This is a genomic window from Pseudomonas sp. NPDC086112 (genome assembly GCF_044746425.1).
Classification (GTDB): Bacteria; Pseudomonadota; Gammaproteobacteria; order Pseudomonadales; family Pseudomonadaceae; genus Aquipseudomonas.
Map to the genome: position 1 here is coordinate 165,483 of NZ_JBIVCD010000005.1, position 53,770 is coordinate 219,252.

55 protein-coding genes and 2 pseudogenes are annotated in these 53,770 nt (G+C 59.5%); 24 read left to right on the forward strand and 33 right to left on the reverse strand.

All coding sequences use genetic code 11. The features are described 5' to 3' along the window. Window positions 1-121: 121 nt before the first annotated feature. A complete protein-coding gene (locus tag ACIPLA_RS06020; RefSeq protein ID WP_007907061.1) occupies window positions 122-484 on the reverse strand; it encodes a DUF427 domain-containing protein in 363 nt (120 codons plus the stop codon). 147 nt (window positions 485-631) lie between these two features. Here ACIPLA_RS06020 and ACIPLA_RS06025 point away from each other — a divergent pair, with 147 nt between their 5' ends. The 5 genes from ACIPLA_RS06025 to ACIPLA_RS06045 all read left to right on the forward strand — a co-directional run bounded on the left by ACIPLA_RS06025 (window position 632) and on the right by ACIPLA_RS06045 (window position 5,132). Continuing rightward, window positions 632-961: a DHCW motif cupin fold protein gene (locus ACIPLA_RS06025; RefSeq protein WP_401172305.1), complete on the forward strand. Its 330-nt coding sequence runs from the start codon at window positions 632-634 to the stop codon at window positions 959-961. 115 nt (window positions 962-1,076) lie between these two features. After that, on the forward strand, window positions 1,077-3,026 hold the full coding sequence (locus tag ACIPLA_RS06030) for a DNA topoisomerase III (RefSeq protein WP_218396462.1): 1,950 nt from the start codon (window positions 1,077-1,079) through the stop codon (window positions 3,024-3,026). 163 nt (window positions 3,027-3,189) lie between these two features. Then, the gene (locus ACIPLA_RS06035) at window positions 3,190-3,729 is read left to right on the forward strand and encodes a GNAT family N-acetyltransferase (protein WP_401172309.1); all 540 of its coding nucleotides are present in this window, start codon (window positions 3,190-3,192) and stop codon (window positions 3,727-3,729) included. A gap of 649 nt (window positions 3,730-4,378) precedes the next feature. Next, a complete protein-coding gene (locus ACIPLA_RS06040) occupies window positions 4,379-4,708 on the forward strand; it encodes a hypothetical protein (protein WP_008072022.1) in 330 nt (109 codons plus the stop codon). A 124-nt stretch (window positions 4,709-4,832) separates the two neighbouring features. Then, the gene (locus ACIPLA_RS06045) at window positions 4,833-5,132 is read left to right on the forward strand and encodes a hypothetical protein (protein WP_123495307.1); all 300 of its coding nucleotides are present in this window, start codon (window positions 4,833-4,835) and stop codon (window positions 5,130-5,132) included. On the opposite strand, the gene cynR is transcribed toward ACIPLA_RS06045, so the two are convergent. Continuing rightward, complete coding sequence (cynR, locus tag ACIPLA_RS06050) at window positions 5,118-6,023, reverse strand: transcriptional regulator CynR (RefSeq protein WP_192343580.1); 906 nt, start codon at window positions 6,021-6,023, stop codon at window positions 5,118-5,120. The genes ACIPLA_RS06045 and cynR overlap by 15 nt on opposite strands. A 117-nt stretch (window positions 6,024-6,140) precedes the next feature. On the opposite strand from cynR, the gene cynS reads away from it, so the two are divergent. Together cynS and ACIPLA_RS06060 are read left to right on the forward strand one after the other, a co-directional pair. Continuing rightward, a complete protein-coding gene (cynS, locus tag ACIPLA_RS06055) occupies window positions 6,141-6,608 on the forward strand; it encodes a cyanase (protein ID WP_123495311.1) in 468 nt (155 codons plus the stop codon). Between the two features lie 139 nt (window positions 6,609-6,747). Beyond that, entirely contained in the window at window positions 6,748-7,407 is a 660-nt protein-coding gene (locus ACIPLA_RS06060) for a carbonic anhydrase (RefSeq protein WP_008006778.1), read from the forward strand. Between the two features lie 118 nt (window positions 7,408-7,525). Here the strand turns inward: ACIPLA_RS06060 and ACIPLA_RS06065 are convergent, their stop codons facing one another. The 4 genes from ACIPLA_RS06065 to glsB form a co-directional block, all read right to left on the reverse strand. Further along, window positions 7,526-7,876, reverse strand: coding sequence for a BON domain-containing protein (locus tag ACIPLA_RS06065; protein WP_123495315.1), 351 nt, complete (start codon window positions 7,874-7,876; stop codon window positions 7,526-7,528). Between the two features lie 275 nt (window positions 7,877-8,151). Further along, window positions 8,152-9,654 (reverse strand): aldehyde dehydrogenase family protein, encoded by a 1,503-nt coding sequence (locus ACIPLA_RS06070; protein WP_401172316.1) that lies wholly within the window; start codon window positions 9,652-9,654, stop codon window positions 8,152-8,154. 83 nt (window positions 9,655-9,737) lie between these two features. Further along, the gene (locus tag ACIPLA_RS06075; RefSeq protein WP_401172319.1) at window positions 9,738-10,856 is read right to left on the reverse strand and encodes a DUF3616 domain-containing protein; all 1,119 of its coding nucleotides are present in this window, start codon (window positions 10,854-10,856) and stop codon (window positions 9,738-9,740) included. A 75-nt stretch (window positions 10,857-10,931) separates the two neighbouring features. Beyond that, complete coding sequence (gene glsB, locus ACIPLA_RS06080) at window positions 10,932-11,840, reverse strand: glutaminase B (protein ID WP_008072010.1); 909 nt, start codon at window positions 11,838-11,840, stop codon at window positions 10,932-10,934. A gap of 229 nt (window positions 11,841-12,069) precedes the next feature. On the opposite strand from glsB, the gene ACIPLA_RS06085 reads away from it, so the two are divergent. The 4 genes from ACIPLA_RS06085 (at window position 12,070) to ACIPLA_RS06100 (ending at window position 15,364) form a co-directional block, all read left to right on the forward strand. After that, a complete protein-coding gene (locus ACIPLA_RS06085) occupies window positions 12,070-12,699 on the forward strand; it encodes a ferric reductase-like transmembrane domain-containing protein (RefSeq protein WP_401172323.1) in 630 nt (209 codons plus the stop codon). 154 nt (window positions 12,700-12,853) lie between these two features. After that, window positions 12,854-13,369, forward strand: a complete 516-nt coding sequence (locus tag ACIPLA_RS06090; RefSeq protein ID WP_218396478.1) for a DoxX family protein — start codon at window positions 12,854-12,856, stop codon at window positions 13,367-13,369. A 47-nt stretch (window positions 13,370-13,416) separates the two neighbouring features. After that, a complete protein-coding gene (locus ACIPLA_RS06095; RefSeq protein WP_401172326.1) occupies window positions 13,417-14,115 on the forward strand; it encodes a dienelactone hydrolase family protein in 699 nt (232 codons plus the stop codon). A 61-nt stretch (window positions 14,116-14,176) separates the two neighbouring features. Next, a complete protein-coding gene (locus ACIPLA_RS06100; protein WP_401172329.1) occupies window positions 14,177-15,364 on the forward strand; it encodes an MFS transporter in 1,188 nt (395 codons plus the stop codon). On the opposite strand, the gene metC is transcribed toward ACIPLA_RS06100, so the two are convergent. From metC to ACIPLA_RS06145, 9 genes are all read right to left on the reverse strand, one after another. Continuing rightward, complete coding sequence (metC, locus tag ACIPLA_RS06105; RefSeq protein WP_401172332.1) at window positions 15,361-18,120, reverse strand: cystathionine beta-lyase; 2,760 nt, start codon at window positions 18,118-18,120, stop codon at window positions 15,361-15,363. The two genes, ACIPLA_RS06100 and metC, sit on opposite strands and share 4 nt — an antisense overlap. Next, window positions 18,117-18,713 (reverse strand): cysteine dioxygenase, encoded by a 597-nt coding sequence (locus ACIPLA_RS06110; RefSeq protein ID WP_401172335.1) that lies wholly within the window; start codon window positions 18,711-18,713, stop codon window positions 18,117-18,119. The genes metC and ACIPLA_RS06110 overlap by 4 nt, the downstream gene beginning before the upstream one ends. Window positions 18,714-18,730: 17 nt before the next feature. Beyond that, window positions 18,731-19,567, reverse strand: coding sequence for an amino acid ABC transporter ATP-binding protein (locus ACIPLA_RS06115; RefSeq protein WP_401172338.1), 837 nt, complete (start codon window positions 19,565-19,567; stop codon window positions 18,731-18,733). Next, a complete protein-coding gene (locus tag ACIPLA_RS06120) occupies window positions 19,554-20,342 on the reverse strand; it encodes an amino acid ABC transporter permease (protein ID WP_401172341.1) in 789 nt (262 codons plus the stop codon). The genes ACIPLA_RS06115 and ACIPLA_RS06120 overlap by 14 nt, the downstream gene beginning before the upstream one ends. Beyond that, window positions 20,332-21,066: an amino acid ABC transporter permease gene (locus tag ACIPLA_RS06125; RefSeq protein WP_401172344.1), complete on the reverse strand. Its 735-nt coding sequence runs from the start codon at window positions 21,064-21,066 to the stop codon at window positions 20,332-20,334. The genes ACIPLA_RS06120 and ACIPLA_RS06125 overlap by 11 nt, the downstream gene beginning before the upstream one ends. Then, the gene (locus ACIPLA_RS06130; RefSeq protein WP_401172347.1) at window positions 21,063-22,274 is read right to left on the reverse strand and encodes an aminotransferase class I/II-fold pyridoxal phosphate-dependent enzyme; all 1,212 of its coding nucleotides are present in this window, start codon (window positions 22,272-22,274) and stop codon (window positions 21,063-21,065) included. The genes ACIPLA_RS06125 and ACIPLA_RS06130 overlap by 4 nt, the downstream gene beginning before the upstream one ends. Beyond that, entirely contained in the window at window positions 22,271-23,695 is a 1,425-nt protein-coding gene (locus ACIPLA_RS06135) for an FAD-binding oxidoreductase (protein WP_401172350.1), read from the reverse strand. Before ACIPLA_RS06135 ends, ACIPLA_RS06130 begins: the two co-directional genes overlap by 4 nt. Continuing rightward, a complete protein-coding gene (locus tag ACIPLA_RS06140; protein ID WP_401172353.1) occupies window positions 23,692-24,543 on the reverse strand; it encodes a transporter substrate-binding domain-containing protein in 852 nt (283 codons plus the stop codon). Before ACIPLA_RS06140 ends, ACIPLA_RS06135 begins: the two co-directional genes overlap by 4 nt. Before the next feature lie 64 nt (window positions 24,544-24,607). After that, a complete protein-coding gene (locus ACIPLA_RS06145) occupies window positions 24,608-25,450 on the reverse strand; it encodes a transporter substrate-binding domain-containing protein (RefSeq protein WP_401172356.1) in 843 nt (280 codons plus the stop codon). A 252-nt stretch (window positions 25,451-25,702) separates the two neighbouring features. On the opposite strand from ACIPLA_RS06145, the gene ACIPLA_RS06150 reads away from it, so the two are divergent. Next, on the forward strand, window positions 25,703-26,563 hold the full coding sequence (locus ACIPLA_RS06150) for a LysR substrate-binding domain-containing protein (protein ID WP_007904461.1): 861 nt from the start codon (window positions 25,703-25,705) through the stop codon (window positions 26,561-26,563). A gap of 5 nt (window positions 26,564-26,568) precedes the next feature. Here the strand turns inward: ACIPLA_RS06150 and ACIPLA_RS06155 are convergent, their stop codons facing one another. Together ACIPLA_RS06155 and ACIPLA_RS06160 are read right to left on the reverse strand one after the other, a co-directional pair. Continuing rightward, window positions 26,569-27,588, reverse strand: a complete 1,020-nt coding sequence (locus ACIPLA_RS06155; RefSeq protein ID WP_401172359.1) for an ABC transporter substrate-binding protein — start codon at window positions 27,586-27,588, stop codon at window positions 26,569-26,571. 153 nt (window positions 27,589-27,741) lie between these two features. After that, complete coding sequence (locus tag ACIPLA_RS06160; RefSeq protein WP_007904463.1) at window positions 27,742-27,957, reverse strand: molybdopterin-binding protein; 216 nt, start codon at window positions 27,955-27,957, stop codon at window positions 27,742-27,744. Window positions 27,958-28,189: 232 nt separating this feature from the next. Between ACIPLA_RS06160 and ACIPLA_RS06165 the strand changes: the two genes are divergently transcribed. After that, window positions 28,190-28,351 (forward strand): hypothetical protein, encoded by a 162-nt coding sequence (locus tag ACIPLA_RS06165; protein ID WP_401172363.1) that lies wholly within the window; start codon window positions 28,190-28,192, stop codon window positions 28,349-28,351. After that, complete coding sequence (locus ACIPLA_RS06170) at window positions 28,348-28,995, forward strand: helix-turn-helix domain-containing protein (RefSeq protein ID WP_401172366.1); 648 nt, start codon at window positions 28,348-28,350, stop codon at window positions 28,993-28,995. Before ACIPLA_RS06165 ends, ACIPLA_RS06170 begins: the two co-directional genes overlap by 4 nt. A gap of 329 nt (window positions 28,996-29,324) precedes the next feature. Here ACIPLA_RS06170 and ACIPLA_RS06175 read toward each other — a convergent pair whose 3' ends face one another. After that, a complete protein-coding gene (locus tag ACIPLA_RS06175; RefSeq protein ID WP_256348754.1) occupies window positions 29,325-29,837 on the reverse strand; it encodes a hypothetical protein in 513 nt (170 codons plus the stop codon). Window positions 29,838-30,160: 323 nt separating this feature from the next. Beyond that, entirely contained in the window at window positions 30,161-30,559 is a 399-nt protein-coding gene (locus tag ACIPLA_RS06180) for a DUF1801 domain-containing protein (RefSeq protein ID WP_401172369.1), read from the reverse strand. Between the two features lie 188 nt (window positions 30,560-30,747). On the opposite strand from ACIPLA_RS06180, the gene ACIPLA_RS06185 reads away from it, so the two are divergent. Then, window positions 30,748-31,233, forward strand: coding sequence for a cupin domain-containing protein (locus ACIPLA_RS06185; RefSeq protein ID WP_401172422.1), 486 nt, complete (start codon window positions 30,748-30,750; stop codon window positions 31,231-31,233). A 407-nt stretch (window positions 31,234-31,640) separates the two neighbouring features. Here ACIPLA_RS06185 and ACIPLA_RS06190 read toward each other — a convergent pair whose 3' ends face one another. Beyond that, on the reverse strand, window positions 31,641-33,653 hold the full coding sequence (locus ACIPLA_RS06190) for a sigma-54 interaction domain-containing protein (RefSeq protein WP_401172425.1): 2,013 nt from the start codon (window positions 33,651-33,653) through the stop codon (window positions 31,641-31,643). A gap of 200 nt (window positions 33,654-33,853) precedes the next feature. On the opposite strand from ACIPLA_RS06190, the gene ACIPLA_RS06195 reads away from it, so the two are divergent. From ACIPLA_RS06195 to ACIPLA_RS06205, 3 genes are all read left to right on the forward strand, one after another. Next, window positions 33,854-34,876: a Gfo/Idh/MocA family oxidoreductase gene (locus tag ACIPLA_RS06195; protein WP_401172372.1), complete on the forward strand. Its 1,023-nt coding sequence runs from the start codon at window positions 33,854-33,856 to the stop codon at window positions 34,874-34,876. Further along, window positions 34,873-35,661, forward strand: coding sequence for a TIM barrel protein (locus ACIPLA_RS06200; protein ID WP_218396531.1), 789 nt, complete (start codon window positions 34,873-34,875; stop codon window positions 35,659-35,661). The genes ACIPLA_RS06195 and ACIPLA_RS06200 overlap by 4 nt, the downstream gene beginning before the upstream one ends. 243 nt (window positions 35,662-35,904) lie before the next feature. Then, complete coding sequence (locus ACIPLA_RS06205) at window positions 35,905-36,831, forward strand: sugar ABC transporter substrate-binding protein (protein ID WP_401172375.1); 927 nt, start codon at window positions 35,905-35,907, stop codon at window positions 36,829-36,831. Window positions 36,832-36,890: 59 nt separating this feature from the next. Here ACIPLA_RS06205 and ACIPLA_RS06210 read toward each other — a convergent pair. Continuing rightward, window positions 36,891-36,968 (reverse strand): annotated as a pseudogene (locus ACIPLA_RS06210) (GFA family protein); the annotation flags it as partial. A 177-nt stretch (window positions 36,969-37,145) separates the two neighbouring features. Here ACIPLA_RS06210 and ACIPLA_RS06215 point away from each other — a divergent pair. Both ACIPLA_RS06215 and ACIPLA_RS06220 read left to right on the forward strand, forming a co-directional pair. Continuing rightward, window positions 37,146-37,457 carry a hypothetical protein gene (locus tag ACIPLA_RS06215; RefSeq protein ID WP_401172377.1) on the forward strand — a complete coding sequence of 104 codons (312 nt, stop codon included), beginning with the start codon at window positions 37,146-37,148 and terminating at the stop codon, window positions 37,455-37,457. Between the two features lie 73 nt (window positions 37,458-37,530). Then, the gene (locus ACIPLA_RS06220) at window positions 37,531-38,271 is read left to right on the forward strand and encodes a Mut7-C RNAse domain-containing protein (RefSeq protein ID WP_401172380.1); all 741 of its coding nucleotides are present in this window, start codon (window positions 37,531-37,533) and stop codon (window positions 38,269-38,271) included. 316 nt (window positions 38,272-38,587) lie between these two features. Here the strand turns inward: ACIPLA_RS06220 and ACIPLA_RS06225 are convergent, their stop codons facing one another. From ACIPLA_RS06225 to ACIPLA_RS06235, 3 genes are all read right to left on the reverse strand, one after another. Next, entirely contained in the window at window positions 38,588-40,303 is a 1,716-nt protein-coding gene (locus ACIPLA_RS06225) for an amidase (protein WP_401172383.1), read from the reverse strand. A 388-nt stretch (window positions 40,304-40,691) separates the two neighbouring features. Further along, complete coding sequence (locus ACIPLA_RS06230; RefSeq protein ID WP_401172386.1) at window positions 40,692-42,593, reverse strand: potassium transporter Kup; 1,902 nt, start codon at window positions 42,591-42,593, stop codon at window positions 40,692-40,694. A gap of 337 nt (window positions 42,594-42,930) precedes the next feature. Next, entirely contained in the window at window positions 42,931-43,551 is a 621-nt protein-coding gene (locus tag ACIPLA_RS06235) for a cell wall hydrolase (RefSeq protein WP_401172389.1), read from the reverse strand. A gap of 190 nt (window positions 43,552-43,741) precedes the next feature. On the opposite strand from ACIPLA_RS06235, the gene ACIPLA_RS06240 reads away from it, so the two are divergent. Both ACIPLA_RS06240 and chrA read left to right on the forward strand, forming a co-directional pair. Next, the gene (locus ACIPLA_RS06240; RefSeq protein WP_218396545.1) at window positions 43,742-44,593 is read left to right on the forward strand and encodes a CAP domain-containing protein; all 852 of its coding nucleotides are present in this window, start codon (window positions 43,742-43,744) and stop codon (window positions 44,591-44,593) included. Window positions 44,594-44,628: 35 nt separating this feature from the next. Further along, window positions 44,629-45,987, forward strand: a complete 1,359-nt coding sequence (gene chrA, locus ACIPLA_RS06245; RefSeq protein ID WP_218396547.1) for a chromate efflux transporter — start codon at window positions 44,629-44,631, stop codon at window positions 45,985-45,987. Window positions 45,988-46,001: 14 nt separating this feature from the next. On the opposite strand, the gene ACIPLA_RS06250 is transcribed toward chrA, so the two are convergent. From ACIPLA_RS06250 to ACIPLA_RS06270, 5 genes are all read right to left on the reverse strand, one after another. Further along, complete coding sequence (locus tag ACIPLA_RS06250) at window positions 46,002-46,400, reverse strand: DUF5329 domain-containing protein (protein ID WP_218396549.1); 399 nt, start codon at window positions 46,398-46,400, stop codon at window positions 46,002-46,004. Window positions 46,401-46,469: 69 nt separating this feature from the next. Then, on the reverse strand, window positions 46,470-46,706 hold the full coding sequence (locus ACIPLA_RS06255; RefSeq protein WP_371317129.1) for a hypothetical protein: 237 nt from the start codon (window positions 46,704-46,706) through the stop codon (window positions 46,470-46,472). Window positions 46,707-46,834: 128 nt separating this feature from the next. Next, window positions 46,835-47,071 (reverse strand): hypothetical protein, encoded by a 237-nt coding sequence (locus ACIPLA_RS06260; RefSeq protein WP_063343332.1) that lies wholly within the window; start codon window positions 47,069-47,071, stop codon window positions 46,835-46,837. Between the two features lie 61 nt (window positions 47,072-47,132). Beyond that, window positions 47,133-47,921 carry a DeoR/GlpR family DNA-binding transcription regulator gene (locus ACIPLA_RS06265; protein ID WP_401172396.1) on the reverse strand — a complete coding sequence of 263 codons (789 nt, stop codon included), beginning with the start codon at window positions 47,919-47,921 and terminating at the stop codon, window positions 47,133-47,135. 193 nt (window positions 47,922-48,114) lie between these two features. After that, window positions 48,115-49,008 carry a LysR family transcriptional regulator gene (locus tag ACIPLA_RS06270; protein WP_401172399.1) on the reverse strand — a complete coding sequence of 298 codons (894 nt, stop codon included), beginning with the start codon at window positions 49,006-49,008 and terminating at the stop codon, window positions 48,115-48,117. A gap of 85 nt (window positions 49,009-49,093) precedes the next feature. On the opposite strand from ACIPLA_RS06270, the gene ACIPLA_RS06275 reads away from it, so the two are divergent. Continuing rightward, a complete protein-coding gene (locus ACIPLA_RS06275) occupies window positions 49,094-49,930 on the forward strand; it encodes an NAD(P)H-dependent oxidoreductase (protein ID WP_401172402.1) in 837 nt (278 codons plus the stop codon). Window positions 49,931-50,586: 656 nt separating this feature from the next. On the opposite strand, the gene ACIPLA_RS06280 is transcribed toward ACIPLA_RS06275, so the two are convergent. From ACIPLA_RS06280 to ACIPLA_RS06290, 3 genes are all read right to left on the reverse strand, one after another. Next, window positions 50,587-51,915, reverse strand: a complete 1,329-nt coding sequence (locus tag ACIPLA_RS06280; protein ID WP_218396561.1) for an alkaline phosphatase — start codon at window positions 51,913-51,915, stop codon at window positions 50,587-50,589. A 146-nt stretch (window positions 51,916-52,061) separates the two neighbouring features. Further along, window positions 52,062-52,265: a hypothetical protein gene (locus tag ACIPLA_RS06285; protein ID WP_218396563.1), complete on the reverse strand. Its 204-nt coding sequence runs from the start codon at window positions 52,263-52,265 to the stop codon at window positions 52,062-52,064. 145 nt (window positions 52,266-52,410) lie between these two features. Continuing rightward, window positions 52,411-53,085, reverse strand: coding sequence for an isoprenylcysteine carboxylmethyltransferase family protein (locus ACIPLA_RS06290; protein WP_218396566.1), 675 nt, complete (start codon window positions 53,083-53,085; stop codon window positions 52,411-52,413). A 117-nt stretch (window positions 53,086-53,202) separates the two neighbouring features. On the opposite strand from ACIPLA_RS06290, the gene ACIPLA_RS06295 reads away from it, so the two are divergent. Further along, window positions 53,203-53,643, forward strand: coding sequence for a hypothetical protein (locus ACIPLA_RS06295; RefSeq protein ID WP_401172406.1), 441 nt, complete (start codon window positions 53,203-53,205; stop codon window positions 53,641-53,643). Between the two features lie 32 nt (window positions 53,644-53,675). Here ACIPLA_RS06295 and ACIPLA_RS06300 read toward each other — a convergent pair. Then, a pseudogene (locus ACIPLA_RS06300) lies at window positions 53,676-53,770 on the reverse strand (GTP pyrophosphokinase); the annotation flags it as partial.

Here is a 53,770-nt window from a genome sequence, read left to right on the forward strand (position 1 = left end):
GTGGGAGCGGGCTTGCTCGCGAAGAGGGAGTGTCAGTCGACATCAATGTTGCCTGGCACACCGCCTTCGCGAGCAAGCCCGCTCCCACATGGATTGCGTTCAGGCAACAAGTCCCTACGCCTCAGGTATCAAGCACCTCAAACGTCACTTCTTCAGGATAAAACGCCACATACCCGCCAATCTGCGCAACCGACACCTTCGGATGCTCATAACTCCATACCGCATTGGCACCTTCATGCCCGGGGATTTGCAGGCTGAAATAGCTGGCATCGCCCTTGTACGGGCAATAGCTGGTGTGGTCGGTGCGGGCGAAATATTGTTCGGCAATGTCCTCCCGCGGGATGTAGTACACCGGAGGATAATTGGCCTCATGCATGACCAGCGCCCGAGTGGATGACGCCACTTGAATGCCATGGAACTTCACCACCACGCAGCCGGGTTGTGGGCTGATGGCGATGGGATTACCGGGTCCGGGGGCTTTCATAAAGGGTCCTCTGTCGCTGCTGCGCTGTAATCCGCGCTCCGACAGGTATACCTCATGTTTCGGTATCGCGACTGCTTCACAGCCGAACGGAGCATGCTTGGGCTACAGTGAGGTCCCCAAAACAGCATGCCCCGCCAGGAGAGCAGCATGGACATTGCCAACATCCCCTTCGGCACCACCGACTGGTCGCAAATCGAACCCACTGAACACCGGGGCGAGACTGGCAGCGCCCTGTGGCGCACCCGGCAGTTCGGCGCGATTCGAGTGCGCATCGTCGAATACACGCCGGGGTATCTGGCCGATCACTGGTGCTCAAAGGGGCATGTGCTGTTTTGCCTGGAGGGGGAACTGCACACTGAACTGGAAGACGGTCGAGTCTTCGTTCTCACGCCGGGCATGAGCTATCAAGTGGCGGACAATGCCGAAGCGCATCGTTCATCCACCGCCATGGGCGCCAGGTTGTTTGTGGTGGACTGACTGCTGTCATCAACCGCAACAGCCTAAGCTGTACATCCATACAGATAAAGATTGCTCCATCGCTCATCAGCCGCCATTCTGTGCACCTCTCGAACACTGATTGATGATGGTGGTTATGCAGCTGTACCTCTGTGAAAAACCCTCCCAGGCCAAAGACATCGCGGCCGTGCTCGGCGCCAAGCGCCGGGGCGACGGCTGCTGGCTGGGAACGGGTGTCACGGTGACCTGGTGCATCGGCCATCTGCTGGAAACCGCACCGCCGGATGCCTATGACGCGCGTTACAAGCGTTGGGTGCTGGCGGATCTGCCGATCATTCCCGAAAAATGGAAGATGACCGTCAAACCGCGCACGGCCAGCCAGTACAAGGCGGTCAAACGCTTGCTCGGCGAGGCCAGTGAACTGGTGATTGCCACCGACGCCGACCGTGAGGGCGAGATGATCGCCCGGGAGCTGGTGGAACATTGCCGTTATCGCGGGCCGATCCGGCGATTGTGGCTGTCGGCGCTGGACGATGCTTCGATCCGCAAGGCACTGGCGGCGCTCAAGCCAGGGGCCGAGACGTTCAGCCTTTATCATTCGGCGCTGGGGCGCTCCCGGGCCGACTGGTTGATCGGGATGAACATGAGCCGCCTGTTCACCCTGCTGGGGCGTCAGTCCGGCTATCAGGGTGTGTTGCCGGTCGGTCGGGTGCAGACGCCGACCTTGCGTCTGGTGGTGGATCGCGATCGCAGCATTGCCGATTTCGTCCCGGTCGCTTATTGGGCGATCGATGTGCAACTGCTGCACGACGGCACCGCGTTCACCGCCCAATGGCGCGCGGCCTCCGACGCTTGCGATGATCAGGATCGCTGCCTGAATCAGGCCTTGGCGCAACAGGCAGCCTACGCAATGGGCAACGCAGCAAGCGCTCGGGTGATCAAACTGCGCACCGAACGCATGCGCGAAGTCGCGCCTTTGCCGTTCGACCTGGGCACGTTGCAGGAAGTCTGCTCGAAGAAACTCGGGCTCGGCGCCCAGGAAACACTCGATATCGCCCAGGCGCTGTACGAAACCCACAAAGTCATTACCTACCCGCGCAGCGACTGCGGCTACCTGCCGCTGAGTCAGCACAGCGAAGCACCGGCTATCCTGGCCGCGCTGAGGCAGGCCGATCCGGCCCTGAATGCCTTGCACGATTATCTGGAACCCCAGCGTCGCTCACGGGCCTGGAACGATGCCAAGGTCAGCGCTCACCACGGCATCATTCCCACTGCAGCGGCGAAAAATCTCGAGCGACTGGCAGGCAAACAACGGGCGGTCTACACCCTGATTCGTGCACGTTACCTGGCACAGTTCCTGCCCAACCATGAATACGACCGGACCCAGGCCGACTTCGATTGCGCCGGTGAAGCCTTGCGCGCGGTGGGCAAGCAGATTGTCGAGCCCGGCTGGAAACGCGCCCTGCCCGAGGCCCTTGCACCCGCCAAGGGCCGCGAAGCACCGGCACCACAAACACTGCCGGCACTGGCCGAAGGGCGTGACTGTGCAGTGGCGGATGTGAAGCTCAAGGACCTCTGGACCCAACCGCCCAAGCCATTCACCGAAGGCGATCTGATCAAGGCGATGAAGAACGTCGCCAAACTGGTGGAGGATCCACTGCTCAAGCAAAAGCTGAAGGACACCACCGGCATCGGCACCGAAGCCACACGCGCCTCGATCATCCAGGGCCTGCTGGACCGCGGCTACCTGATCAAGAACGGCAAGGCCCTGGCCGCGACACCGGCAGCGTTCAGCCTGATCGATGCCGTGCCGCGTGCGATTGCCGATCCCGGCACCACGGCGATCTGGGAGCAGGCCCTGGACATGGTGCAGAGCGGCGAAATGAGCCTGGAAGAATTCGTCACCAAACAGGCGGCGTGGATGAGCAAGCAGGTGGCCCGTTGCGCCGGCCTGAACCTGACCATCAGCGGACCGGCAAGCCCGGCCGGGCGTGGCGCCACACCGTGGAAAAACAAACGCAAACCGGCCAAACGCAAGCCCTCGACCGGCACCAAACGCGCAGCGAAACCGGCAAGCAAGACTTGAGAGCACTTGCAACGAATCGAAACCTGTAGGAGCGTGACTTGCCCGCGAAGAACTCACCGCGGTTTTTCAGGTATTACGCGTTATCGTTTTTCGCGGGCAAGCCTCGCTCCTACAGGTACTGCGGCGCATCGGGCAACAGCCCTGCTTTCTGAAAGGTACAACCATGACGACAGTCAGAAGCCAGCCCTCAATAGAACTGCACGCCGCTCAGCGCGACGAACTGGAAACCATCGAGAACCTGATGCAGTTCTACGTGTATGACTTCAGCGAATGGTTGCCGCTGAAACTCGGTGAACATGGCTTCTTCAACATCCAGCCCAAACAGGACTACTGGCGAAATCCGGCAACCAGGCCGTTTCTGATCAAGGTTGATGGCGAGCTTGCCGGTTTCGTGACCGTGGATAACGAAACCCATATCGTCGGTGCGGAGCACAACATCGGCTACTTTTTTGTCAGCCGACGCTTTCGCGGCCAAGGCGTCGCGAAGTTTGTCGTCTCCGCCCTCTTGAACCGGTTCCCCGGTCAATGGCAGATTTTCCACATCGATGCCAACCAGCCTGCGCGTCGGTTCTGGGCCAAGGTGATACCCGATCTCACCGGCTCAGCATTCACCGTGCATCAACTGGCAGTGGACGGCTACCCCTGCACCGTTTACCGCTTTAAAAGATCGCAGCCTTCGGCAGCTCCTACCCCGGCCCCGTAGGAGCGAGGCTTGCCCGCGAAGGCCATCACACGGACAAACTGCTGGACCGCGTCATCGTTCTTCGCGGGCAAGCCTCGCTCCTACGGAAGGCTGCGATCTTGACGATTCCAGCACCGCAAAAGCTCTGCTGGTGCTAGCCACGCCGACTTTCTAATTCCAAAACCACTTTGCCCGACAATATGTAGTGAACAAAAATAATCACTACAAAACCGTTGACGCCTCCGATTTGCCCTTGCATGATGCAGACATCTCCCCGATCGGGAGTACAGGCAACACGTTTGAGCAAGCTCGTCTGACCGCCGAGCTGTTTTTCCCGGATACACGCTGCCCACAAGGCAGATTGAAGAAGCTGACCTGGCCTGAACGTCCAGTACAAAGGACGAGAAGCGCTGGCGATCAATCCTCATGAAGCTTGTGGCCGACCCTGAAAATGTCGGCAGTGGCCTCCAGGTTTTCGCTGCTTCTCTTCGTTGTGACGCTATTGCGTAGCAGTTATTCAACACGACTACATGCAACAGACGCGAGACCCCGTCGTATTGACGGCCGACCGCTGACGTCCTGGTTTCGGTGCCAGGGATCAACTAACCGATGGGCTACTTGTATTAGCGAATCAACTTTGAAAGATCACCAAATGGTCAAGGGGCTTACAATGAATCTGAACAATCAACCTACTATCGATGAACTGGCTCGCTTGTTCGCTGCGCAAAAAGACAGCCAGGACAGCCATATTCTGTGGATCAGCAAATCGGGCCAGGTCCATATCGACTGCCTGTCGCCCCATGCCCACGAAGAAGAGTTCGACCGGAACAACCAGAACCTGCTCGCCCGACTGAAGATGTACCGTCGCGGCCAGGGTTATGTCGGCAAGAAAGCCGCGGCCGACAAAGACTTCATCGGTAATGTGCTGCAAACGCTGAAACAGGCGTGGGCATCGATGCAGAACCAGAACGAAGTTCGGGTGATTGATCGCTTGTATTGATATCCCCTCAGTAAAGAAAGAAGGCCCCGCTCGGAGTATCGAGCGGGGCCTTTTCGTTTGTCTCGTGCGCACCAAACAAAGCTATGGTTAACCGTATGCCCTGCTGGATCTCTGGAGGCTTGCGATGAACAAAATCCTGATATTCATAGTGTTCGCGATGGCGAATGCTGTCCATGCGAACACCCTCCCTGGCATTCCCTCATTCGATGTGGACTGCCCCGGTAAAGTCGTCGTCCATGCGGATCAGGACGGTCCGGTATTGATCAACAGCAAAGAGGCGGTAACCAAAGCCATCAACGATCGCCACTTCGAAGCCAGGGGTTCGGGCATCACGATCTCGATCATCCTCGCCGATGATGATTCGGTGACCGTGTCCTCCACCGGCAAGGCTCCCAATGGGCTGTGCCAATCAGTGGATGACTGACTTCGCCGACTCGACCGCAGCCGCGCCCAATACCAGATCCATGAAGGCCACCGACGCCGCACTGTGATAGTTGTTTTTGCGCCGAAGCAGCGCGGCCCCTCGGTTGGGCGCCGCCCCCTGCAGTGGAATTTTGCGCAATGCCCGTTCCGCGGTGGCGATGGGTTCCGGCAGGATGGTGGCCATCGGCGCGTGACGAATGACCTCCAACAGCGTACTCACCGAGTTCACCTCGATCGCCACCTTGGGCGTAATGTTCTGTTGCCGAAAATACCCGTCGATGGAAGATCGGGTGATGAAGCCCGGCGTCAGCAACGCGAACTCCAATTGCGCCACCTCCTTCGGCGATAGCGGGTTCTGGCGCTCGTACAACGGATGACTGCGCCCGACCATCAAGCCCAACGTCTCGACAAACGCCGGCACGCACTCGATGTCGGGGCTTCTCACCGGGGTAAAGGCAATGGCAATGTCCAGCGAGTCATCGAGCAACCCGGCCTCGATGTCATCCATCGATAACTCGAAAATCTGCAGATGGATGTTCGGAAAATTCGCCACGTAGTCGCGCACCAACGGCCCCACCAGATATGCCATGAACGTTGGCGTCATGGCCAGTCGCAAACTGCCGCGGGACAAATCCTTCACGTCATGCAGCGCGCGTTTCCCTGCTTCAAGTTCCACCAGTACCCGACGAGCACTTTCGATATAGGCCAGCCCCGCATCGGTCGGTTTGACCGTGCGCGAAGTGCGGTCGAACAGGTTGACGCCGAGGGATTCCTCCAGTTGCCGGATCTGCTGGGACAGCGTCGGTTGGGAGACATGCAGCGCCTCGGCGGCGCGGGTGAAGCCGCCGTGGTCGGCGACTGCCAGCAAATAGCGCAAATGTCGGAGCAGCATGGGCACACCATCTATAGGCAGAACTTATGCGAAGCATTGTATATCGGTCTTGGACGCTATGGATAAATCGATCGAAGATGGCTGCACTTTCCAGCGACAACCGATAGGAGTCACACCATGCAACAGTCCCACGCTTATCAGGATCCGAGTCTGGCCCTGACCACTTCGATCCTCGATGCCAAGGCGCGCAAGAGTCTGTCCTGGCAGGATCTGACTGACGGCACCGGCCTGGGTTTGGCCTACGTCACTGCCGCCCTGCTCGGCCAGCATCCGCTGCCGGAAGCTGCCGCCAAGGTGATTGGCGAGAAACTCGAACTGGACGCCGACGCCGTGGCCCGCCTGCAGATCATTCCGCTGCGCGGTAGCCTCTCGGGTGTCCCGACCGACCCGACCATCTACCGTTTCTACGAAATGATCCAGATCTACGGCACCACGCTCAAAGCCCTGGTTCACGAGCAATTCGGCGACGGCATCATCAGCGCGATCAACTTCAAGCTGGACATGAAGAAAGTTGAAGACCCGGAAGGTGGTTCTCGCGCCGTGATTACTCTGGACGGCAAGTTCCTGCCGTTGCGTCCGTTCTAAGACAGCCTGTAGGAGCGAGGCTTGCCCGCGAAGAACGATGACGCGTAATACCTGAAAAACCGCAGTGCATTCTTCGCGGGCAAGCCTCGCTCCTACAGGTTCTGCGTCTTCCCCCCTCACTCATGCAAGGAAGTCAGCCATGAAAGCGCTCATCGAAGGTTTATTGAAGTTCCAGAACGAAGCCTTCCCACAACGTACCGACCTGTTCAAACACCTGGCCACCACCCAGCATCCCGGCACATTGTTCATCACCTGTTCCGACAGCCGCGTAGTGCCGGAATTGCTGACCCAGCAAGAGCCCGGCGAACTGTTCGTGGTGCGCAATGCCGGCAACATCGTGCCCTCGTACAGTCCGCATCCCGGCGGCGTGTCGGCCACGGTCGAATATGCGGTCGCGGTATTGGGCGTGACGGACATCGTGATCTGCGGGCATTCGGACTGCGGCGCCATGACCGCCATCGCTCAGTGCACATGCATGGATCACCTGCCCGCCGTCAGCGGCTGGTTGCAACACGCCGAGTCGGCCAAGGTAATCAATGACTCCCGCCCTCACGCCAGCGACGCAGCCAAGGTAAGTTCGATGGTCCGGGAAAATGTCATCGCCCAACTGGCGAATATCCAGACTCACCCGAGCGTGCGCCTGGCCCAGGAAAAAGGCCTGCTGAATCTGCATGGTTGGGTTTATGACATCGAGACCGGCTCTGTCGATGCGCTGGATGCCAGCCGGCGCAACTTCGTGTCGCTGGCCGAGCACCCGGACACCTGTGCGGTGTATGGTCAAGCGGTCGAAGCCGCCTGAAGGGTTCGTCTGCCCGAGCTGCACCAAGCTTGGCGCAGCGTTACAAAGTGGGCACGCGCGCGACTACGCCCGTCCTCGATTCCCGACCGGGAATGTGACACTCACAAGATCGCCCCTGTCATTTATCGTCGATTTTTGTAGACGATTGTGACCGACGCTCAGTGGTCTCTTCGGCATTGGGCGCTTCTGGAAAACTGCCCGGCGTGAACACATGAGTGAGCAATTCGCTGGCATCGATGTCGACGACACCAGGAACCGAACGGGCCAGAGCAACAGCCTGCTCACACTGTCTATGAGTGTTGACGCGGCCGCTCAATGCCACCCTGCCCGCATGGGTTTTGACATGGACATGCAGGCCAAGGGATGAGTCGGCCAATGCCAGGGCCGACTTCACTCTGGTGGTAATCCACGCGTCGTGAACGACCGATTCCAGATCATGAGAGTAATGTTGAAAGGAATGAAGTTTCATGGCGCAACTCTCCCTCACGTAATCAGATGCGCCGCCCGCCCCACCGCAGACGCGGACACACATTAAGTATAGTGCGTGCCGTTGCCTGCGGTCGGGGGGGGGGGGCTGTCCCTGATGCCGGTAAGATATGAAGAGCGACGAATATCCTGTGGGAGCGGGCTTGCTCGCGAAGACGGCGGCACAGTCAACAATGATGTCGCCTGACACACCGCTTTCGCGAGCAAGCCCGCTCCCACAGGTTTGCGCGGCTTAACTTACCGAGCTGGAGTGGCGTCTCAGCGCTTGACCGACAGACTCGTCTGCGTCATGCGACTACGGATGGTAAACACACCATCCCCCGAGAGAATCGCGCTGCGCGCAAACAGGCGGCCACTTTCCCAGTTCGAAAGCCCCAGTTCCGGCTTGTTCAGCGCGTACTGACCGTCAACCCAGCGGGTAATCCCGTTGCCAACAAAAGGCGCGTTGACCGCGTTGTAGAAACGCTCCTGTGACGGGGCATCTTCACTGATCAGCGACACGGTGAATTGCGGGCTGTAACGATTGAACAAGGCAATGGCCTGGTCCAGGTCGTCGACGATCTTCAGGCTGACTTCCGGGGTTTCTTCCCACTCCCACTCGCGGCCCAATTGATCCTCGGGCAGCGGTTCGGCCAACGCTTCGGTCTGATAGCCTTCGGCGCGATACACCTCGACGCTCGCGGTTTGCCAATCAATTGGCAAATGCTGTTCGCTCCCCTCGACGATATGCAACTTGCAGCCCTGGTCCCGAGCGGTGCCAGCCTGTTGCAGTGCATCGAGAAACAGCGGCACCAGTTCGGCGGCGCGGTCGCGGTGGATCAAGCAAACGTTGAGGGTGTTGCAGACTTTGCGGTCCAGCGAGTTGCGCACTACGGCGGCAAAGCGCTGGGCATCGACGTGTTTGTCGGCGATCAGCCACGCGCCGCCGGTACCGTGCAAGCTGACGGCGGTGCCGGCCTGTTGCGCGATGCTGCCCAACTGGCTGACCGCCCGTCCCGAACCACGGGCCACGGCCAATGACAGGCGCCGATCGGCGAACATCGCCCAACCAGCGGCGTGATTGACGCTTTCCACCAGTGACACCGCACCGGTCGGCAATCCGGCATCAGCCAATGCAGGATTCAATGCGTGGGTGACGATGGCCTGGGCAGTGCCCAACGCATCGCTGCCAATGCGCAGCACCGCAGTGTTGCCCGTGCGCAATACACCGGCGGCGTCGGCAAAGACATTCGGTCGGCCTTCGAACACGAACGCGACGATACCCAGCGGCGAGACCACTTGCTCGACTTTCCAGCCGTCGTGCTCGACGCAGCTCACGACCTTGCCGCGAATGGCCGGAGCATCACGCCAGGCCCGCAGGCCGGCGATCATGTCGCCGCGCATGCGTTCATCGGCCAGCAACCGCGTGGTGGAACGCCCGCGCGCCTTGGCTCGCTCGATGTCGGCCAGGTTGGCGGCTGCAATCAGGGCCCAGCATTCCGGGGTTTCCAAGCGTTGAGCAAAATGATCGAAGAACTCGCTGATGGCGTGATCCGAGACGCCGGACATTGCAGCGAATGCCGCTTCGGCGCGCTCGATGGCGACAGCCGCCGCTTGCTGGTCGGCCACCGGGATCAACAACAATTCGCCGCTGACCTGCTCCACCAGCAGATGGTCGCCGGGCTGAAAGCGCGCCGCCAGTTCGGGGCTGACGACAGTGACACGATTACCGGCAAAAGGGATTGGTGTGCCAGCGACTAGACGTTCGAGCGCAAGAGACATGAAACGGTTTCACCATGCAGGAGAGCGGCCAGAAAATGTATAGGAAAATCCGTGGAGCGTCATTCACTGGGGCGCAGTAGCGGTTACTTTTTAGAAAGTCGAAAGACATCTTGCTCCAGGCGATTGCTCCCCTGTTTGCGCCATCCGGCGTTCGCGTCATACACCACCAGCAGCAAGGGCTCTTCTACGCCGGCGGTGCTGACAAAGGTCAGTCCTTCGGCATGATCGCGGCCTTTATCCTCTCCTTGCCCGTAAGGAACTTCTAGGACCGGCGTCAATTGTTCGCTGAAGACAAAACTTTCGTCTGTTGGTCTGGCACCGTCGAGCCAGCGAAATACGCTGACAGGCCCGTCGAGGTTCATCGTCGGCCCGGCCAGAATCAGCATGTCGTCACCATCGATGCACAAATCCCTGACGCCGAGTCCGCCCAACTGGAGAAAATGCTTTCGGTATTTGCGCCCCTTGGGCCCGATTTTTTTCAGCGTCAGCGTGTGAACAGCATCGGGACGGTCTTCGGGTTCGACCTCCAGAACAATGGTCCAGCCCCGCAGCACAGGCCCGCGCAACCCGATAAAAACCCGCTTGCCATTGACCTCGAGGCCTTCGGTATCGAACCCGTTGTCCTTGCCGGGAATGTGCAGAAATGCCCCTACATGCTCGTCATCCTTGAGTTCATCGAGCAATTCGTTACCCAGTTGATCGCCGGACAATTGGGCGGCAACTCGAGCATCGTTGATAGTGCTCTTTACCAAAGTGAACGTCCCGTTTTCTTCGACCACCGGAATCCGGGCCAGGAGAAAACGATTGCCATCGCGACTGACAGTTGCCAGGCGCTCGGCGTTTTTCTTCAGGGACTTGGTGCTATCGGGTTTTCTCCGTTTCAGGCTGTGAGACCCCACAATCCAGAGATACCCCGTGTTGCGGTCGTAACTCATGCCTTCCAGGTCTGCCTCAACGAATTCTTCGCCAATCGTCGGGATGACCGGCAGCGTCAACAGGGACGCCAACGGGAATTGTTTGTGCTGATCAAACAGAAACTCGCCCGCACCGACGCGCTCACGCAAGGTGAAGCGCTCCAGGCTCAAGGATTCATCATTGGCGACCCACAGGGTGTCGCCAATCTGGACCACGGCAGACAAGCCTTTGCGCAAATGAGTGTCCGGGTCATTGAAGACTAGAAGCGCGGAACCGAAATTCACCATGAAGTCACCCGCCCCTTGAGTCAAAGAATGCCTGCTTCACGGTAGCGTTCATCGGGCGCTAGTCAAGACAGGTCATCAGAACACCGACCAGCCAATCCGCTGACTCAACAACTCCAGCGCGGCCATGCCGGCGAGGGAGTTGCCGGCGGCGTTCAATTCCGGGGACCAGACGCACACCGTGAATTGCCCCGGCACTACCGCGACGATGCCCCCGCCCACGCCGCTCTTGCCTGGCAGACCGACGCGATAGGCAAAGTTGCCGGCTTCGTCATACAGCCCGCTGGTGGCCATGATCGAGTTGACTTGCTGGGTCTGGCGGGCGCTGAGGATCTGGGCGCCGCTGTGTTTGCAGAAACCGTCGTTGGCCAGAAAGCAGAACGTGCGGGCCAGGTCCACGCAACTCATGCGCAGCGCGCAATGGCTGAAGTAGCTGCGCAACACGGCTTCGACGTCGTTATGAAAGTTGCCGAACGATTGCATCAGATAAGCCATCGCTGCGTTACGCGCGCGGTGCTGGTATTCCGATTCGGCGACCTTGCCGTCCACCATGACATTCGGGTTGCCGGACAAGCGCCGGACAAAATCGCGCATCGACAACGCCGGCGCGGCAAAACGTGACTGGTTGATGTCGCAGATCACCAGCGCACCGGCGTTGATGAAGGGATTGCGCGGGCGCCCGCGCTCGAACTCCAGCTGCACCAGCGAGTTGAACGGCTGTCCGGACGGCTCATGGCCCAGGCGCTCCCAAATCGCTTCGCCGGAATGGTCGATGGCCTGCACCAGGCTGAACACCTTGGAAATACTTTGCACAGAGAACGGCGTGTCGGCGTCTCCGGCACAAAACAACTCGCCGTCATTGCCATACACGGCAATGCCCAACTGATTGGCCGGCACGGTGCCGAGGGCGGGAATGTAGTCAGCCACTTTGCCCTGACCGATCAACGGTCGGACTGCGTCAAGGATCTCGTTCAACAGCGCTTGCATGCCGGGTTCCGAAGTCTCGCCCCATGGGATTGCGGGGACACTTTCGCTAGACGCCACTGGTCGGGGCTGAATCACAGTTTTGTATGGGAATGTATCTGTCGCGGCCCGGGATACATGAACTTGCGCCGGGAGACCTTTCGGACATACCGACCATACACCGGGTTGAAAAACTCTTGCCGTCCGCCGACCACTCGCAAAACCGGGTCGGCTCTTGCTCAGGAGTGTCGTCATGATGACCCAAGTTCCCCGTTACCACGGCTGGTCGCTGTTTGGCCTGCTGTCCTTGCTGGTGCTGGTGATGACCAGCCTGATTCTGCTGCTGAACCCGGACCTGGTGGAGGCCACGCGCAGCGCCATTCGCGCCACCGCACGCACTTCGTTTGCACTGTTTCTTACCGCGTTCACCGCATCGGCCCTCGCCGTGCTGGTGCCCTCGCCTTTCACCCGATCGCTGGTGCGCGAACGACGCTTCATCGGCCTGACCTTCGCGTTTTCCCACCTGGTGCACGCCCTCCTGATCTACAGCTATGGCCAACTGAACCCCGAGTTCTGGCCCGGCCGCACCACGGTCGGCAACATCCCGGGCTCAGTCGGTTACCTGTTCATTGTGCTGATGGCGTTGACCTCGTTCAACACCACAGCGCGACTGATCGGCCCCAAAGCCTGGAAAGCCCTGCACGTTAGCGGCATGTGGGTGATTGCGGCGGTGTTCACCTATTCCAACTTCAAACGCATCCCCCTGAGCGCCTGGTACGTATTGCCGTTCGGTTTGATGTTTTCGGCAATCGTCGTTCGGCTGCTGGGCAAGATTGCGCTGAAGTACAAACGGTCGGCCAGAAACACGCTATTGACCGAATGAAACCTCATCAACACCAACATTCCCCTGTGGGAGCGGGCTTGCTCGCGAAGAGGGAGTGTCAGTCAACATTGATGTCGCCTGACACACCGCTTTCGCGAGCAAACCCGCTCCCACAATGAATGCACCTGTCGATCAAATCCTGGAGCTCAAGCCCATGAATACCTCCCTCTCATCGACCCTCAAAGGCCTGCACCTGAACCTCGACCGTACCGGCAGCTGGATCGCCCCCCTGACCTTGCGATTGTTTCTAGCCTGGGAATTTTTCGAATCAGGCCTGGAAAAATGGAACGGCCAGAACTGGTTCGCCGACATCCAGCACCGCTTCCCGTTTCCCTTCAACCACGTGCCGGCCACGCTGAACTGGGAACTGGCGATGTGGGCCGAATTGATCTGCGCCCTCGCCCTGCTGGTGGGCCTGGGGACGCGGGTTTCGGCGATTATTCTGACCGTGGTCACGATCGTCGCGACCGCTGCCGTTCACTGGCCGGCCGATTGGTCTACATTGAGTGAACTTGCCCAGGGTTATGCCATCAGCAATAAAGGCCACGGCAACTTCAAACTGCCGCTGATCTACCTCGCAGCCCTCCTGCCGTTGCTGCTCTCGGGGGCCGGAAAGCTCAGCGTCGACGCGCTGCTGGCTCGATACTTCTGGCGGCGCAGTCACCGCTGATCCGCCAGCGTCTCGATAACCTACCCAACTTATGTAAAGGAGCCATCATGAGCGTGACCACCCAATGGATCGAGATCACCAGCGCCGAGGGCACATTCGGCGCTTACCTGGCCATCCCCCACACCCGTAAAGGTCCGGGGATTGTGCTGATTCAGGAAATTTTCGGCGTTAACGAGCACATCCGCTCGGTCGCCGAGCAATACGCCGCCGACGGCTACCTGGTCATCACGCCGGATCTGTTCTGGCGCAACGGCCACCGTATCGAACTGGGCTACGACGAAGCCGACTGGAAACGCGCCGTCGAGCTGATGAACGCCACCGACACCCAAAAAGCGCAGGCCGACATCAAACTGGCCATTGACGCCCTGAAAGCGCAGCCGGGGCTGGACGGCAGAATTGCTTCTATCGGTTTCTGCTTCGGCGGCATGCTGTCATACAACACCGCAGCCAACGGTTTCGTCGACGTGGCGATCGCCTACTACGGCGGCGGCATTCAGAACCAGCTGGATCGAGCCGATGAAATCAAGGTGCCGGTGTTGATGCACTTCGGCGAGCAGGACAGCCACATCCCCATCGACGCCGTGAAGCAAATCGCCGAGCGTTTCGAGTTCAACGATGACGTCGATATCGAGGTGTATCCGGGTGCCGAACATGGCTTCAACTGCTCACACCGTGACAGTTATAACCAGCGGGCGGCGGTCGAGGCCCATGGCAATACCTTGCTCTTTTTGAGTCAGAACCTTTAAGGCCTGATCGATGGGGTTGGCGACATAAACAATCGGTGAGCATTCAATCCCGGAAACCAGCATGGACAACCTCTCAAAACCCAGACCGGCTTCACTGCGCATCCCCTCCACGGTCTGGGCCCTAGGTTTTGTCAGCTTGTTCATGGACCTGTCTTCAGAACTGGTGCACAGCCTGCTGCCGATATTTCTGGTCACGACCTTGGGCGCGAGCGCGTTGACCGTCGGGGTGATCGAGGGCATCGCCGAAGCGACCGCGATGCTGACCAAGATCTTCTCCGGCGCCATCAGCGACTTTATCGGCCGGCGCAAAGGCTTGCTGTTGATGGGCTACGGTCTGGCCGCCTTGTCGAAACCGCTCTTTCCCCTCGCGCACTCGGTCGATGTGGTGTTCACCGCACGTTTTCTGGATCGCATCGGCAAAGGCATTCGTGGCGCACCGCGAGATGCGCTGGTTGCCGATGTGGCACCCGCCGAAATCCGTGGTGCCTGTTTTGGCATGCGCCAATCGATGGACACCGTGGGGGCCATTCTGGGTCCGGTCCTGGCGATCGTGCTGATGCTTTGGCTCGGGCAGATCCATCTGGTGTTGTGGTTCGCGGTGATCCCGGCGGTGATATCGGTGGCGCTGATTGTCGGCGGAGTCAAAGAGCCGACCACTGTCGCTGGCGAACGCGCCTTTCGCTCGCCTATCCACTGGAAGGTCCTGCGGGATTTTTCGCGCGATTATTGGTGGGTCGTGATCGTCGGTGGGCTCTTCACACTGGCCCGTTTCAGCGAAGCCTTTTTGGTATTGAAAGCACAGCAAACAGGTCTGACAGCAACCTGGGTGCCGATGGTGATGGTGGTCATGTCACTGCTTTATGCCGTATCCGCCTACCCTGCCGGCTGGTTGTCCGACCGGATCAGCCGCACCAAAGTGCTATGCATCGGCATCGTCCTGCTGATCCTGGCGGATCTGTTATTGGCGCATGCGGACTCGATCATGACCATGCTGGCGGGCGTGGCCCTGTGGGGCCTGCACATGGGCTTCAGCCAGGGCATTCTCGCAACGCTGATCGCCGACACCGCGCCCGAACACCTCAGGGGCACGGCGTTCGGCCTGTTCAATCTGATCAGCGGCGTGTGCCTGTTGATCGCCAGCGTGCTCGCCGGCGCGCTGTGGGAAACCTCAGGCTCAGCCAGCACCTTCATCGTCGGGGCGGTGCTGGCAGCAGCGGCGCTGTTGTTGCTTGTGCTGCGCAAGCCCTAGTCCGCAGCGGCGGCGAACCCACGTTGCAAATCCTCGATCAACGCGTCGACATCTTCCAGGCCGATGTGCAGCCGCAGCACCGGGTTCAATGCACGATCTACCGCACTGTTGCGATCCTTGGTATCCGCGACGGTGACCAGGCTTTCATAGCCGCCCCAGGACGCGCCCAGACCAAACACCTGCAGCGCATTGATAAACCGTTCGACGTACGTGGTGTCGGCCTCGCGCAGTTCGAAGGAGAGCAAACCGTTGCTGCCAGTGAAGTCCCGCCGCCACAGTGCGTGATGGGGATGATCGGGCAGCGCTGGATGGAACACCCGCTTCACCTGCGGTTGCGCCTGTAGCCATTGAGCGATTTCCAGAGCCTGGCGTTCGTGTACGTCGAGGCGCGGCGCCAGGGTTCGTGCACCGCGCAACACCAGATAGGCGTCGTCCGGGCTGACGGTGATGCCAAAGGTGTCGCTCATCGACGACAGTGGCTGCCAGACCTCTTGCCGGGTACAGACGCTGCCCATGACCACATCGCTGTGACCGCACAGGTACTTGGTCAACGCCATGATCGAGATGTCCGCGCCCAGGGTCAGTGGCCGGTACAGGTAGCCCGAGCCCCAGGTGTTGTCCACGGCCAGCAGAATGCCGCGCGGTTTGCACAATGCGGCAATGGCCGGCAGGTCGCAGAGTTCATACAACAGCGAGCCGGGCACCTCGGTGTAGACCATTTTGGTATTGGCTTGCAGTTGCGCTGGCAGACCGCTGCCGTCAGGCGCGAAGTAACTGACCTGGATGCCGAACGGCTCAAGCAGCTCCCGGGCCAGACGCCGCACGGGGGCATATACCGCATCGGTGATCAGCACATGATCGCCGGGCCGCAAGTAGGCCAGAAATGTCTGCGCCACTGCCGCCAGCCCGGTGCCGAACAAGCGCGAGCGATAACCGCCTTCCAGTTCCGTCACCAGATCTTCCAGGGCGAACGCCGTCGGATTGCCCCGGGCGCCATAGCTCAGAACCCGTTCGCTATCACGACGAGCACGGGCGTCGCGCATTTGTGCCAGGTTGTCGAACAGCACCGTGCTCAAACGAGTGACCGGCACGTTGACCGCCCGACCACCACGGCCCTTTTCAGTTCGCGCCGAATGCACCAGACGGGTACGAACCCGTGCATCACGGGTGGCTTGAGACTGCGCGCGCAGCGGTTTGAGGCTGGCGATTTCGTCTGCGCTCATTTGCGCCAACAAGCCTATTTCCCAGGCCAGGTACTGACGCGCCGCGTCTTTGTTGCCGGAGTGACGATCATGGGTAAAGAACAGAAAATCGATGCACTGGTGATCGGGCGGTGTGTTGGCATCCTCCTGCAGCGCAAACCCCGCCGCACGCCAGGCCTCGACACCGCCGTCCAGCAACCGGGCTTGTGTACGCTGAGCATCGGGCAACTCCAGCGTCGCGAAAGCGGCCAGCAGCGGATCATCGGCCAGCAGCACCAGAGGCCGTTGCTCTCCCATCACCTCAGTCGCCAGCAACGAGCGGATCGACCAGCGCGAGCCGGCAATATGACCTTTGCGCCAGGTCATGCTCGGGCGCAGGTCAATCAGTGCCACCGCGTTATCCTTCAGCGCATCGCTCAGGGCCTGCGCCGTGATCACTGGCAACGCTTCGTGTGCGGGGGCCTCCACCGCCGGCAACGCCAGACCGCTATTCACCCCGTCCGCTAGAACATAAGCCTCATGCCCCAACTGCCGAAGCCAACTGGCAATAATCGGTGCCCGTACGCCATCGCTGTCGATCAGCACCACCCGCGCCTGGCGCACGCCGATGTACAGATCGGTGGATTGAATCAGCTGGCCACCCGGCGTGTGTTGCGCGCCCGGCAGGCTGCCAGCGGCAAACTCCTCGGCGGTGCGCACGTCACACAGAAACAGGCTACGTGCGGCCTCCCCGGCCCACTGCTCGACCTGCACGGTCGTAACGGTTTTTACCCCGGCCCGTTCGGCCAGTTGTGCCGCCGCGAGGCGCTGTTCCGGCAAGGTCTTCGATGACACCTCCTCGGCATAGCGGCGGGTGCTGCCATGCTCCAGCTGAAGATCTTCCAGGTACCAGCCCTGGGTCCCATTTTCCAGGGCGTAGACCGGGTTCTTCAGACCCAGATTGATCAGGGTCTGGGCGCCAATAATGCTGCGGGTACGACCGGCGCAATTGACCACGATCGGCGTGCTGTCGTCCGGCACCAGATCGTGTACGCGATAGCCCAGTTCACCATTCGGACAGCAGACAGAACCGGGGATGGTCATCTTGCGGTATTCGTCGAACGGCCGACCGTCCAGCACCACCAGCGGTTCGCCCCGGGCTTGCCATTCGGCCAACTGCCTGGCGGTGACGTGCGGCGTATGACTGACCTCTTCCACCAACTCGCCAAAGGCCTTGGACGGCACGTGCACGCCGGCAAACAGTTGCAGGCCTGCCGCCTGCCAGCCATCGGCACCACCGTCAAGAATATGCACGCGACCATACCCCAACGCCTGCAGACGCTGAGCGGCTCGGGCCACAACGTCCCCACCGTTCTGGTCATAAATCACCAACCGCACCTGTGGATTCGGCGCCAGGCGTCGGACCTCCAATTCCAGGCGACTGTAGGGCAGGTTCACCCCGTGAAACAGATGGGCTTCGCCATATTGGCCGTGCTCACGCACGTCAAACAGAGCAATTTCCTGCCCGTCGAACAGCCATTGCTGCAGTTGCCCTGGAGTTACGGTCCGATTCATGCGTAGGCCTTGATCGACGGCGCCATCTGCGAGGCGTTGTAATTGAGAATGCGCCCGTCGGCCTCGACCCCATAACGGCCATTGAGCGATTCCAGCGGCAAGCCATAAAGGTGGAAATGCAGGGTCGGATGTTCGCCTTCGACACGGATGCCGTGCAGGTCTTCACCGAGGAACGAGATCGATGTGCCAGGCTGCACAATCACTTCTTTTTCCAGGTGCAGGGTCGTGAACCCAGGCTCGCGACCCTCGTCATCACGGGCGTAGACGTAGTTGATTTCCTGGCCTTCGACGGCGCTGATGATCGCCCAGGTTTCGTGGTTGTGAGCAATGGTGCTTTTGCCCGGCAACAGCGAGTTGAGGTACAGCGTCGGCGTGTCGCCATCGTCGTTGAGACGGTAGCGGAACGCGGTGCTGCCCTGCCCCGGCACTGGCGCCGGGAACGCGTCGAAATTGAACAGATCGCGACGCTCGGCCAGGGTTTCGAGCAAGGCGACGATTTGCGTCAATGCAGCACGGTCGACGCCGCGTTGATTGATGACGCGGATTTTCTTGAGGAAATCTTCGATGACGGCGGCACGGTTATCGGTACTCATGAACAGGCTCCTCGGTATTAGACAGACAGGCTGTAGCGGCTCAGGTTGGTCAACAGATACGGATCGTTGGCGACGCGGGGACGGCGTCCCGGATCGCCCAGGGCATGACGCAGAAACTCTTGAGTGCGTTCGCTGGTGGGGTGCTGGAAAATCTGCGCGGCGCTGCCGTGCTCGACGATCACGCCGTTTTCGGTGAAGTAGACGATGTCGCTGATCTCTTCGGCGAAACGCATTTCGTGGGTCACCAGCACACAGGTCATGCCCTCTTCGGTCAGCTCGCGAATCACCGTCAGCACCTCGCCGACGGTTTCCGGGTCGAGGGCCGAGGTCACCTCATCGAACAGAATCAATTCCGGGCGCATGGCCAACGCCCGGGCAATCGCCACTCGCTGCTGCTGACCACCGGAGAGTTGTCCCGGATAAGCATCGGCCTTGTGCTCCATGCGCACTTTTGCCAGCAACGCGCGGGCGTCTTTCTCCGCCTCAACGCGGTTGCGCCCCAACACTTTGCGCGGTGCGATCACCAGGTTCTCCAGCACCGACAAATGCGGGAACAGGTTGTACTGCTGGAACACAAACCCCACGCGCTTGCGCAACTCGATGCGCTGGGACTCCTGGGCCAGGGTGTGAACCTCGGTGGTGCCGACGCGAATACTGCCGCGCTGAGGCTGTAACAGGCCGGTGATGCAACGCAGGATCGTCGACTTGCCGGAACCGGACGGGCCGATGATCGACACGGCCTGCCCACGGTGCACGTCGAGGTCGATGCCCTTGAGCACCGGGTTGCTGCCAAACGACAAGTGCAGGTCACGCAGGCTGACCAGGGGCTCAGCGACGGTTTCAGTAGAAGGCATAACGTCGCTCCAGGTGTTGGGTGAGTCGGGAAATCGGGTAGCAGTAAGCAAAGAACAGCACCAGCAGGCTCAGGTAAATCACCACGGTGAAGCCGGTCAGGTTCACCGTGTTGCTGGCGATTTGCGCGGTATCGATCACGTCATGCACGCCCACCAATGACGCCAGCGCGGTGCCCATGGTGATCACCGCGTAGAGGTTCATCCACGGCGGCAACATGCGCTTGAAGCACTGCGGCAGGATGATCGAACGGAAAATCTGCCCGCGGGTGAACGCCAGGGAACGTGCGGCCTCCCATTGGGTACTGGGGATCGAGGCGACCGCACCACGGAAGATTTCCGCGACGTTGGCGCTCGCCGGCAACGCCAGGCCAAGGGTGACCTTGACCCAGTCCGGAAACGAGACATAGGCGCTGCCGATGTGGATCTCGAACGGGAACACATAGGTGGTGAAATAGATCAGCACCAGCCACGGCGCGTTGCGAAAAACCTGCACCCAGATCCGCGCCGGCAAGCGCAACAGCCACACCGGCGACAATGCCAGGGCCCCCACCAACAATCCGAGCAACGACCCCAACCCGATCGCCACCAGGCTGATCAGAATGTTCTGACCAAAGCCCACGACCAACGCTGGCGACCATTGCAGCAAGGCCTTGAGCACTGGGCTGTGCGGGGCGAAATACCCCAGACAGAGCACGGCAACCGCCAACACCAGCAACTTGCCGACATGCCGACGCGGCCAGGCCACTGGCGCGGTGACGGACGATTCAATGGCCATAGCCGGGCATCCTCAGGCGCGCTTCGAGCAGGCGCCCCACACAATTGACGGTAAAACTCAGCAGACCGAAAAACGTCAGGATCAGAATCATCAACTCCAGCACGTTATCGCTCTGGGTCCAGATCATGATCGCCGCGTAGGTGATGTCGCCGACGGCAATCGCCGAGGCGACGGCGGTCATCTTCACCAGGTCGATCAGGTTGTTGATCAGCGACGGCAAGGCGAAGCGCAGGGCCAGCGGCAGTTGCACGTTCCACAACAACTGCCGACTGCTGAACGCCAGCGAACTGGCCGCCTCCATCGTCACCGCCGGTACGGCTTCGATGCCGGCGCGCAAGGCTTCGGCATGGAATGCGCCCTTGTGCAGCGAGATCACGATCACTACCCAGGCGAACGGTGTCAGCGGGTTGGCCGCGCCGACGGCCTGGGTCAGCAGCATGTTCAGCACCAGGAACGCGCAATACAGCTGCACCAGCGTCGGCGTGTTGCGGGTGACTTCGATAAACACCCGCGCAGGTTTCACCAGCCAGGGGTTACCCGAGGTCAACATTGCCGCCAACCCGACACCCGCCAGCAGGCTGCCGACGATGGTGAACAGGCACAGCAACACCGTGGTCAGCGCGCCCTGCTCCAGGGTTCCGCGCTGATAGGCGTCCAGCAGAAAGCCGTAGTTCAGGCCGAACCCGGCAGCCCAGCGGACAAACAATTCCAGCCAGTGATTCATGGTTCGCCCCGCAATTGCCCGCAGGCTTGAGCGATGCGTCGTCCGGCCTTGGCGACGGTTTCAGTTGCAGTGGCAATGGACAGGCGAAACCACGGCGACAAGCCATAAGCGCTGCCCGCTACGCCGGCCACGCCCTCCTCCTGCAAATACTCGACGACGTCGGCATCGGTTTCCAAGCGCTGACCGTCCGGGCGATAGCGGCCCAATAATCCGGCGCAGCGGATAAATACGAAGAAACCACCTTGAGGTTCGAGCACTTCGAGGCCGTCTACTTTGCGTAAAGCACTCACCAGTAAATCCCGGCGCTGCTGATAGGCCGCGACCTGAGTCCGCAAGAAATCCAGTCCGCCCTCGAAAGCTGCCAACGCGGCGGCTTGCCCTACCGAAGAAGCGCCCGAAGTGGATTGCGATTGCACCACCGTCATCGCATGGGTCAGCGCTTGCGGGCCGGCACCGAAACCAATACGCCAACCGGTCATGGCGTAGGTCTTGGACACGCCGCCCACCAGCAGGCAGCGCGACTGCAAATCCGGCGCAACGTTGAGCAGGCTCTGGGCCGGTCGACCGTCGAAGCGGATATGTTCGTAGAGCTCATCCAGCAGAATCAGCACCTGGGGATGGCGCCGCAGCACCTCGGCCAAGGCTTGCAACTCGGCCTTGCTGTATACCGCGCCGCTGGGGTTGCCCGGGCCATTGAGGATCAGCCAGCGAGTTCGCTCGCCGATGTATTGCTCCAACTGCTCGGCCGTCAGCTTGCAGCCTTGCGCCAACCCGCATTCGATGAACACCGGCTCGCCGCCGTTGAACCGTACGCTGTCCGGAAACGACGGCCAATACGGCGTCGGCACCAGCACTTCATCGCCGTCATCGAGGGTGGCGGCGAAGGCATTGAAGATGATCTGTTTGGCTCCGTTGGCAATCACGATCGATTCCAGCGGGTAGTCCAGATGGTTTTCCTGCTGGAGCTTGCGTTGCACCGCGACACGCAAGGCCTTCACGCCCGGTGTCGGCGTGTACTTGGTAGCACCCCCAGCGATGGCGGCATAAGCGGCTTGTTTGATGTGGTCCGGGGTGTCGAAATCCGGCTCGCCGGTGGTCAGGTCGAGGATGTCGCGACCGGCCTCGCGCAGGGCCGTGGCTTGGGATTTGGCGGCGGCATTGGCCGACAGCGAGACGCGCTGCACGCGTTTGGACAGGCGAAGCGTCATGACTGAACCGCCTCCAATACCTTGCCGGGGTTCAGCAGATTGTTCGGGTCCAGCGCCTGCTTGATCCGGCGCATCAGGTTGAGTTCTACCGGACTTTTATAGCGCCCGAGCATGTCCCGTTTGTGCTGGCCGATTCCGTGTTCAGCGCTGATGGAGCCGCCGTGGGCATGGGCGCTGTCGTGCACCAGTTGGCTGAGTGCCGCGTAATGGACCATGTGCGCCTCGACCGTCGAATCCTGCGGATGGGCGACGTTGTAGTGCAGGTTACCGTCGCCCAGATGGCCGAAGGTGTAATGCCGCACACCGGGAAAATGACGCTGCAACAAAGCATCGGTATCGGCGACAAACGCCACCACCTGGGAAATCGGCACCGAGATGTCGTGCTTCATGTTGCGACCGGCACGCTTCTGCGCCTCGCTCATGTTTTCGCGCAATAGCCACAACGCCTGGCTCTGGGCGAGGCTTTCGGCGATCAGCGCATCGGCCAGCAAGCGCAGTTCGAAGGCTTCGCCCAGTACCTGTTCAAACGCTTCGCGGGCATGATCTTCGTTGTGGTTATCGGACAATTCCAACAGCGCGAACCAGGGCTGACGAGCGCCAAGAAAGGGTTGCGGGCCTTCGGGAAATTGCTCACGCAGCAGCGCGAGGCACTCGGCGCCGAGCAGTTCGAACGCGGTGAGGCTGGCACCGAAACCGGCGCGGGCATGGGACAGGAATGTCACCGCCTGGGCCAACGAATCGAAGGCTAGCAACGCCGTGGCTTGGGCTTTGGGCAGCGGGAACAGTTTCAGGGTCGCGGCGGTGATAATGCCGAGGGTACCTTCGCTGCCGATAAACAGGTCGCGCAAGTCGTAGCCAGTGTTGTCCTTGCGCAAACCGCGCAAGCCATTCCAGATTTCGCCTTGGGCGGTGACCACTTCCAGGCCGAGGGTCAATTCGCGGGTATTGCCGTAACGCAGCACCGCGGTGCCGCCGGCATTGGTGCCCAGGTTACCGCCGATGGTGCAGCTGCCTTCGGCGCCCAGGCTCAGCGGGAACAGACGCCCGGCGTCACGGGCGACATCCTGAATGGTTTGCAGAATGCACCCCGCCTCGACGGTCAGGGTGTCGTTGTCGGTGTCCACCGCCCGTACGCGGTTCATGCGATCGAGCAGCAGCAACACCGCGCGCCCACTGGCGTCCGGGGTCGCACCGCCCATCAGCCCGGTGTTTCCGCCCTGCACCACCACCGGCGTATCACACGCCACACAGGCACGAACCACCGCGGCGACTTCTTCGGTGCTGGCCGGATGGACAGCGGCAATCACCTGCCCCACATAACGACCCTGCTTGTCGGTCAGGTACGCGGCGGCCTCTTCGTTACTCTGCACATGACGGGCGCCTAGCAGTTGCTGCAAGGCAACGAACAACGGCCGACTCATGGCCGCACAGCCAACGGTGCCGCGTTGCGGTATTGCTCGTGCAGGTCACGCAAGGCCTGCGACGGTGCCATGCCGGTACGCTCGCCCAGTTCGATCAACCAACCGCTGCGGTGCCAGTCCCGCACAATGGCATCGAGTTTCGCTTGGGTATCGTGTTCGCCCTTGCGGATCCAGATCACCGAGTTCGACGGGATCAAATCACCCGGCAGCGGGATTTCATACTCGGCCCACTCGGCATCGCTCAACAAGGTATGCATGGTCGGGCTGACATGCACCGCCGCTACGCAACCATTGCCGCGCAACGACAACAGCGATTCGGACTGGCTGCGGAACGCCTTGATCTGCGCGCCGTAGGTTTCCTGCAAGGGTTTGATGAAGTTGCTGCCCTGGGACACGCACACCGGTTTGCCCTTGAGGTCGCTCCACTGGGTGATACCCGCACCTTTGCGAATCAACGCGGCACCTCCGACTTCTTCATAAGGCGTGGGCACGTAATCGAGAATCTCGGCACGCTCTTCGGTGAACTGCATATTGGCGATCAGGATGTCGACCTTGCCCTGTTGCAGGAACTGCACCCGGTTGGGCGCCAGCACCGAAACCGTTTGCGCCTCGACGCCCAGCGCCTTGGCGATGCCCTTGGCCAGTTCGACGTTGTACCCCAGGTGCTCGCCGGTCTTGGGGTCGAGAGTGCCGAATGGCGGGCCACTGAGAATCACCCCGACGCTAATGGCGTGGCGTTGCTCGATCTTGTCCAGTGTGGCGTCGGCCTGAGCGAGGCTGGCGCCAAGCACGGCGTATCCTGCCAGGCACAAAGTGGCCAGGCCTCTGGCGGAAAAATATCGGTTCATGCACGACTTCCTTGAACGACCGCCGAGCCAGTCGGCGGCTTATTGAAACGATGAGGTGAACCGGTCAGGCACCGTTGGCCTGGAACTGTTTCTGTAAATCCACCAAGGCCGGTGACGCGGGGGTGATGCGGTTGCGGGTCTGGGCTTCGATCAACCAACCACTGCGATGCAGTTCCTTGACGATCGGGTCAAGCCGGTCCTGGGTATCGCGTTCGCCAGGTCGGGTCCAGATCACTGAAGGGGCCGGGTTGAGTTCCGGACTGAGCGCGCGATAGCCCTGCCATTCGGCGTTGTCGGCGATCAACGGGTTGATCAGCGTGGCGTCATGCACCGCCGCGACGCAGTTGTTGCCACGCAGCGCAAGCAAGGATTCCGACGAGCTCTTGAAGGCCTTGATCTCAACGCCCAACTCGGTGAGCGGCTTGATGTAGCTGCTGCCCTGGGAGGTGCAGACGGGCTGGCCTTTGAGGTCTTCCCAACGGGTGATTTTGCTATCCTTGAGCAGCGCCGCGGAACCGCCGACGCGGTAGAACGGTGTCGGCACAAAACCGAGAATCTCGCCGCGTTCGGCCGTCCATTCCATGTTGGCGATCAGCAGATCAACTTTGCCCTGCTGCAAAAACTGCACGCGGTTGGCGGGCAATACCGGCACCAGTTGCACCTCGGCGCCCAATTGCCGGCCCAGCTCCTGAGCGAGGTCGACGTTCAAACCCCGTGGCTTCTGGGTACTCGGATCGATACTGCCAAAGGGGCCGCCGGACAGTACAACCCCTACTGTCAGCACATGGCGTTGCTGGATCTTGTCCAGCGTTGCATCAGCCTGAGCACCGGCACTGGCGGCCAATGAGATCAAGGCGCCCAGCATGGCAGGCAACAATCGTTTTACAGGTGAGCGCTCAAGCAACATGGATTTCCCCTCATGGAATGATCGGCGTCCCCCGACCTGATGTGAGGGCATCCTAGGTACAGCGTTGGTGTAACGGAAATTCAAATATCTAATATCGTTATAACTTGCCATGTTTTCGCTAAGCGACAATCTTCTAATCCCCAGTAATTACTGGCCTTTGTGACTTACACAGTGAAACATCGCCAAAAACACATAAATAAATGTAATGTTTATGTTTGCAGCCTTGATATAAAAACAGCCTCAGGAATGGCCATGTCGACCTCATCTACCCTCGATCTCGAATTACTGCGCACCTTCATTGCCGTGGTCGATCACCACAGTTTTGCCGAGGCCGGCGCGCAACTGGCCCGCACGCAATCGTCGGTCACCCAGCACATGCAACGCCTGGAACAACAAGTGGGGGTGAGCCTGTTCGAGAAGCGCGGGCGACAGAAACAACTCACCGAACCCGGTTTGCAGTTGCTGCGCCATGCACGGCAGATGCTTTCGCTCAACGACGATGCATTGAACTCGCTGCGCGAAAGCAACTTGAGCGGCGTATTGCGCATCGGCTCGCCCCATGACATTGCCGACACCATCCTGCCGCCGATCCTCAGCCACATCGCCCGCTCGGCCCCTCGTTTACGCCTGGAGATCGATGTCGGCCGCAGTCCGTTTTTGATGGATGACCTGCACCGGGGCAAGGTCGACATGGTGATTTCCACTCGCGAAGACCCGACGCTCGAAGGCTTTGCCTTGCGCACCTCGCCGGTGTGGTGGATCTGCTCGGCGCAGTACATCCATACGCCCGGCGAGCCCTTGCCGCTGATTCTGGTGGACGAGCCAAGCATCTATCGCCGCTATGCGCTGGAAGCCCTGGAACGCGCGAACATTCCCTGGCGCCAGGCGTACCTGGCCTCGAACCTGATTGGCATCAAAGCCGCGACCCGTGCCGGACTGGGCGTCACGCCCAGAAGCATGGAAATGCTCGGCCCGGACATGCGCGTCCTCGGCGAGACCGATGGCCTGCCACGGCTGCCGGACGTGACCTACCACTTGTGGATTCGGCCCAACACCGTGAATCCGCTGGTGCGTCGGGCCTATGAATTGATCAGAAGCAGTCGGGGGCTCTGACCCGCTCAGCTTCCCTCGCTGCTGTGTGCTTCTTCAAAGAAGTAATCCTTCCAGCTGGCAGCCTTGTTTTTCAGCACACCGAGTTCCTGGAGTTTCTCGGCGTAGATGAAGGTGCGCTGGGGCACGACGGTGAAGTCGATTTCAGGGTCGGCGACGATTTTCTCAACCAGTGGCAGCGCCAGCTTCGATTGTTCCACCCGGATATAGGTCTGGGCGGCTGCGGGCTTATCGGCCTTGATTATTTTCTCGGCTTCGGCGAGTGCCGCGTAAAACGCCTTGTAGGTTTTCGGGTTTTCGTCGTGGAATTTCTCGGTGGTATACAGCACGTTAAACGTGGCCTGGCCACCCAATACGTCGTAGGAACTCAGCACCTTGTGTACGTTGGGACTCTGCAGCTCCTGGTACTGGAACGGCGGACTGGAGAAATGTGAGTTGATCTCCGAACCGCCGGCAATCAGCGCCGACGTCGCATCCGGGTGGGCGAGACTGATCGAGATGTCGTCAAACTTCTTGAAGTTTTGCGCGCCAAACTGTTTCGCCGTTTCGATTTGTAAAGTGCGCGACTGGAAACCTACCCCTGCAGCCGGTACCGCGATGCGGTCCTTTTCGGTGAAGTCCTTGAGGCTTTTTACGTTCGGATTATTGGTCAGCAGGTAGTTGGGCATCGACCCCAGCGAGGCGATGGCCTTGACGTTTTGTTTGCCCTTGGTCCGGTCCCAGATCGTCAGCATCGGCGGCACGCCTGCCGACACCACATCCAGCGCACCGGCCAACAACGCCTCGTTCATCGCCGTGGCACCCGAGATACTGTTCCAGTCGACCTTGATGTCGAGGCCCTGCTCCTTGCCATGTTTCTCGATGAGCTGCTGATCGCGCACCACATCCAGGATCAGGTAACCGATACCAAATTGCTGGGCAATGCTGATTTTGCCTTCGGCCTGAGCGCCGGGGCTGAGTAACGCACTCACCGCAGCCACGGAGGCTGCCAACAGTGTCAATGCGGAGCGCTTGAAAGGAGTCGCCATGAAAACCTCAACGTTATGGAAGTCGAGACGTAGCCCCTGTAGGAGCGAGGCTTGCCCGCGAAGAACGCTGACGCGTAATACCTGAAAAACTGCGGTGCATTCTTCGCGGGCAAGCCTCGCTCCTACAGGATTTTCGTCGCTCAATTTTCAATTTCAGAGCTTGGCGATCGACACCTCAGTGGATTTGACGAAGGCAATCACCTCGCTCCCCACTTTCAATTCAAGGTCGCGCACCGAACGGGTGGTAATCACCGAGGTGACGATCCCGGAAGCGGTTTGCACGTCGATTTCGGACACCACTTCGCCCTCTAGTATTTCCTTGATGACACCCTTGAACTGGTTGCGGACGTTGATCGCTTTGATGGTCATGATGAGGCTTCCTGTCTGGTGTCGGGCGCATCCGCATGGATGTGCAGGCCCTCAAAGTGCACCACCTGAACCGACAACAAAAGGAATATATAATTATCTGTTTATTCCTAAATGGAATATTAATTCAAATAACCAAAATGAATTAACACATACAAAATCAGTATTTATCGTTATAAAAATATCCACGTACTCTCAGCTCATCCCGTCATTCATCACCACAGTGAAGTGCCCCATGAATCCGACTGACAACCTCATCGACTTCGCCCGTTACCGCAAACGCAAACAGGCTCAGCAACGGGCACTGGCCATGTGGGAAATGTATGCACGTAACGCCGGCCTACAGGCCTATCAATGGGTCCAGGCCGCTCATTCAACCGAGCCCCGTCACGCATGAACGCGCAGCAACCCTCGCGATTTCTGGCGAGCGCAGACGAACCCGTGACGGACTTGAATAATCTGGAGCCGCTGGAAGAAGACCCGATCTGCGAGCGAGTCGCACAGAACCTGCAACGGCTGCGGGGCAAGCGTCACTTGTCCCTCGACGCGCTGGCCCGGCAATGCGGTGTGAGTCGGGCAATGCTGGCGCAGATCGAGTCCGGACGCAGCGTGCCTTCCATCAAAGTGCTGTGCAAAATTGCCAAAGGCCTGAAGGTCTCGGTGGCCGCCTTTCTGGAGCATCGGGCCTTCGAAGGTGTGGCCGTGCTGTCAGCGCGTGAGAGCAAACGCTTGGTCAGCGCCAGCGGAGCCTTCATCAGCCGCGCCCTGTTCCCGTTCGACGTGGCACGCCAATCGGAGTTTTACGAACTGCGCCTGAGCCCTTTGGGCGAAGACCACAGCGAGGGGCATGGGCCCGGTGTTCAGGAGAACCTGGTGGTGTCGCAGGGTGTACTGGAAATCAGCGTCAACGATGAACGTTACCTGCTGTCTACCGGCGACTCGATCCTGTTCTACGCCGACCAGCCCCACCGCTACCGCAACCCCGCTGACAGTGAGGCAGTGGCTTATCTGGTGGTGACTTACCCGGAACGGCTGGATTAAACACCTGAAAGAGCAATGAACATCCAATGTGGGAGCGGGCTTGCTCGCGAAGAGGGAGTGTCAGTCGACATTAATGTTGCCTGGCACACCGCCTTCGCGAGCAAGCCCGCTCCCACAGGGGAAGCGGTCATTAACAAAACTTTTTGTATGACACAAATCCTGTGGGAGCGGGCTTGCTCGCGAAGAGGCCAGCACATCCAACATTGATAGTGGCTGACACGCTGCCTTCGCGGGCAAGCCTCGCTCCTACAGGGGGATGTGGTGTCTGCGGGAATGAAAAAGCCCCCGTAACCGTAAGGTCGCGGGGGCTTCTTTTGTGTTGTCAGGGATCAGCAGGTGCAGCACATCAGCGGCATGCCATTGCAGCTCATCATCATCGGCATGCTGCAATCGTTCATCATTTTCATCATCAAGTCGCAGCAGCTTTTCATCATGTCCATGTTCATGCCGGCCATCGGCATGATTTTGCACATCATGCAGTCGGCCATCATCGTGCATTCCATCACGCACTTCATCGACGGCATCGGCATGCCCATCATCGGCATTGGCATCATCATGTTCATCATCGGCATGGCCATGCTCGCCTGGGACATGCACATCATGCTCATGTTGGCGCAGTGCATCATCATCGGCATGCCGCAGTTCATCATCATCTGCATCATTTCAGCGCTGTTCTTGAACATGGCCATGTCCATGCCAGCGGCCGGCATCATTTTGCACATCATGCCGTCGTCCATCATTTCGCAGCTCATGGTCGCCATCATCATCGGCACGCCCATCATCGGCATCATCGACATGTTGGTATTCATCATCGGCATTGGCATCTGCATGGCGTTCATCATGGTGTAACTCCCTAAGCGATTCGATAGTTGGACGAAGCTGATGGAGGCGGATTCTAAGGACTGGCGAAGGGACGACAAGATGATGGCCGAGCAGCAGGTTTTGATGTTGAAACCGCTTTAGTGCCGCGGGCGGTACGGCACCGTCTGTTATAGCGGCTACAGAGTCAACATCGCATACAGAATCAAAACGAAGACGCGGTTTTATCAGTTACGGATATTCGCCCCAGAGCTATATAAAGAACCGAAAGAAATAATCGATCTAAACAGTGCCGATTTTTTTATCCGAGAACTCTGGAGTCGATCAGTTAGCCGTATAGAACAATTTACTTCGACGTATTGAGCGCCACCGCCGCACGAATCAGCACCTTCAACGCCTCTTCATCAACCCTCTCGCCTTCATGAATATCAATGGCACGTCGGGTGTTGCCTTCAAGGCTGGCGTTGAACAGACCTGAAGGATCCTCCAGCGAAGCCCCCTTGGCGAAGGTCATCTTCACGGCATTCTTGTATGTCTCACCGGTGCAGATGATGCCGGCGTGCGACCACACCGGAACCCCTCTCCACTTCAATTCCTCGACCACTTCAGGGTCGGCCTGCTTGATCAGCGTTCGAACCCGAGCGAGGGTCTCACCCCGCCAGTCAGTCAGCGCCTTGATTTTTGCGTCTATCAGTGCAGAGACAGAGCCTCCCTCCTCGCCGTCTTTTGGGTCGATCTTCTTCATGATGGTTGTCACTCCTCAGGGTGTGCGCCGGTAGGACCAGGTCAGCATAAACTCATGCTTATGCGTTATAGCACTGGTTCACAATGGGTATATCCGCGCTCCGGCATTCGGCTACCGTCAACATATATGACTTGATTGCACAGGCTCTGCTCCTGTGCGTTGAGGCCCCCAGACACGAGGAAACCATGATGATTGCCCACAAAGCGACCGCTGTTTTGTTGGCCTTGCTCAGCCCTGCCTTTCTGACATTGACCGCCCTGGCCGAGGAAGCGGGTTTTATTGCCGCCACCTCATCCGGACTCAACTGGAAACCTGCGCCAGCGGTGGGCCCCGGCGCAATGATTGCTGTGATTGAAGGTGACCTGAAAGCCGCCGAGCCCTTCACCCTGCGCTTGAAGCTGCCGGCCAATACAAAAATCGGCGTGCATACCCATCCCGTGACCGAACGCGTAACCGTTATCTCGGGCACCTTCTACTTCGCCACCGGAGACACCTTCGATCCGGCACGGGCCAAGGCCTATCATCCGGGTGACACCCTGATCATTCCTGTCGGCACGTCGATGTTCGGCGCCAGTCGAGAACAGGAAACCGTGCTTCAACTCCACGGCACAGGGCCTTGGGGAATCACTTACCTCAACCCGGCGGACGATCCCAGGAACAAAAAAATGCAGTGAGCGCTAGCCAGGCACAATGAATCAATCATGCCTGGCCACCGCACTATCACCCCTGCGAGACACTTTTGAAGTCCGGCAACAGGCTTTTGGCTGGCATCGCTGAAGACACAGCAACAATGTCCGCTTGAAGCGTTTCGGGCTTCTGCTCCGTTGCAGATCGTGACCTCAGAGAACGCTCGAGGCTGAACTCTCCTCATCAAAGGTTAATGCTGTTTACTTAAGCGATTTCAGCCACGAGGCATTCTTTGTAGCAGCTGCCGAAGGCTGCGTTCGGCTGCGAAGCAGTCGTGAGTCCGGCTGCCATGGTGTACCTGATGCACCGCAATTGCTGATTTTACGACTGCTTCGCAGCCGAACGCAGGCTGCGCCAGCTGCTACAGATCGCATTACGGCTTAAGTGAACAGTATTACCGGTCAGAGATGGCTCCTTCACGAAAAGCATCGGCACTCAGCCCGAATCGATTCATCTTGTTGTACAACCCGCCGCGAGAAACATTCAGCTGCCTCGCGGCCAGGCGGATGTTGCCGCGGGTATCCCTGAGGGCTGCGATGATCGCATTCATTTCATGGGTGCCGAGGTCCAGGGCTGCCCGGGGTTCGGGCGCACTTCCTGGCGCCAGCTGACGTAGCCTTTGCTTGATTTCAAGCGGTAGATCAGCTGGCTGAATCAGTTCGGTCACCGCCAGATTGGTCGCCCGTTCAATGGTGTTTTCCAACTCGCGAACATTACCCGGCCAGCTGTAGGCCGAAAGAATATCCAACGCCTCTGGCGAGATGCCCTGCACCGATTTGCGCAACGACCGGGTGCAACGATTGAGAAAATGCCGCGCCAGCAATGGAACATCTTCCCTACGCATCCGCAGCGGCGGAACCGTCAGGTTCAGCACATTGAGCCGGTAGTAAAGATCCTCACGGAAGGCGCCATCGGCAACCGCCTGGCTCAGGTTGCGGTGGGTGGCGGCGATGATGCGTACATCCACCTGCTGCGATTTTTTCGCGCCCACGCGAGTCACCTCGCCTTCTTGCAAGACGCGCAGCAGGCTGACCTGGGCATCAAAAGACATGTCACCGATTTCGTCGAGAAAGATCGTTCCGCCATCGGCCAATTCGAATTTCCCGGCAGAGCCGCCACGGGCCGATCCGGTAAAGGCGCCCTCGACATGACCAAACAGTTCGCTCTGCACCAGATCTCGCGGAATGGCCCCGCAATTGACCGCCACAAACGGACCGCTGCAACGGTCGCTGGCGTTATGGATCGCCTGGGCAAACAACTCCTTGCCGGTGCCGCTTTCACCCAGGATCAGCGTGGTCGAGTCACTGCGACTGGCAATCCGTCCCAGGTGCAACGCGTCCTGTATGGCTCGCGAACTGCCTTGAATGGTCTCGAAGGTGTAGCTGGCTTGAGTGCCGATAATCCGCCGGGTAATTTCCCGGATGCGCCTGTTCTCGCGCAACGAAACAATGCGCCCGCCCTGCTCCAGTGGGCACACCGACACCAGGCACGCCAAGTGGCTGCGATCATGCAATTCAAACGTGCAATCCAGGTCCCGTAACCCTTCCCCGCCGCGCAGCAAAATCTCATCGGTCAACTCGCTCTGGCCCAGACGCTGGAACGGGCTACCCAGCAGATCCAGCCCCACACGGAACAATTGGCGGGCATAGCGGTTGAGCGCCTTGATGCAGCCCCGCTCATCCAGCACCACAAGGCCCTCGTTGAGCACTTCGAGAACGGTTTGTTGTTCTTCCAGCAGAGCTTGCAGCGCCATCTGCCGCGAGACCGCTTCGGCCGCTGCCTGGACGGTGCCCAGCGTATGGAAATGAAACCAGCCCGGCTCGGCGGTCAAGGTCAGCATGGCCAGCGTCCTGCCCTGCGCATCCCTGATCGGCGCGGCAGCACAATGCATGCGCCGGCGACGCAGGCCGATCCCGAAGTTTTCCTCGGCCAGCACATACACCAAGCGATCTTCGGCAATCGCCAGCCCGGTGCAGTTGGTGCCCTGCACCGACTCCAGCAGCCGACTGCCCACCGGCGTGAGGTCCAGGCCGCAGAAATACAGGGTCGTGCCTGCGGCATCGGTCAGATTGATATGGCCCCTGGGGTTGTAAGCCAGCAATCCCTTCATGACCTCCGCCGCCGCCGCGATCAAGGCACGATTGGCCGCCAGCGTTGCAGCCAGAACGGTCGGGGCGACAAACCGGTATTCGCCATCCTCAGGATCGAGGCCGGCACTGACGCTGCGCAGCCAGGAGTCCCAGATAACCTGCCTGACCCCGGCCGGTCGATCGGTGCGGCCGTTCAAACAAGCCAGCCAAGCCTGGTCCAGTTCGGCGATCGGTCCTTCGTTCAACGATGCAGGCCCGAGCGCGGTGATGTAATCGAGGTCTTGCGCGCTGAAGGCTGCTAGCTCTGGGTTCACCATCATCGATCCGCTTCTATGTTCACGTTTTAGACATGTCAGTGTAGACATGTCATGCGAATGAACACATCTTTCAATAAATATTAATTAACTCCTTAAATATCAATCATTTATATATTGGCACAGCCCTTGCTCTCTTGATTAACGCCAGCGAGGACATTCCTGCTGCGAGTCATTGAACAACAATAAAAGGGAGTCATTTCATGAGTACGTCCAAGATCATCCGCCTGGGTCTTATCGGTGCTGGCCGCATGGGCAGCTTTCACGGCCTGACTGCCGCCAGACACATTCCCGGCGCCTGCCTGGCCGCCATCGCCGACCCTACCCCCGGTCAAGCCGCCCGCCTGGCCGCAGAGTTGGGTGTGCAACGGGTCTATACCGATCCACAGCAACTGCTCGATGACCCGGAAATCGATGCTGTCTTGATCGCCGCCCCCGCCCGCAGCCATGCCGAACTGGTGATCAGTGCGGCCCGTGCAGGCAAAGGCGTGTTTTGTGAAAAACCCATGGCCATCACCCTCGACGAGGCCGACCGCGCCATCGCCGCAGCCGCCGATGCGCGCGTGCCGCTACAGGTTGGCTTCAACCGCCGCTTCGCCAAAAGCTTCCGGGCTGCCCATCTGGACGTGGTCGCCGGCCGCATCGGTACGCCACAACTGCTGCGCTCGCTGACCCGCGACCCGGCGCTGAACAATCCGGCTGCCTCGCCGCAGTGGGTGATTTTCCTCGAAACCCTGATTCATGACTTCGATACCCTGCGCTACCTCAATCCCGGTGCCGAAGCGGTTGAGGTTTTTGTCATGGCCGATGCCCTGATTGCACCGGACTACAAGGCCAAGGGCTTCCTCGACACCGCCGTGGTCACGATCCGTTTCGACAACGGCGCCATCGCGACGGCCGAGGCCAATTTCCAGGCCGTGTATGGCTACGATGTTCGAGGAGAAGTGTTCGGCAGCGCCGGCATGCTGACCATGGGCAGCCTCAATGATTCTGACCTGGTTCGTTATCTGGCCAATGGCATCCAGACAGACACCCAGCGCCTGGACACCGACCTGCTGCGTGATGCCTACGTGGCCGAGCTCAATCACTTTGTCGACTGCCTGCGCACCGGTGAAAAACCGCTTGCCAGCGGCGAAGATGCCCGGGCGGCACTGGCCATTGCCCGCGCGTGTATCGAGTCCTTCCAGCAGGGCAAACCTGTGCGCGTGCAAGGAGCCCATTCATGAGTTTCACACCGTTCAAACTGGCGATCAGTGCCGAAATGGTCTTCCTCGACTTGCCGTTCACAGAGCGCGTAAAACGCATTCACGCGCTGGGGTTCAGTGCCGAACTCTGGGACTGGACGAAGAAAGACATTGCGGCCCTTGTCGCCACGGGCGCTGACTTCACCTCGATGACCGGCTACATCTCGGGCAACCTGACCGACCCCGAAGATATCCAGCACCTGCTCGACAGCGCACGAGAATCGCTGGCCGTCGCCGCACAACTGAATTGCCCGAGTCTCAACCTGCATGGCACTGGCCTGGGCGACAAAGGTTTGCCGGTCAAACCCGTGGCCCACACCACCGGACGCATGTGGTTGAGCGCCTGCAAGACCCTGGAAAAAATCGCTCGCCTGGGCGAAGACGCAGGCCGGGTATTCTTGCTGGAAAACCTCAATACCGAGGTGGATCACCCCGGCACTCCCTTCGCTCGCGCCGACGATACCCTGGCGCTGATCGAGGCCGTGGGCAGCCCTCATCTGAAGATGAACCTGGACCTTTACCATGCCCAGATCGGCGAAGGAAACCTGATCGAACTGATCCAGCGCGCCGGCAGCGCCATCGGGGAAATCCAGGTCGCCGATGTCCCCGGCCGCATGGAACCGGGCACCGGTGAAATCCATTATCCGGCCATTGCCAAAGCCTTGTTCCGCATGGGATACACCGGTGTCGTCGGGCTTGAGGGCTGGGCCAGCGGCGACAGCGAAGCGGCACTTGAACGCTTTCGGCAAGCCTTTACGCTGGATTGAAATGCCGGTCAGCGAGGCTGCGTTCGGCCCTTGTAGGAGCTGTCGAGCCTGCGAGGCTGCGATCGGCTGCGAAGCAGTCGTAAAACCAGAAGTCGCGGTGTGTCAGGCAGACCGTATCAGCCGGATTCACGACTGCTGCGCAGCCGATCGCAGCCTCGCAGGCTCGACAGCTGCTACAGATCGCACTACGCATTTTTTTGATCTTGGTGAATTTCAACTCATAACAAAAAAGGAAAAACCATCATGCGTCGCTGCACACTTCTTTTTGCCACGCTGTTATTCCTCTTCAGCCAATGGGCCGTCGCCAGCTATCGTATCGGCGTCAGCATTGCCAGGGTTGACGACAACTTCATGACCTATGTGCGCAGCGGCCTGGAAGATGCCGCCAGGAAGGAGAACGTCCAGATCCAGTTCGAGGATGCCCAGGGCGATGTGGTTCGCCAGCTCAATCAGATTCAGGGCTTTCTCGGCCAGAAGGTCGATGCCGTCATCGTCCTGCCCGTGGACACCGCCGCCACCGCCAACATGACTCGTGCCGCCGTCGAAGCGAAAATACCGCTGGTCTACGTCAACCGCCATCCGGACGAACGCGTCCTGCCCAAAGGCGTGGTCACGGTGGCGTCCAACGACGTTGAGGCCGGGCAACTGCAAATGCGCTACCTGGCTGACAAGATGGCGGGCAAAGGCAACATCGCAATCATCATGGGCGACCTGGCGCAGAACTCCACCCACGACCGCACCGAAGGCGTCAAACAAGTGCTCAAGGACTATCCCGGGATCAAGATCGTCGAACAACAAAGTGCCGAGTGGCAGCGCAACAAAGGGATGGACCTGACCAGCAACTGGCTGCTGGCCGGCACCGGCTTCGATGCCATCGTGGCCAACAACGACGAGATGGCGATCGGCGCCGCCATGGCATTGCAGCAAGCCGGCAAAGCCAAGGGCGAGATTGCAATTGTCGGCATCGACGGCCTGCCTGACGGTCTGGCGGCCATCAAGCGCGGGATGCTCGTAGCCTCCGTCTTTCAAGACCCCAAAGCGCAAGCGACCAGCGCGCTGCAAGCGGCCATCAAGATGATCAAAGGGGAGCCGGTCGAGACGGATGTCTGGGTGCCCTTTCAGCTGATCACGCCGGAGCAGGTAGCGGTGTTTGAGCAGCATTATAAATAGGGTCGAACGGCTGACATCGCGGTCTTGGCCGGGCGCCTTCGCACCGTTCGGGCGACCGACTCCTCAAAGCGCCCCGTGGCGTCACGATCGCGCTCGTATCGTCGCGTGAGCGGAAACGGCGGCAACCAGGCGCCTCGATCCGGACGTTGCCGCACAGGCAACCGCCGGTGAATCGGTCCATGCTGCGTCTCCTCTGATCAAGCGACGGTTGTGACTTTGCAAACTGTGAAAATAGTAGCGATGCCACGGCCATGGGTCGACTAATCTGAGTAGAGCACCAGCACAAACACGCCTCTAGCCTCAGGGGAAACGGGATGACCGGAAAAACAGCGCGCCAGTGTTCGTCATGGGTCCTGCCCTCCCTGCTCGCGATCAACCTGGCGCTGATGGCGGGATGTGCAGGCAAAGCTTCCACGGCAAGCTATTCAGCCTCAAATACAGGCTCAAATACAGGCTCAAACTGCTACGCAAAAGCGATACCCACTGCCGGCGAGGGCGGCCTGGCTTGGGGCGATACCTTGAGCATCGCTCGCAAAAAATCCATGGATAATTGCATCCGCTATGCCGGCCGATCCGGGGGTACGCCCAATACCTGCCAGGTGGTGTTGTCGGAGTGCAAAAATTAATAGGGCGTCATCGCTGCGATTGAAGCGGCTTTGAAAGGTTAACCAGCGCTGCAGCCCTGCCATACTGTTCAACATGACCCGTGCAACCTTCCGCTTCTACGAGGAGCTCAACGATTTCCTGCCGGCCGACCGGCGGCGGCAGTCCTTCACCTGCGAGTGCGCACGCGGGGCGACGGTCAAGCACATGATCGAAGCGCTCGGAATTCCGCACACCGAGGTCGAACTGGTGCTGCTCAACGGCGAGTCGGTGGGCCTGGATCGGGTGATTTTCGACAATGACCGGCTGGCGGTGTATCCCAAATTCGAAGCGCTGGACATCAGTCCGCTGCTCAAGGTTCGTGCGCAACCTTTACGGGTGCTGCGCTTTATCGCTGATGCGCACCTTGGCGGACTGGCCAACCTGCTGCGCATGAGCGGCTTCGACACCCTCTACGACAATGGCTTCGAGGACGGCGAGATCGCCGAGATCGCAGCGCAGCAAGGACGCATCGTGCTAACTCGCGACCGCGAACTGCTCAAGCGGCGGATCATCAGCCACGGCTGTTACGTGCATGCCCTGAAACCGTCGCTGCAGCTGCGCGAATTGTACGAGCGCCTCGACCTGGCGCGTACTGCGCGGCCATTCAGCCTGTGCCTGCATTGCAACCTGCCGCTGCACGAGATCAGCCCGGAAGTGGCCCGGTTGCAGGTGCCGCCCCGCGTTGGCGCCCTCTATTCGCACTTCCTGCGCTGCGACGCCTGCCAACGGGTTTACTGGGAGGGTTCGCACTGGCGCAGCATGTGTGCACTGCTGGCACCTCTGCTGGGCCAATAGCCGAGCGCATCGGGACGGCTGCCAGGGAAACTGGCTTTCGCAGGGTCTTGGAGCCTATGCAAACCCGAGGAACGACAGGATAACCACGACGATCACAACTACCCCGACGATGTAGATGATGTTGTTCATGAAATCCACCTCTCAACCTGGACAGGACTGCGTTAGAAAGACAAGACACTGCACCTTTGCCGGGAAAACACATCGGCTACGCCGCACACTATTTTTGCGAGCGACGATTTGAGTACAGCCAGACTGCCCTGGCTTACCGTTACCGGGCGGGATTGACGCGTGTGCTGTGCGCCAATCCCGCCCCTTCCTAGTTCTGACCACCCGACAACGGTGGGGTTCGCGGCGGGATCAATCGCTTCGTCCCCGTTGACTCAAACGCCGAAGCCAAGCGCAGCAGCGTCGAGTCGTCATAGGCCCGACCGGCGAAGGTCAGCCCGACGGGCATGCCGATGTCCGGCATGATTCCCATCGGCACCGTGACCGTGGGAACACCCAGGTGGCGGATGGCGAGATTGCCGTTAGCGACCCAGACACCGTTACTCCATGCGATGTCCGCAGACTTCGGATCGACATCGGCGTTCGCCGGCCCGACGTCGGCCACCGTCGGGAAGATCACTGCGTCGAGCCCCAACCGATCCATCCAGTCCTCAAGATCGATTCGGCGCGTCTGCTCAAGGCCGCGTAGTCCGTCGGGTACCGTAGTGATCTGGTCCCAAGGGGTGATGCCGCGCTCGGCCATCCGCACATATTCATCCATGCCAGCGGCAAGGTCGCCCTCACGGTTGGGCAGCGTTCCCGGGTCGTGCGGGAAAATCAGCGGCCCGTTCACATCGACCAGGCGATTGAGTTTTGGATCGCCGTTGGCCCGCAGAAAATCGTCGAACGCCCAAGCCGTCAGATCCCACAACTCATGGTGAAGGAACTCTTTGGAAACCAGGCCCCGGTTAAACACCGTTGGCGCACCGGGACGATCACCCTCGCAATTGGAAACCAGCGGGAAATCGACCTCGATCACTTCGGCCCCAAAGGCTTCGAGTGCCTTGCGAGCCTCTTCCCAGAGCCCGATCACGGAAGGACGGGTGTTGATTCGCTGCCCCGTCGGACCACCGATACCCGGCGCATCGCTCGTGCCTGCCTCGGGATCCGCGTTGATGTACATACGAGGAACGCCGAAGCGCTTTCCGGCGAGGGCATCGGTATTGGCGGCAAGCGACCCATAGGAAGCGGGACGCACCGAGGCGACACTTGGAATGGGCACCCAGGGTTGCATCCGCCACAGATCGCCTCGTGTGTCGGGATCGTCCGCCACCACCACGTCGAGCACTTCGAGCAGGTCCGCCATGGTTCTGGCAAACGGCACGACAACGTCCATGGTCGGCGTCAACGGCCAATTCCCGCGCACCGAGATCACTCCGCGCGAAGGCGTATAGGCACACAAACCATTGTTAGACGCCGGGCCACGTCCGCTCGACCAGGTTTCTTCGGCGAGGCCGAATGCCGCGAAACTGGCAGCGGTTGCAGTACCGGCACCGTTCGATGAGCCCGAGGCGAAGGGTGCGGTGAGATAGCCGGCGTTGTACGGGCTCTCAGCCCGGCCATACACCCCGCGCTGCATGCCGCCGTTGGCCATGGGCGGCATATTGGTCTTGCCCAGGCAAATTGCGCCAGCGGCACGAAGCCGTTCGATGGTGAACGCATCGCGATAAGCAATCAGGTTCGCGAACGCGGGACTTCCAGAAGCGGCGGTAAGCCCCTTCACCAGATAACTGTCCTTGGCCGTATAGGGAATGCCATCGAGCGGCCCCAGCGATTCGCCCTTGGCCCGACGGGCATCGGATGCCTGCGCTTCCTTGAGCGCATCGGGGTTGCGAACCACCACTGCGTTGAGGGCGGTGGGCGTGTCGGGGCCGTCGTAGGCATCGATCCTGGCGAGATAGGCCTGGACCAGCTCAACCGCCGTCGTCTGGCCCGATTCGAGTGCGGCACGCAGTTGGGCAATGGAAACCTCGGTGACCTCGATCATGCTGTTACCGCCGGCGGGTGATGGGTGACTGGATGTTGGGCTCAAAGACATCACTTATCTCAAAAAGGGTTTTCATAGTGGCTCTCGTTGCACTGCATTAGCGCGATCGATTACTCACAATAGGTGCTTAACCTGCGATCAATACGTGGTGAGCACGTTGTACCCGTGATTTTGCATGAGATTAGAGCAAGAGCCCACTCCATGAACGGCCCGGTGTCTCGGTGAGGGTCCTGTGGCGATGGTGGCGGCTCACCGAGGAACGCAAAACCTGTGGGAGCGGGCTTGCTCGCGAAAGCGGTGTGCCAGGCAACATTAATGTCGGCTGACACTGCCTCTTCGCGAGCAAGCCCGCTCCCACAGGGATGTGCGTTTGACTGACTGTTGCCGTCTACATCTCAACCTGCGTGCCCAGCTCGATCACGCGATTGAGCGGCAACTTGAAGTATTTGAGGTTGCTGTTGGCGTTCTTCAGCAAGAACGCGAACAGGCTTTCGCGCCAACGGGCCATGCCAATACGCTTGGTCGGGATGACAGTCTCCCGGCTGAGGAAATACGTGGTGCGCATCGGGCTGAAATCCAGCTCTTTCAAATGGCACAGGCTCAACGCCAGAGGGACGTCGGGCTCCTCGATAAAACCAAAGTGCAGACTCACTCGAAAGAACCCTTCACCATAAGCCTCGACCTCGAATCGCCGGTCCGCCGGCACACGCGGACTGTCTTCAGACACCACGGTAAGCAACACCACCTGCTCGTGCAGCACCTGGTTATGCAACAGGTTGTGCAAGAGGGCATGAGGGACCGCATCCGCCCTGGCCGTCAGAAATACCGCGGTACCCTGCACACGATGGGGGGGTTGCGAGCCGATGCTGCTGATGAACAACGGCAGCGGCAGCGAGGTTTCGTCCAGCCGCTCGACAATGATCTTTCGGCCCCGTTTCCAGGTGGTCATCAATATGAACAGGGCAATACCGGCAATCACCGGGAACGCACCGCCCTGGAAGATCTTCGGCGCGTTGGCAGCGAAGTACAGGCTGTCCACCAAGAGAAAACCCAAGAGCATCGGAATAGCCAGCCAACGAGGTGTTTTCCAAAGCAGCAATGCAACAGCCGAGGACAGAATGGTGGTAATCAGCATGGTGCCCGTCACCGCCACACCATAAGCCGCCGCCAGTGCACTGGACGATTCAAAACCGATGACCAGCAACACGACGCCGACCATCAGCGCCCAGTTCACCATGCCGATGTAAATCTGCCCCTGCTCCTGACTGGAGGTGTGCTGGATAAACATCCGAGGCACGTAACCCAGCTGAATGGCCTGGTGAGTCAGTGAGAATGCCCCGGAAATCACGGCCTGGGAGGCGATGATGGTGGCCAGTGTCGAGAGCGCAACCATCGGCAGCAGCGCCCAGTCAGGTGCCAATAGATAGAACGGATTACGTACCGCTTCAGGGTTCCCGAGGATCAGCGCGCCTTGGCCAAAGTAGTTAAGTACCAGGCCGGGGAGCACCAGGATGAACCAGGCACGAGCAATGGGTTTGCGACCAAAATGGCCCATATCGGCATACAGTGCTTCAGCACCAGTCAATGCCAACACGACGGCGCCCAGAATGGCGATGCCAATGCCCGGATGGACCACGAAAAATTTCACCGCCCACGCAGGATTCAGCGCTTGCAGAACTTCCGGCCGTTGCAAGATGCCGTAAATGCCAAGTGTGCCCAACACCACAAACCACAGCACCATGACCGGGCCGAACAGGATGCCGATACGAGCCGTGCCGTGTTTCTGTATCAAGAAAAGTACTACCAGGACGACAAGGGACAGCGGAACCACCCAATGCTCAATGCCATCAAACGCAAGCTGTAACCCTTCAACTGCAGAGAGCACCGAGATGGCGGGGGTGATCATGCTGTCCCCGTAAAAAAGTGCCGCGCCAAACAGGCCAAGCAACACCAGCACCCTGCTCATTTTGGGATACGGCGCCGCAGCCCGACGTGCCAGTGCCGTCAAGGCCATGATGCCCCCTTCGCCCTGGTTGTCGGCACGAAGGATAAACAGCACGTACTTGATCGAGACGACCCAGATCAGTGACCAGAAGATCAACGACAGAACGCCCAGTACACCGTCGTGATTGGCCTGGACTCCGTAATGACCGGCGAACACTTCCTTGAGGGTGTAAAGAGGGCTGGTGCCGATATCCCCATAAACCACGCCCACCGCGGCGATGAGCAAGCCCACTCCCGAGGTTTTGGAATGGGATTCTTCATGGGCCGGGATCGCAGTTTCGCTCACGGGTAGCTTCTCGATAAGGAGGAAGGATTGCAATGTCAGTCAGTTTAGCGAAATCCATGCGGGAGCGGCGGTGCGACGATTCGACTTGCTCGCGAAAGCGGTGTGTCAGGCGACATCAGTGTTGACTGGGCCACCGTCTTCGCGAGCAAGTCGAATCGTCGCACCGCCGCTCCCACAGGTTTCGCGCCTTAACTGACTGGAATCAGGAAAAATTACAGGCATATTCATGATCAAAAAAACGCGGCAAGTATCGTCGCGAGGGAGAATGTCGACCGTAAAGAATCCGTAAAATTGTACGGGCAGCACCCTCCCCCAATGATCATCAAGCGATTCACCCCTATTTTGCCGTCCCGCCACGAGGTTTATAGAACAGGAACTTCCGGGTCTCAGCCGTCTTGGTGTATTTCTTCGCCCAGGCGGGTTTCACCGTTCTGTCGTGGAAATACAAGGCACCATGGGTTCGGTCCGTGAGTTGCTTGTTGAGCGCCTTGCGCGCGATTTCCTTGGCGAGGGCATATTCGTCGTCTTCCTTTACCTGATCTGCACGTCCGTCGCACCACCATGAAAACTGGCAGGAGCCCGTTTCAGAGCCTTGCTTGACCACGGCGCACACCGTATCGGGAAACCCACCATGGCCGAGCCGGTTCATGACCACGCTGGCGACGGCTTCCATGTTGGCAGGTGCAACACCTTTGGCTTCCCAATAGATACTGCGTGCAAAGCAGGTGATTGCATCGTCCAGAGGGGCTGCGCCTGCCGGATCGACCGCCTGCGCTTCGGAGGGGGTGATGACTGCGGACTTGGGCACCGGGAGTTCGCTGTCCTTCTCGGCGGCTTTCTGCTCCAGGACCTGCGCCTTGTCTTCGGCCACTTCCTGTTTTTGCTCTTGCTCAGTCGCCAACACCTGGCCGCACAGAAGGATGATTGCGAAGCAGGTGAGTACCCATTTTAATCGCATGATCGATCCTTCCGATGACACTGGCTTAAGCAATGAAACGGCGATGTTGTAGCGCTGACCTGCTGTGATTGTAGTCGTCGCACGTCATTCCAGCCGTCTGACAATAATCTGCATGTCGAGGCGAAAAGGCATTGCATTCGCAGGGGTGAAATCGCGCATCATGGACGCAGTCCGTCCAAGGGAGATTTTCATGCGCAGCCTGTCATCCGTTTTGCATCTTGCCGTGTTGTCATTCGGGCTGGTGTTCAGCGTCGCCGCGTCGGCGGCCGATGAAACGCAGCTGGTCGAGTCGATCAACGTTTACCGCAGCCAGGCGCAGCGCTGCGGTGGCCAGGCGTCTTCGGAGTTGCCACCACTGGCGAGCGATCCGCGTCTGGTCCTGTCCGCCAACAGCATCGGTGACTTGCAACAGGCACTGGCCCGCGCGGCGTATCCGATGGTAAATGTCCAGGCGATCAGCCTGTCCGGTCCGCGTGATGCGCCGTCCGCCATGAAGGCGATTCAGGAGAGCTTCTGCCAAGTGGTGCTGGACCCGCAATTCGTCGACATCGGCGTTAGCCGCGATGGCCGTGAGTGGCGCATTGTGCTGGCGCGTCCGCTGTTGACCGGGCGTTTGGGTGACTGGCAGGCGGAGGGACAGAAACTGCTTGAAGCGATGAATAGCGCCCGCGCCCAGACGCGCCAGTGCGGCACTCAAGCCTTTGCCGCCACGACGCCGCTGGCCTGGAACGCCACACTAGGCTCCGCGGCCGAGACCCACAGCCGGGCCATGGCCAACAATAACTATTTCGATCACAAGGACCGCGACGGTCGCACGCCGGGTGATCGGGCTGAACTGGCGGGTTATGCGGGCCAGCAGGTCGGCGAAAACATCGCCGCCGGGCAAGACACCGTGCGCAAAGTGGTCGATGGCTGGCTGGCCAGCCCAGGCCATTGCGCCAACCTGATGAACCCGCAATTTCGTGAACTGGGTGCGGCTTACGCGGTGGACCCGAAGAGTGACGCAGGCATTTACTGGACGGCGATGTTCGGGACGCCGTGAAGGCTTGAACCGTCCGTTGAAAAAGGAATCGTGATTTGAATAAAGCCCCCTCTTCCACCGTCGAACAGGACCTGTCGAAGCCTGAGGCCATCAGCCTGCGGGAAGCATTCCTGTTCTGGCTGAAACTCGGCTTTATCAGTTTCGGCGGGCCGGCCGGACAGATTTCGATCATGCACCAGGAGTTGGTGGAGCGCCGACGCTGGATCTCGGAACGGCGCTTTCTGCATGCCCTCAACTACTGCATGTTGTTGCCTGGGCCTGAGGCTCAGCAGTTGGCGACCTACATCGGCTGGCTGATGCACCGCACGTGGGGCGGCCTGATTGCCGGCGTGCTGTTTGTGCTGCCTTCGCTGTTCATCCTGATCGCGTTGTCCTGGGTGTACATCGCCTTTGGCGAAGTGCCGGTGGTGGCCGGGCTTTTCTATGGCATCAAGCCTGCCGTGACCGCCATTGTGGTGCAGGCGGCCCACCGGATCGGCTCGCGGGCCCTGAAGAACAACTGGCTGTGGGGCATCGCCGCGGCTTCATTCACGGCCATCTTCGTGTTCAATGTGCCCTTCCCGTTGATTGTGCTGGGCGCCGCCATCATCGGTTATGTCGGCGGACGTCTGGCACCTGAAAGGTTCCAGACCGGGGGCCACGGTGCTGCGAAAAAATCCTTCGGCCCAGCCTTGATCGATGACGATACCCCGCCTCCCGAACACGCCCGTTTCAACCGTTTTAAATTGCTGCGCCTGTCGCTGGTGGGTGCGGCGTTGTGGGTGTTGCCGATGGGCATTCTCACCGCACTGTTCGGCTGGGAAGGCACCCTGACCCAGATGGCCTGGTTCTTTACCAAAGCGGCATTGCTGACATTCGGCGGCGCGTACGCCGTGTTGCCCTATGTGTATCAGGGCGCGGTCGGCCATTATGGCTGGCTGACACCCACGCAGATGATCGACGGTCTGGCACTCGGCGAAACCACCCCCGGGCCGCTGATCATGGTGGTGGCCTTCGTCGGTTTCGTCGGCGCCTATGTTCAGCAGGTGTTCGGTCCCGATCATGTGTTCCTGGCCGGCGCCCTCGCCGCCACGCTGGTGACCTGGTTCACCTTTCTGCCATCGTTCCTGTTCATCCTCGCCGGCGGTCCGCTGGTGGAGTCGACGCACAACGAACTCAGGCTCACCGCACCGCTGACCGCGATTACCGCGGCGGTGGTCGGCGTGATCCTTAATCTGGCGTGCTTCTTCGGCTACCACGTGCTCTGGCCCAACGGCTTCAGCGGCCAACTCGACTGGCCTTCGGCGCTGATCGCCGTTGCGGCGGCCATCGCCTTGTTCCGCTTCAAGCGGGGTGTGATCGAAGTACTGATGGGGTGCGGGCTGATCGGGTTGGTGGTTCATCTGCTGCGCTAGCGCAGCGAACGTGATCAATTAAGTTGTCGCTGCCTCTGCAGCTCGGTCTTCAGCCAGGTATCTGCCGGTTGTACGCCCGCCGGACAACGCACTTCATAGGCGCGACCACTCACACTGCTTTGGGTGGCCGCCAGGTCGATGAAGTTTTCTGCGCTATTGATCGCGCCCCTCTCTTCGAGATACTCAAGCTTCTTTTCCAGATGTGCCCGGGCCTGAGCGCCTGGGTATTCGCTCCCGTTGCGCACAAACCGGCACTCACTGTGCTCGACAAAGTCCAGCAAGCTGTTTATTTCCTGAGTGGCTTGAGGTGGGGTTTGCGCCTGTGCATTGAGCACCACTGCGGTCAGGCCGATACCCGCCGCGATCAACCAGTGGCTGACATGCCGAGTGAAACGTCCAGGCAGAACTCCCATGGTGACACCTCGCATGACTGACGGCAGATCAGAGCGGTGGCGCCCGCTCTGAAGGCTGGCGAGCAAGTATCAATCGTCGTCGCGGTCGTCGCGGTCCCGGTCACGGTAACGACGGCGATCATCACGCCGGTCATAATCCCGGTCATACCCTCGATCATCACGTTGGTCATAGCCTCGGTCATGGTCGCGACGGTATTCACGGCGGTGATCCCGATCGTACCTGTCATCATCTTCCCAGTGAGGAAAGCAGCCTCCCAACAAGAGAGTAGCTGCAATGGCCAGGGTCATTATCGCGGTGCGCTTCATTTGAACATCCTAAAAGCAAAGGTCAGAGCTGCGGGGATGAGTTGACGCTATCCACGAATTCAATCGAAGTGCGTGCAAACCGCAGATACGACCTTCCAGATGCTCAATGATTCAGTTATCGCCAGGCCTTACAGCGTTCTTTGGCTGTTACCGATGGTTTTGGCTTTTTCGATGGCCCAGTCCATCGCCGCTTCCATGTCCAGCAGATGCGGCGACGGATGGTTGTCCTCAACGATGGCCGAACCGTCCGGCCAATAGACACCCATGAACATCTTCAGCGAGCCGTCTCTCAATATCTCGGCTTTAACCTCGATGCTGCATCCGTTCGATAGCGTTTCCGAGTGGATCATATGGCGCTCAGTCATGGCTGCATTCCTCCCGTCGTTGCTATCAGCGTAACCCATGCAGCACTGAGCGCGATGACGCTCAAGCGTCTATCTGCACCACCTCGATTCCCAGCTGTTGATAATCCTCGACATTGCCCGAGGCCACGTGACGTTCGGTGATCAGGGTATGCACACGGTTGCAAGGCGCAACAACGAAAGGCTCCACCGCCCCCAGTTTGTCCGCGGTGGTGACGGCAATCACATGGGAAGCGCTGGCGAGCATCGCCTGCTTCACCGGCACCTCATCGAAATGCAACGAGCTGATGCCGACTTCCGGATGAATGGCGCAGACCCCGGTGAACAGCAGATCGGCCTTGATGCCTTCGATCAACCGCAGGGTTTCATGGCCGCCGGAAGACATCGTCGCGGGATTGAGCTGACCACCGGCAACAATCACCGTAATGCCTTTGTATTCGGCCAGTGTGATCGCGATCATCGGCGACGCAGTAATGGCCGTGAGGGAAATGTCAGCGGGCAGCGAGCGCGCGATCTGCAGCGTGGTGCTGCCGGAATCGAAAATCACAATCTGGCCGTTTTTGACCCGGCGTGCGGCGAGTTGGGCCAGACGGGTTTTCACCTCATCGGTTTCGCCAACCCGGGTGAAGTAATCCTTGCCCGTATCCTTGGGCCGCGGCAGTGCTCCGCCATGCACCCGCTGCACCAGCCCGGCGCTGGCCAGCTCCGACAGATCCCGACGAATAGTGTCTTCGGACACAGCGAAATGCTGGCTCAGCTCGGAGGCCATGACCTTACCGTCGCGTTCCAGAATCAAAAGGATTTTCTGACGGCGCAACTGCGGGAGTTCGATGATGGAATGCTCAGCTTGCATGGTTATGCCTGTTTTTGCGTGTTTGTGCGAGATTAGCCAAACAGCGAAATGAACACAACCGGCATGGCAGCGCAGAACCTGTGGGAGCGGGCTTGCTCGCGAAGGCGGCGGTACATCCAGTATTGATGTCGCCTGACACACCGCTTTCGCGAGCAAGCCCGCTCCCACATGGGTTGCGTTTAACGGACGTTAATCACAACGCATTCACAATGAACTCGCGCAACCATTGATGCGCAGGGTCGCGATGAACCCGCTCGGGCCAGAGCATCGACATCTCGTAACCCGGGACATCAAGCGGTGGCTCGACCACTTCCAACGCCCCCACATCGCGAACCAGCCGCGACGGCAGCATCGCCACCATATCGGTACTCTCCACCACCGACCGCACAAACAGGAAATGCGGGACTGAAAGCACCACCCGGCGCGTCATGCCCGCCGCCGAAAGCGCTTGGTCGGTGACACCCTGAAACGCCCCACCATCCCGTGACACGATCACGTGGTCGAGTTCACAAAATTGCGCCAGTGTCGGCCGTTTTTTCAACTGCGGATGGCCGGCACGCCCTACCAAAACATATCGTTCGGTAAACAACGCTCGACGCCGCAAGCCGGGGGGAGCGTCCTCGCTGGTGTGGAAAGCCAGATCGATTGCCCCCTGCTCCGCTTGCCTGGCGATCTGAGACGGAACCAGATCAAACACCGCCAAACGCGTGCCCGGTGCTGCCGAACGCAGCCCGGCCAACGCGGGCAACACGATGGTCGACTCACCGTAGTCAGACGCCATGACGTTCCACGTCTGCCGTGCCTCAAGCGGGTTGAAAGGGCTGGCCGGCGACACGGCACGCTCCAGGGCTTCCAGGGCCTGACGCAATGGCTCGCGCAACTCATCGGCCCTGGCCGTGGGCCGCATGCCCCGTGGTCCTGGCAATAACAGTGGATCACCGAAAATGTCCCTCAATTTGGCAAGATGAACACTCACCGACGGTTGAGACAAACTCAGGCGTTGCGCCGCACGGGTCACGTTGTGTTCCGAGAGCAAGACATCAAGGGTCAGCAACAGATTGATGTCCAGGCGTCGCAGATTATTCATGGTAATACCTGGCATATTGGTTATTCATTTCCAATATACCGGGTAACGTCCGATTCTGCTGGCTCCTGACACCGGAGACTCAGCCATGAAAGTTCTGCTCGTTTATGCCCATCCCGAACCAAAATCATTGAACGGCTCGCTCAAAGACTTTGCCGTCAAACGCCTGGAAGCTAACGGCCACCAGGTGCAAGTCTCCGATCTATACGCGATGGACTGGAAAGCCTCGCTGGATGCCGATGACAGTCCCGGCCGGCCAGCCGAATCGCGGTTCAATCCTTCGCTGGACTCCAAACTTGCCTTCGAAGAAGGCCGGCAAAGTCAGGACATCGTCCTCGAACAGGAAAAACTGCTCTGGGCCGATGCCGTCATTCTGCAGTTTCCACTGTGGTGGTTTTCGATGCCGGCGATCCTCAAAGGCTGGGTGGAACGCGTCTATGCCTATGGTTTTGCCTATGGCGTAGGAGAGCATTCCGATGCGCGCTGGGGTAACCGCTATGGAGAAGGCACGCTGGCGGGCAAACGGGCGATGCTGATCGTCACTGCAGGTGGATGGGAGTCTCATTACAGCCCTCGGGGCATCAATGGGCCCATCGATGATGTGTTATTCCCGATTCAGCATGGCGTGCTGTTTTACCCTGGTTTCGACGTGCTGCCACCGTTCGTGATCTATCGCACCAGCCGAATGGACGAAGCGAAATTTTCGACGACCTGTGATGCGCTCGGTCAACGGCTTGATGACCTCGGGAGGACCGCACCGATTCCTTTCCGGCCACAGAATGCAGGCGCGTATGACATCCCGCAGCTGACATTGCGTGCGGAGATTGCGTCGGATCAGACTGGGTTTTCGGCTCACGTCAGACAGGCAGAGCGTGATGAATCAGATGTGCGGGCGCCAACCGCAAAAGCGAGTGCCGTGAGTTAAATCGTAATGTGATCTGTAGCAGCTGCCGAGCTTGCGAGGCTGCGTTCGGCTGCGAAGCAGTCGTGAATCCGGGGAGCTCGGTCTGCCTGATGTACCGCAATTTCTGAATTTACGACTGCTACGCAGCCGAACGCAGCCTTCGGCAGCTGCTACGAAGAACGCGTCGTGGCTGAAATGGTTTAACCAACTCGCAAATACGAAAAAGCCCGCACAAGGCGGGCTTTGGAAATCGATGTAGGTGGCCAGCGCTGGTCTCTGGCTTACAAGGTTTATCGGGCCTCTCACAGAACAGGATTTTTAACTTTAGGCTGTTCTGCCTCACACGGCATAAGGGCTGGATCTCAGCGCGGAGATCTTTCTAACCGTGTACCCTTGGGAGCGCGCCCCACGCCTCCTCGCTATCCCTTTGCGCATCAGTCTGCGTCTTCACCTACAACTTCAGAATAGCAAATCGATCGAAGCCTGGGTCGGGCTTTTTAGACCGATTCTTTTCTAAGGGAATGACAGGTAAATGGAAAGATACTAACGCTGCGCCCCTATGGCTCGAACCAGGACGAACGCCACAGCGTAGGAGCTGCCGAAGGCTGCGATCTATTGATCTGAGGCCCGAAAAACCCATAGGAATCCCCTCACCACAATGGAACTCTCCTTTCCCTTTAGGGATGGAATTTCCCACTCGGCCCCGCACCCGTTTTTGTTGTGCGAAAAATCTTATAGCCCACCGTCTGCCTGGCTGACGTCATATCGACATCGATCACCATGACATTCGAGTGATTACCGTAAAAGGAATCCGGATCGATACACGACAGCGTGGAAATTCCATTAGGCAGGGTGTGCGAGTGGTTCATGTTGTAGATCTGCTCGGGCCTTATGTTTGGGGTGTACTGGTTTATCGGGCTGGACATCAACTCATTGATCACCGTGCTTTTCTCACCGCGCGAAACCGCAAGCGTGGCGTGATAAGAGGTGTGCATGTCGCCCGTCAGGAAGGTCAGGCGTGACACGTTTTTTTCGAGGACATGCTCAAGGATGCGGCTTCGCTGTTCTTCGAAAGCAGGATCCGACCATTTGTCACCTTCAGAGTTTTTCACCACTCCCACGAATGGCACGCTGGTGACAACGAACTTCAGGTCATCACGGTAACGCGACAGCCAGCGCAACAGGTCGTCTTCCTGGACCTCATCAAGCAAACACTTTTGCGCCGTGCTGCGGTAATAACGGGTGTCCATGACAAAGAACTTCACCGCGCCGTAGTTGAACTCGTAGTGGTAATGATGCTCGGCATGACGACTCGAAGGATTGTGCGAATGCTGAAACTCCCAATACGCCTTGATGGCGGCGTTCGCCAGCGCTTGCGTGGACGAACCGGTGGCCGTGTCGAAGTTATTGATCAGTTCATGGTCGTCAAGAATCATGTAATGCGACAACTCTGTCAGCGTCCGGCGCGCGGGCACACAGTCCTCCCAGGCATCCAGATACTTGTCACGAAAGAACTGCACATCGATGGCGGGCTGGCGCGGGATGTCCGAGTAAATCTGGTCGCCGCAATGAATCATGAAGCGTGCGTCGTTGTTTTTGGCCACCCGAGAAATCTCGACCCAGGCGCGGTCGGGCCTCTCCAGTATCCCGAGCGAATGCAAATTGCAGGAGCCGAGCACGAAAGAGAATGATCCGGTCAGTTCTACCGCGGGAAAGGTGCGAAAGCGCCCTTCGGTATAGGCATCACGAACTCGCTCATCGGCTGCCGCACCGCGGGTCTTGCCGAAAGCCACCTTCACGGTATAAGGCGTATCGGGATTGAGCTTTTTCCACTCCAGAACGCCCGTGTAAAACTCCATTGGCTGGGCATCGAGCACCTTGGTGGGGCCTGTCGCGTTGTTGTCGCAATCCACGACATCAACAAAGGCCACCGGCCAACGCTCGCTGGCGCGTACCCAGACTTTAATCGACGTATCGGTGGTATGACCGAGAATGAGCCGCGCCATCTGATTTCCTCCTGAAACCTGAGCAGCAGTTCAGTCGATAAATCAGCATCGCGCCACTAAGACATCAAACCCGTCGAGTAAGAACAAAGCCCTGATGATTTGAGGCTTTGTCGTTCAAAAAGCGGTTCGGCCTGGATGAGTCAGCCTCACTCTGCTCGCGACTGTGTGAGCGACCACATCCAGACGCTCAATACCACGAGCAATACCAAGGCGAGCACGCTGGGCCACAGGGGCATGGGATACCCATCAACGAGAACCTCGGGGCGAATAATCAGGCGCCCCAGTTGCGCCAAGGCCATCAGTGCGTAGACGGTGCCGGCCACTCGCAGCCCAATGATCCGGGATTTCATGCTGTTATCCTCGACCTGACTATGAACGTAACAGGCGAGCAAAAGCGTTGTTTTTTGCCGGCCCAGTGTGTGAAGTCGTGAAGGGGCGGCCAGCCTTGGCGCGCTCCTCTCCTCCCGCTCGGAAACCACTATCCAACCCTGGCCTTCACCAGAGGCCGGGGACCAATCTCCACCGTACTCGACGGGCGTAATCGTCATACCCTGCAAGCTCGGACCGCAACAGCTGGTCCTCCCATGCCGTGCGCAAGACAAGTAACGCCGACGCCAGTGCGGCGGGCAACAGTGCCCAGAACGAACCCAGCGCAAGGGCCATGCCGAAGAACAGGAACAGTGCGGCGATGTACCCGGGGTGACGCACGAAACGGTAAGGGCCGCTGTCGATCACGCGCTGATGCCGCTCGGCCTGGATGCGCACACCTGGTTCGAAGAACGGATTCACTGCCTGCGCCCAGCCTGTTACCGCGATGCCCGCCAGCACAGCGATGTAGCCGCCTGGCACCAACCAGGCCGGTACCGCCGACCAATGGAAACGCCCGGCATCGATCGCCGCGACCGGCAGGACCGCCGTCATCGTCGGCAATATGAGCGCCAGCAGCGCTTTGTCCCAACTTTTAGTGCCTGGCTGAATCCGGCTGCGCGCGCGAAAGATCACAGGGTTGACCCACGCCAGGACAAGGCCTGACGCGCCCAAAGCCAAAATCAGCACGATCAGCAATACCCATCCGGGCCGCCAGGCAATAGTGCCAGCCGGCAGGAAGATCAATACCAGCAGCGCAAGCGGCAGGCCGATCCCATAAGTGATGGCCGTACGGCGTGACATCGCCTTCGGATCCTGGGGAGTTTCTGTCTTTTCCATTTTGCTTGCCATATTCGATAGGCCCGCAAATGGAGTGTAGAGTTCCCCTAATCACCGAGCGACGTGATCGAGGGAACTCCCATGCCCACCACAGCAGAATCCAGAGCGTGCACGCGCGCGTTCGCACGCGTCATCGGGCCTTGGCTGGTCATCGTGCCCGGCATCATCGCCGTGCGGGCGCCAGACATGGGGCCACTGGCAGCCGACTTCTTCGCGAGCCCGCTCACCGTGTGGTTTGCCGGCGCCCTGCTGTTGTTCGGTGGCCTGCTGATCATCGCGTTCCATCAATATTGGTCGAACGCCGCGGCGGTTGTGATTTCCCTGTTCGGTTGGTTCCTGGCGCTTCGCGGCGCTGTACTCCTGGCCGCGCCGCAACTGATTGAACGTGGCGTGGCTGTATCGGCGAGGGTGCCGTTGCTGGTGCAAGTCGGCTTCGGCGTCGCCGTGCTGATCGGCCTCTGGCTCACCTATGTCGGCTGGATTGCCAAGCCCGATGCATCGCCGGCGGAGGGCGTTTTATAAGCATGAGCACGCAGTAAATCTGGAACTCCACTCTACGAACGCAACACCCCGATCGCCCGCCGATACTTCTCAACGCGCTCCAGATCCTCCCAGGACGGCTGGGCAATCCGCGACAAGTCGCTGTTCT

Bases quoted from the DNA above. Each gene is read 5' to 3' on its own strand.
- ACIPLA_RS06200 (WP_218396531.1), top strand. From the start codon at position 34,873: ATGAGTTTCACACCGTTCAAACTGGCGATCAGTGCCGAAATGGTCTTC.
- ACIPLA_RS06155 (WP_401172359.1), bottom strand. From the start codon at position 27,588: ATGGCGACTCCTTTCAAGCGCTCCGCATTGACACTGTTGGCAGCCTCC.
- ACIPLA_RS06115 (WP_401172338.1), bottom strand. From the start codon at position 19,567: ATGCCTTCTACTGAAACCGTCGCTGAGCCCCTGGTCAGCCTGCGTGAC.
- ACIPLA_RS06235 (WP_401172389.1), bottom strand. From the start codon at position 43,551: ATGCGATTAAAATGGGTACTCACCTGCTTCGCAATCATCCTTCTGTGC.
- metC (WP_401172332.1), bottom strand. From the start codon at position 18,120: ATGAATCGGACCGTAACTCCAGGGCAACTGCAGCAATGGCTGTTCGAC.
- ACIPLA_RS06150 (WP_007904461.1), top strand. From the start codon at position 25,703: ATGTCGACCTCATCTACCCTCGATCTCGAATTACTGCGCACCTTCATT.
- ACIPLA_RS06125 (WP_401172344.1), bottom strand. From the start codon at position 21,066: ATGAATCACTGGCTGGAATTGTTTGTCCGCTGGGCTGCCGGGTTCGGC.
- ACIPLA_RS06110 (WP_401172335.1), bottom strand. From the start codon at position 18,713: ATGAGTACCGATAACCGTGCCGCCGTCATCGAAGATTTCCTCAAGAAA.
- ACIPLA_RS06095 (WP_401172326.1), top strand. From the start codon at position 13,417: ATGAGCGTGACCACCCAATGGATCGAGATCACCAGCGCCGAGGGCACA.
- ACIPLA_RS06295 (WP_401172406.1), top strand. From the start codon at position 53,203: ATGCCCACCACAGCAGAATCCAGAGCGTGCACGCGCGCGTTCGCACGC.
- cynS (WP_123495311.1), top strand. From the start codon at position 6,141: ATGCAACAGTCCCACGCTTATCAGGATCCGAGTCTGGCCCTGACCACT.
- ACIPLA_RS06040 (WP_008072022.1), top strand. From the start codon at position 4,379: ATGAATCTGAACAATCAACCTACTATCGATGAACTGGCTCGCTTGTTC.
- ACIPLA_RS06285 (WP_218396563.1), bottom strand. From the start codon at position 52,265: ATGAAATCCCGGATCATTGGGCTGCGAGTGGCCGGCACCGTCTACGCA.
- glsB (WP_008072010.1), bottom strand. From the start codon at position 11,840: ATGCAAGCGCTGTTGAACGAGATCCTTGACGCAGTCCGACCGTTGATC.
- ACIPLA_RS06020 (WP_007907061.1), bottom strand. From the start codon at position 484: ATGAAAGCCCCCGGACCCGGTAATCCCATCGCCATCAGCCCACAACCC.
- ACIPLA_RS06180 (WP_401172369.1), bottom strand. From the start codon at position 30,559: ATGAAGAAGATCGACCCAAAAGACGGCGAGGAGGGAGGCTCTGTCTCT.
- ACIPLA_RS06165 (WP_401172363.1), top strand. From the start codon at position 28,190: ATGAATCCGACTGACAACCTCATCGACTTCGCCCGTTACCGCAAACGC.
- ACIPLA_RS06220 (WP_401172380.1), top strand. From the start codon at position 37,531: ATGACCCGTGCAACCTTCCGCTTCTACGAGGAGCTCAACGATTTCCTG.
- ACIPLA_RS06225 (WP_401172383.1), bottom strand. From the start codon at position 40,303: ATGATCGAGGTCACCGAGGTTTCCATTGCCCAACTGCGTGCCGCACTC.
- ACIPLA_RS06035 (WP_401172309.1), top strand. From the start codon at position 3,190: ATGACGACAGTCAGAAGCCAGCCCTCAATAGAACTGCACGCCGCTCAG.
- ACIPLA_RS06195 (WP_401172372.1), top strand. From the start codon at position 33,854: ATGAGTACGTCCAAGATCATCCGCCTGGGTCTTATCGGTGCTGGCCGC.
- cynR (WP_192343580.1), bottom strand. From the start codon at position 6,023: ATGCTGCTCCGACATTTGCGCTATTTGCTGGCAGTCGCCGACCACGGC.
- ACIPLA_RS06075 (WP_401172319.1), bottom strand. From the start codon at position 10,856: ATGGTGAATTTCGGTTCCGCGCTTCTAGTCTTCAATGACCCGGACACT.
- ACIPLA_RS06100 (WP_401172329.1), top strand. From the start codon at position 14,177: ATGGACAACCTCTCAAAACCCAGACCGGCTTCACTGCGCATCCCCTCC.
- ACIPLA_RS06185 (WP_401172422.1), top strand. From the start codon at position 30,748: ATGATTGCCCACAAAGCGACCGCTGTTTTGTTGGCCTTGCTCAGCCCT.
- ACIPLA_RS06170 (WP_401172366.1), top strand. From the start codon at position 28,348: ATGAACGCGCAGCAACCCTCGCGATTTCTGGCGAGCGCAGACGAACCC.
- ACIPLA_RS06290 (WP_218396566.1), bottom strand. From the start codon at position 53,085: ATGTCACGCCGTACGGCCATCACTTATGGGATCGGCCTGCCGCTTGCG.
- ACIPLA_RS06265 (WP_401172396.1), bottom strand. From the start codon at position 47,921: ATGCAAGCTGAGCATTCCATCATCGAACTCCCGCAGTTGCGCCGTCAG.
- ACIPLA_RS06065 (WP_123495315.1), bottom strand. From the start codon at position 7,876: ATGAAACTTCATTCCTTTCAACATTACTCTCATGATCTGGAATCGGTC.
- ACIPLA_RS06090 (WP_218396478.1), top strand. From the start codon at position 12,854: ATGAATACCTCCCTCTCATCGACCCTCAAAGGCCTGCACCTGAACCTC.
- ACIPLA_RS06135 (WP_401172350.1), bottom strand. From the start codon at position 23,695: ATGAGTCGGCCGTTGTTCGTTGCCTTGCAGCAACTGCTAGGCGCCCGT.
- ACIPLA_RS06145 (WP_401172356.1), bottom strand. From the start codon at position 25,450: ATGTTGCTTGAGCGCTCACCTGTAAAACGATTGTTGCCTGCCATGCTG.
- ACIPLA_RS06030 (WP_218396462.1), top strand. From the start codon at position 1,077: ATGCAGCTGTACCTCTGTGAAAAACCCTCCCAGGCCAAAGACATCGCG.
- ACIPLA_RS06240 (WP_218396545.1), top strand. From the start codon at position 43,742: ATGCGCAGCCTGTCATCCGTTTTGCATCTTGCCGTGTTGTCATTCGGG.
- ACIPLA_RS06070 (WP_401172316.1), bottom strand. From the start codon at position 9,654: ATGTCTCTTGCGCTCGAACGTCTAGTCGCTGGCACACCAATCCCTTTT.
- ACIPLA_RS06045 (WP_123495307.1), top strand. From the start codon at position 4,833: ATGAACAAAATCCTGATATTCATAGTGTTCGCGATGGCGAATGCTGTC.
- ACIPLA_RS06275 (WP_401172402.1), top strand. From the start codon at position 49,094: ATGAAAGTTCTGCTCGTTTATGCCCATCCCGAACCAAAATCATTGAAC.
- ACIPLA_RS06255 (WP_371317129.1), bottom strand. From the start codon at position 46,706: ATGAAGCGCACCGCGATAATGACCCTGGCCATTGCAGCTACTCTCTTG.
- ACIPLA_RS06120 (WP_401172341.1), bottom strand. From the start codon at position 20,342: ATGGCCATTGAATCGTCCGTCACCGCGCCAGTGGCCTGGCCGCGTCGG.
- ACIPLA_RS06025 (WP_401172305.1), top strand. From the start codon at position 632: ATGGACATTGCCAACATCCCCTTCGGCACCACCGACTGGTCGCAAATC.
- ACIPLA_RS06205 (WP_401172375.1), top strand. From the start codon at position 35,905: ATGCGTCGCTGCACACTTCTTTTTGCCACGCTGTTATTCCTCTTCAGC.
- ACIPLA_RS06250 (WP_218396549.1), bottom strand. From the start codon at position 46,400: ATGGGAGTTCTGCCTGGACGTTTCACTCGGCATGTCAGCCACTGGTTG.
- ACIPLA_RS06060 (WP_008006778.1), top strand. From the start codon at position 6,748: ATGAAAGCGCTCATCGAAGGTTTATTGAAGTTCCAGAACGAAGCCTTC.
- ACIPLA_RS06175 (WP_256348754.1), bottom strand. From the start codon at position 29,837: ATGATGAACGCCATGCAGATGCCAATGCCGATGATGAATACCAACATG.
- ACIPLA_RS06140 (WP_401172353.1), bottom strand. From the start codon at position 24,543: ATGAACCGATATTTTTCCGCCAGAGGCCTGGCCACTTTGTGCCTGGCA.
- ACIPLA_RS06215 (WP_401172377.1), top strand. From the start codon at position 37,146: ATGACCGGAAAAACAGCGCGCCAGTGTTCGTCATGGGTCCTGCCCTCC.
- ACIPLA_RS06190 (WP_401172425.1), bottom strand. From the start codon at position 33,653: ATGGTGAACCCAGAGCTAGCAGCCTTCAGCGCGCAAGACCTCGATTAC.
- ACIPLA_RS06085 (WP_401172323.1), top strand. From the start codon at position 12,070: ATGATGACCCAAGTTCCCCGTTACCACGGCTGGTCGCTGTTTGGCCTG.
- ACIPLA_RS06270 (WP_401172399.1), bottom strand. From the start codon at position 49,008: ATGAATAATCTGCGACGCCTGGACATCAATCTGTTGCTGACCCTTGAT.
- ACIPLA_RS06280 (WP_218396561.1), bottom strand. From the start codon at position 51,915: ATGGCGCGGCTCATTCTCGGTCATACCACCGATACGTCGATTAAAGTC.
- ACIPLA_RS06130 (WP_401172347.1), bottom strand. From the start codon at position 22,274: ATGACGCTTCGCCTGTCCAAACGCGTGCAGCGCGTCTCGCTGTCGGCC.
- ACIPLA_RS06160 (WP_007904463.1), bottom strand. From the start codon at position 27,957: ATGACCATCAAAGCGATCAACGTCCGCAACCAGTTCAAGGGTGTCATC.
- ACIPLA_RS06260 (WP_063343332.1), bottom strand. From the start codon at position 47,071: ATGACTGAGCGCCATATGATCCACTCGGAAACGCTATCGAACGGATGC.